General features: G+C 65.3%; 51 protein-coding genes (1 of these 51 only partly in view). 31 read left to right on the plus strand and 20 right to left on the minus strand.

Going from position 1 to position 57,671, the window contains the following annotated elements; all coding sequences use genetic code 11:
• Positions 1-620: 620 nt before the first annotated feature.
• The 6 genes from rplI to PDM29_RS20055 form a co-directional block, all read right to left on the minus strand.
• Entirely contained in the window at positions 621-1,070 is a 450-nt protein-coding gene (gene rplI, locus PDM29_RS20030; protein ID WP_311191774.1) for a 50S ribosomal protein L9, read from the minus strand.
• Positions 1,071-1,175: 105 nt separating this feature from the next.
• A complete protein-coding gene (gene rpsR, locus PDM29_RS20035; protein WP_002804494.1) occupies positions 1,176-1,406 on the minus strand; it encodes a 30S ribosomal protein S18 in 231 nt (76 codons plus the stop codon).
• An 11-nt stretch (positions 1,407-1,417) separates the two neighbouring features.
• On the minus strand, positions 1,418-1,855 hold the full coding sequence (rpsF, locus tag PDM29_RS20040; protein ID WP_311191775.1) for a 30S ribosomal protein S6: 438 nt from the start codon (positions 1,853-1,855) through the stop codon (positions 1,418-1,420).
• A 146-nt stretch (positions 1,856-2,001) separates the two neighbouring features.
• The gene (locus tag PDM29_RS20045) at positions 2,002-2,508 is read right to left on the minus strand and encodes a DUF6941 family protein (protein ID WP_311191776.1); all 507 of its coding nucleotides are present in this window, start codon (positions 2,506-2,508) and stop codon (positions 2,002-2,004) included.
• Positions 2,501-2,782 carry a hypothetical protein gene (locus tag PDM29_RS20050; protein WP_311191777.1) on the minus strand — a complete coding sequence of 94 codons (282 nt, stop codon included), beginning with the start codon at positions 2,780-2,782 and terminating at the stop codon, positions 2,501-2,503. The genes PDM29_RS20045 and PDM29_RS20050 overlap by 8 nt, the downstream gene beginning before the upstream one ends.
• 535 nt (positions 2,783-3,317) lie before the next feature.
• Positions 3,318-3,656, minus strand: coding sequence for a HesB/IscA family protein (locus PDM29_RS20055; protein ID WP_311191778.1), 339 nt, complete (start codon positions 3,654-3,656; stop codon positions 3,318-3,320).
• Between the two features lie 129 nt (positions 3,657-3,785).
• Between PDM29_RS20055 and asnS the strand changes: the two genes are divergently transcribed.
• The 11 genes from asnS (at position 3,786) to PDM29_RS20110 (ending at position 13,172) form a co-directional block, all read left to right on the plus strand.
• Positions 3,786-5,180, plus strand: a complete 1,395-nt coding sequence (asnS, locus tag PDM29_RS20060; protein WP_311191779.1) for an asparagine--tRNA ligase — start codon at positions 3,786-3,788, stop codon at positions 5,178-5,180.
• Positions 5,181-5,216: 36 nt separating this feature from the next.
• Positions 5,217-5,522 carry a hypothetical protein gene (locus PDM29_RS20065; RefSeq protein ID WP_311191780.1) on the plus strand — a complete coding sequence of 102 codons (306 nt, stop codon included), beginning with the start codon at positions 5,217-5,219 and terminating at the stop codon, positions 5,520-5,522.
• Positions 5,519-5,833 carry a hypothetical protein gene (locus tag PDM29_RS20070; protein ID WP_311191781.1) on the plus strand — a complete coding sequence of 105 codons (315 nt, stop codon included), beginning with the start codon at positions 5,519-5,521 and terminating at the stop codon, positions 5,831-5,833. Before PDM29_RS20065 ends, PDM29_RS20070 begins: the two co-directional genes overlap by 4 nt.
• Positions 5,834-5,840: 7 nt before the next feature.
• Entirely contained in the window at positions 5,841-6,479 is a 639-nt protein-coding gene (locus tag PDM29_RS20075) for an FMN-binding negative transcriptional regulator (RefSeq protein WP_311191782.1), read from the plus strand.
• 21 nt (positions 6,480-6,500) lie between these two features.
• Entirely contained in the window at positions 6,501-7,163 is a 663-nt protein-coding gene (gene can / locus PDM29_RS20080; RefSeq protein ID WP_311191783.1) for a carbonate dehydratase, read from the plus strand.
• 23 nt (positions 7,164-7,186) lie between these two features.
• Positions 7,187-7,699, plus strand: a complete 513-nt coding sequence (locus PDM29_RS20085) for a 3-hydroxyanthranilate 3,4-dioxygenase (protein ID WP_311191784.1) — start codon at positions 7,187-7,189, stop codon at positions 7,697-7,699.
• A 65-nt stretch (positions 7,700-7,764) separates the two neighbouring features.
• Entirely contained in the window at positions 7,765-9,042 is a 1,278-nt protein-coding gene (gene kynU, locus PDM29_RS20090) for a kynureninase (protein ID WP_311191785.1), read from the plus strand.
• 27 nt (positions 9,043-9,069) lie between these two features.
• A complete protein-coding gene (locus PDM29_RS20095) occupies positions 9,070-10,437 on the plus strand; it encodes an FAD-dependent oxidoreductase (protein ID WP_311191786.1) in 1,368 nt (455 codons plus the stop codon).
• On the plus strand, positions 10,437-11,879 hold the full coding sequence (sbcB, locus tag PDM29_RS20100) for an exodeoxyribonuclease I (RefSeq protein WP_311191787.1): 1,443 nt from the start codon (positions 10,437-10,439) through the stop codon (positions 11,877-11,879). The genes PDM29_RS20095 and sbcB overlap by 1 nt, the downstream gene beginning before the upstream one ends.
• Positions 11,876-12,562 (plus strand): DUF2461 domain-containing protein, encoded by a 687-nt coding sequence (locus tag PDM29_RS20105; RefSeq protein ID WP_311191788.1) that lies wholly within the window; start codon positions 11,876-11,878, stop codon positions 12,560-12,562. The genes sbcB and PDM29_RS20105 overlap by 4 nt, the downstream gene beginning before the upstream one ends.
• A gap of 70 nt (positions 12,563-12,632) precedes the next feature.
• Positions 12,633-13,172 (plus strand): DUF2939 domain-containing protein, encoded by a 540-nt coding sequence (locus PDM29_RS20110; RefSeq protein WP_311191789.1) that lies wholly within the window; start codon positions 12,633-12,635, stop codon positions 13,170-13,172.
• Between the two features lie 115 nt (positions 13,173-13,287).
• Here the strand turns inward: PDM29_RS20110 and PDM29_RS20115 are convergent, their stop codons facing one another.
• From PDM29_RS20115 to PDM29_RS20125, 3 genes are all read right to left on the minus strand, one after another.
• On the minus strand, positions 13,288-14,232 hold the full coding sequence (locus PDM29_RS20115; RefSeq protein ID WP_311191790.1) for a 5'-nucleotidase: 945 nt from the start codon (positions 14,230-14,232) through the stop codon (positions 13,288-13,290).
• Positions 14,233-14,281: 49 nt separating this feature from the next.
• The gene (locus PDM29_RS20120; RefSeq protein ID WP_311191791.1) at positions 14,282-15,055 is read right to left on the minus strand and encodes an NAD kinase; all 774 of its coding nucleotides are present in this window, start codon (positions 15,053-15,055) and stop codon (positions 14,282-14,284) included.
• A 547-nt stretch (positions 15,056-15,602) separates the two neighbouring features.
• Positions 15,603-20,579 (minus strand): NAD-glutamate dehydrogenase, encoded by a 4,977-nt coding sequence (locus PDM29_RS20125; RefSeq protein ID WP_311191792.1) that lies wholly within the window; start codon positions 20,577-20,579, stop codon positions 15,603-15,605.
• Positions 20,580-20,844: 265 nt separating this feature from the next.
• On the opposite strand from PDM29_RS20125, the gene PDM29_RS20130 reads away from it, so the two are divergent.
• The 3 genes from PDM29_RS20130 to PDM29_RS20140 are packed head-to-tail and all read left to right on the plus strand — an operon-like array spanning position 20,845 to position 25,967.
• Entirely contained in the window at positions 20,845-21,504 is a 660-nt protein-coding gene (locus PDM29_RS20130; RefSeq protein WP_311191793.1) for a TetR/AcrR family transcriptional regulator, read from the plus strand.
• Positions 21,504-22,778 (plus strand): efflux RND transporter periplasmic adaptor subunit, encoded by a 1,275-nt coding sequence (locus PDM29_RS20135; RefSeq protein WP_311191794.1) that lies wholly within the window; start codon positions 21,504-21,506, stop codon positions 22,776-22,778. Before PDM29_RS20130 ends, PDM29_RS20135 begins: the two co-directional genes overlap by 1 nt.
• 15 nt (positions 22,779-22,793) lie before the next feature.
• On the plus strand, positions 22,794-25,967 hold the full coding sequence (locus PDM29_RS20140; protein WP_311191795.1) for a multidrug efflux RND transporter permease subunit: 3,174 nt from the start codon (positions 22,794-22,796) through the stop codon (positions 25,965-25,967).
• Positions 25,968-26,429: 462 nt separating this feature from the next.
• Here PDM29_RS20140 and PDM29_RS20145 read toward each other — a convergent pair whose 3' ends face one another.
• Positions 26,430-26,966: a hypothetical protein gene (locus tag PDM29_RS20145; protein ID WP_311191796.1), complete on the minus strand. Its 537-nt coding sequence runs from the start codon at positions 26,964-26,966 to the stop codon at positions 26,430-26,432.
• A 375-nt stretch (positions 26,967-27,341) separates the two neighbouring features.
• On the minus strand, positions 27,342-28,490 hold the full coding sequence (locus tag PDM29_RS20150; protein ID WP_311191797.1) for an acyl-CoA dehydrogenase family protein: 1,149 nt from the start codon (positions 28,488-28,490) through the stop codon (positions 27,342-27,344).
• Between the two features lie 146 nt (positions 28,491-28,636).
• Here PDM29_RS20150 and PDM29_RS20155 point away from each other — a divergent pair, with 146 nt between their 5' ends.
• From PDM29_RS20155 to PDM29_RS20170, 4 genes are all read left to right on the plus strand, one after another.
• Complete coding sequence (locus tag PDM29_RS20155; RefSeq protein ID WP_311191798.1) at positions 28,637-29,566, plus strand: ArsR/SmtB family transcription factor; 930 nt, start codon at positions 28,637-28,639, stop codon at positions 29,564-29,566.
• An 8-nt stretch (positions 29,567-29,574) separates the two neighbouring features.
• Positions 29,575-30,666: a homocysteine S-methyltransferase family protein gene (locus PDM29_RS20160; RefSeq protein ID WP_311191799.1), complete on the plus strand. Its 1,092-nt coding sequence runs from the start codon at positions 29,575-29,577 to the stop codon at positions 30,664-30,666.
• The gene (gene metH, locus PDM29_RS20165; protein ID WP_311191800.1) at positions 30,663-33,350 is read left to right on the plus strand and encodes a methionine synthase; all 2,688 of its coding nucleotides are present in this window, start codon (positions 30,663-30,665) and stop codon (positions 33,348-33,350) included. The genes PDM29_RS20160 and metH overlap by 4 nt, the downstream gene beginning before the upstream one ends.
• Positions 33,351-33,432: 82 nt before the next feature.
• On the plus strand, positions 33,433-34,629 hold the full coding sequence (locus tag PDM29_RS20170) for an MFS transporter (protein WP_311191801.1): 1,197 nt from the start codon (positions 33,433-33,435) through the stop codon (positions 34,627-34,629).
• 39 nt (positions 34,630-34,668) lie between these two features.
• Here PDM29_RS20170 and PDM29_RS20175 read toward each other — a convergent pair whose 3' ends face one another.
• The 5 genes from PDM29_RS20175 to PDM29_RS20195 all read right to left on the minus strand — a co-directional run bounded on the left by PDM29_RS20175 (position 34,669) and on the right by PDM29_RS20195 (position 38,642).
• Positions 34,669-35,370: a DUF2058 domain-containing protein gene (locus PDM29_RS20175; RefSeq protein ID WP_311191802.1), complete on the minus strand. Its 702-nt coding sequence runs from the start codon at positions 35,368-35,370 to the stop codon at positions 34,669-34,671.
• A gap of 13 nt (positions 35,371-35,383) precedes the next feature.
• A complete protein-coding gene (locus tag PDM29_RS20180; RefSeq protein ID WP_311191803.1) occupies positions 35,384-35,623 on the minus strand; it encodes a SlyX family protein in 240 nt (79 codons plus the stop codon).
• Positions 35,616-36,965: a UDP-glucose dehydrogenase family protein gene (locus tag PDM29_RS20185; RefSeq protein WP_311191804.1), complete on the minus strand. Its 1,350-nt coding sequence runs from the start codon at positions 36,963-36,965 to the stop codon at positions 35,616-35,618. Before PDM29_RS20185 ends, PDM29_RS20180 begins: the two co-directional genes overlap by 8 nt.
• A gap of 21 nt (positions 36,966-36,986) precedes the next feature.
• Positions 36,987-37,967 carry an FKBP-type peptidyl-prolyl cis-trans isomerase N-terminal domain-containing protein gene (locus PDM29_RS20190; protein WP_311191805.1) on the minus strand — a complete coding sequence of 327 codons (981 nt, stop codon included), beginning with the start codon at positions 37,965-37,967 and terminating at the stop codon, positions 36,987-36,989.
• Positions 37,968-38,051: 84 nt separating this feature from the next.
• Positions 38,052-38,642, minus strand: a complete 591-nt coding sequence (locus tag PDM29_RS20195) for a glutathione peroxidase (protein ID WP_311191806.1) — start codon at positions 38,640-38,642, stop codon at positions 38,052-38,054.
• Between the two features lie 290 nt (positions 38,643-38,932).
• On the opposite strand from PDM29_RS20195, the gene PDM29_RS20200 reads away from it, so the two are divergent.
• The 7 genes from PDM29_RS20200 (at position 38,933) to PDM29_RS20230 (ending at position 43,467) form a co-directional block, all read left to right on the plus strand.
• Complete coding sequence (locus tag PDM29_RS20200; protein ID WP_311191807.1) at positions 38,933-39,184, plus strand: hypothetical protein; 252 nt, start codon at positions 38,933-38,935, stop codon at positions 39,182-39,184.
• Positions 39,185-39,187: 3 nt separating this feature from the next.
• Positions 39,188-39,550 (plus strand): GntR family transcriptional regulator, encoded by a 363-nt coding sequence (locus PDM29_RS20205; protein WP_125362006.1) that lies wholly within the window; start codon positions 39,188-39,190, stop codon positions 39,548-39,550.
• Positions 39,547-40,422, plus strand: coding sequence for an ABC transporter ATP-binding protein (locus PDM29_RS20210; RefSeq protein WP_311191808.1), 876 nt, complete (start codon positions 39,547-39,549; stop codon positions 40,420-40,422). Before PDM29_RS20205 ends, PDM29_RS20210 begins: the two co-directional genes overlap by 4 nt.
• Positions 40,419-41,447 carry an ABC-2 transporter permease gene (locus PDM29_RS20215; protein WP_311191809.1) on the plus strand — a complete coding sequence of 343 codons (1,029 nt, stop codon included), beginning with the start codon at positions 40,419-40,421 and terminating at the stop codon, positions 41,445-41,447. Before PDM29_RS20210 ends, PDM29_RS20215 begins: the two co-directional genes overlap by 4 nt.
• A 27-nt stretch (positions 41,448-41,474) precedes the next feature.
• Positions 41,475-42,362, plus strand: a complete 888-nt coding sequence (locus tag PDM29_RS20220; RefSeq protein WP_311191810.1) for a DUF4097 family beta strand repeat-containing protein — start codon at positions 41,475-41,477, stop codon at positions 42,360-42,362.
• Between the two features lie 12 nt (positions 42,363-42,374).
• Positions 42,375-42,953, plus strand: coding sequence for a DUF2884 family protein (locus PDM29_RS20225; RefSeq protein ID WP_311191811.1), 579 nt, complete (start codon positions 42,375-42,377; stop codon positions 42,951-42,953).
• Positions 42,954-43,041: 88 nt separating this feature from the next.
• A complete protein-coding gene (locus PDM29_RS20230; protein ID WP_311191812.1) occupies positions 43,042-43,467 on the plus strand; it encodes a hypothetical protein in 426 nt (141 codons plus the stop codon).
• A 629-nt stretch (positions 43,468-44,096) separates the two neighbouring features.
• Here the strand turns inward: PDM29_RS20230 and PDM29_RS20235 are convergent.
• Positions 44,097-45,539, minus strand: coding sequence for a class II fumarate hydratase (locus PDM29_RS20235; RefSeq protein ID WP_311191813.1), 1,443 nt, complete (start codon positions 45,537-45,539; stop codon positions 44,097-44,099).
• Between the two features lie 200 nt (positions 45,540-45,739).
• On the opposite strand from PDM29_RS20235, the gene purB reads away from it, so the two are divergent.
• The 6 genes from purB to lpdA all read left to right on the plus strand — a co-directional run bounded on the left by purB (position 45,740) and on the right by lpdA (position 55,302).
• Complete coding sequence (gene purB, locus PDM29_RS20240; protein ID WP_311191814.1) at positions 45,740-47,107, plus strand: adenylosuccinate lyase; 1,368 nt, start codon at positions 45,740-45,742, stop codon at positions 47,105-47,107.
• Between the two features lie 501 nt (positions 47,108-47,608).
• Positions 47,609-49,018, plus strand: a complete 1,410-nt coding sequence (locus PDM29_RS20245) for a ribosomal protein uL16 3-hydroxylase (protein ID WP_311191815.1) — start codon at positions 47,609-47,611, stop codon at positions 49,016-49,018.
• A gap of 1 nt (position 49,019) precedes the next feature.
• On the plus strand, positions 49,020-49,547 hold the full coding sequence (locus tag PDM29_RS20250; protein WP_311191816.1) for a DUF7931 domain-containing protein: 528 nt from the start codon (positions 49,020-49,022) through the stop codon (positions 49,545-49,547).
• Between the two features lie 186 nt (positions 49,548-49,733).
• Positions 49,734-52,565 (plus strand): 2-oxoglutarate dehydrogenase E1 component, encoded by a 2,832-nt coding sequence (locus PDM29_RS20255; RefSeq protein WP_311191817.1) that lies wholly within the window; start codon positions 49,734-49,736, stop codon positions 52,563-52,565.
• A 42-nt stretch (positions 52,566-52,607) separates the two neighbouring features.
• The gene (gene sucB / locus PDM29_RS20260) at positions 52,608-53,804 is read left to right on the plus strand and encodes a dihydrolipoyllysine-residue succinyltransferase (protein WP_311191818.1); all 1,197 of its coding nucleotides are present in this window, start codon (positions 52,608-52,610) and stop codon (positions 53,802-53,804) included.
• Between the two features lie 61 nt (positions 53,805-53,865).
• Positions 53,866-55,302, plus strand: a complete 1,437-nt coding sequence (gene lpdA, locus PDM29_RS20265) for a dihydrolipoyl dehydrogenase (RefSeq protein WP_311191819.1) — start codon at positions 53,866-53,868, stop codon at positions 55,300-55,302.
• Positions 55,303-55,422: 120 nt separating this feature from the next.
• On the opposite strand, the gene PDM29_RS20270 is transcribed toward lpdA, so the two are convergent.
• From PDM29_RS20270 to PDM29_RS20280, 3 genes are all read right to left on the minus strand, one after another.
• Positions 55,423-55,635, minus strand: a complete 213-nt coding sequence (locus PDM29_RS20270) for a hypothetical protein (RefSeq protein WP_311191820.1) — start codon at positions 55,633-55,635, stop codon at positions 55,423-55,425.
• A gap of 182 nt (positions 55,636-55,817) precedes the next feature.
• Positions 55,818-57,242: a replicative DNA helicase gene (locus tag PDM29_RS20275; RefSeq protein ID WP_311191821.1), complete on the minus strand. Its 1,425-nt coding sequence runs from the start codon at positions 57,240-57,242 to the stop codon at positions 55,818-55,820.
• Positions 57,243-57,501: 259 nt separating this feature from the next.
• Positions 57,502-57,671: the 3' portion of an NADPH-dependent FMN reductase gene (locus PDM29_RS20280; protein WP_311191822.1), read on the minus strand. 388 nt of this gene lie beyond the right edge of the window; only the last 170 of its 558 coding nucleotides appear in the window; the start codon falls outside the window, past its right edge — the gene reads right to left on this strand; it ends in the stop codon at positions 57,502-57,504.

Raw genomic sequence — 57,671 nt, forward strand, 5'->3', positions numbered from 1 at the left:
GGGGCAGTCGCGATGGCCCTGAGTATACCGGGGATGGGGCATGTCACTGGCCTGGGGTTGCCGGGCCCTCCTCGCTGCGCCCGGCTGCTATCGGATCGCCTGCGCTCCGTTGCGCCGAGCCGCTACCGGATTGCACGCGCTCCGTAGAGCCGGGCTTGCCCGGCTGCGGCTGGATTCAGGCGAACAGCCCATGGTTCACGGACTCTCTGGCTTGGCGGGTCGGGGTGGGCGTTCCGGGGGACGCTGCAAGTACGTCCATGTAAGCTCGATCGCCGCATCCATGCGGCTCACGCCCCCTCCAGCCCACCCCCCCGCCCCGACAGGCCATCGGTGGCCATGGAAGATCAAATGCCAACGCGGTTGTCATTCCGTCCGCTTCGCGACCCACCGTCGGGGGGCGAGGCCAGGTACCCCCCGCCATGACACTCCACGGCATGGATGCCGTGGAGTAGCCCCCATGGATGGGTTCACGGCGTGTCCCGGAGCGGGGGTGCCTGGCCCCGCCCCAGCACGTAGAAATCGAAACGCCGCATTTCGCGCAGACGTTCATCGACCGACCAAAACAAAAACGGGCACCCTTGCGGGCACCCGTTTCAGCGATTCCGGCTTTTCAGCTGGGATCAGGCTTCGCCGACCACGATCACCTTGACGGTGGTTTCGACGTCTGCGTGCAGGGCCACCACGACGTCGAACTCGCCGACGTTGCGGAAGGCGCCTTCGCCCAGGATCACTTCGCTCTTTTCCACCGGCAGGCCGGCCTTGGTGAAGGCTTCGGCGATGTCGCGCGGGCCGACCGAGCCGTACAGCTTGCCTTCGGTCGAAGCGTTGGCGGCGATGGTCACGCTCTGGCCTTCCAGCTTGGCCTTGCGGGCTTCAGCTTCGGCGTGGATGGCGTTGGCCTTGGCTTCGTAGTCGGCGCGCTTGGCTTCGAACTCGGCCTTGTTGGTTTCGGTTGCCGGCACGGCGAAGCCGTTCGGAACCAGGAAGTTACGGCCGTAGCCCGGCTTCACTTCGACCAGGTCACCCAGGGTGCCCAGGTTCTTGACCTTCTTGATGAGGATCAGCTGCATGATGAAACTCCAAATCGTTATTCGTTAGCGAAGCCCGCAGGCCCCGCAGCAGATGGCTGTCCGAATAGCTGGCGGAACGGGCGGCGCGGGGCCGCCCATCCGGCATCAGACGTCGTGGTTGTCGGTGTACGGGATCAGGGCCAGGAAACGGGCGCGCTTGACGGCCGTGGCCAGCTGGCGCTGGTACTTCGACTTGGTGCCGGTGACGCGGCTCGGCACGATCTTGCCGTTCTCGGTCAGGTACTGGCGCAGGGTGTTGAGATCCTTGTAGTCGATCTCCTTCACACCTTCAGCCGTGAACTTGCAGAACTTGCGGCGACGGAAGAACTTGGACATGTGCGTGCTCCTTAGGCGGCAGAAGCGGCGTCGTCGCCGGCTTCGTTGTCAGCGGTGTTGGCGGCTTCGCCTTCTTCGTCGTCACGACGACGACGCTCGCCACGCTCGGGCTTGTCACCCTTCTCGTCCTTGCTCTTCATGATCAGCGACTGCTCGGTGTCAGCCTCGTCACGCTTGATGACCAGGTTGCGCAGCACGGCGTCGTTGAACTTGAAGCTTTCGGTCAGTTCGGTCAGGACGGCCTGATCGACTTCGATGTTGAGCAGCACGTAGTGTGCCTTCACCAGGTTCTGGATCGGGTAAGCCAGCTGACGACGGCCCCAGTCTTCCAGACGGTGGATGGTGCCGTTGCCGGCTTCGATCAGCGACTTGTAGCGCTCGATCATGGCCGGGACCTGTTCGCTCTGGTCCGGGTGGACCATGAACACGACTTCGTAATGACGACTCATGTGTGTATACCTTTCGGATGTGGCCCTTGCGGACCGGACAGCTCCCCGCAGGTGAACGCGGTGGAGCAAGGGATCCTGCCCGGAAGCAGGCAGGAAGCCGCGCATTATGCAGTGGCTCAAGACCCTTTACAAGTCAACCGTCTCATTTATCCGTGCGACGGGCTGACTTCAAGCTGGCGGATCCTCAGGCCGCCAGCCGGAATCTCCTCAGACTCCGTAACCACGCGGACACGAAGAACACCTGGCCTGGACACTACAAAGGGGGCCAACTGGACATTCACGCGCCACCTATTCGTCACGTAGCCGCCCCGCGGCGACGGCGCCATCAGTGGCATTGCGGATTCGGCACTGGCCGCGGAAAGCTGCGCAATTGCCTCAGGAGGAGCCGCACGTGACGCGATCTCCTCCTCTCCAAAGTACACCTTCACCTCCAAACTTTTGAAGGGTTCATCGGCCGGCGTGGACGCAGACACCAGAATTGTGAATACCGGTAACTGAAGGGGAAAGGCGGGCACGCCCATCTCCTCCCCATACATTCCAATGATCAGCAGCTTTCCCGAGTCTTCGTGGCGGAGATCGTCGCAGAAAATCGCATGTGCGGCCCTGGCACGAACGACCGGGACGCCGGAGCTGCCAATCACTTCGTCAGGCATACGACTGGTCCAGTTCCCGGTGTGCCGTACGGGTAGACGGGTCAATGCTTATGCCATCAGAAGCGCAGTCGTTGCTTTTGACCAGACCCTGAAAGATCAACGCCTTGGTCGCGAGCGCAACCTGCTTCGACTCGGCCCGCTCCGATTCTGTCATGGCAAGCCAGACGCCATCCAACCGGTCAAGAAGCTCATCTTCAAGCGCCGCATTTCCTCCGTGACGCGCTGCGTAGCGCTCCTTGAGCAGCTCTGCATACTCGTAAAGTAGTGTACTCATGGGTCGTATGGCTCCCAAATCGGCTGCGTTGCGTGAATACCTGCCCTGAACTCAGCGAATGACATTTCTCTTGCCGGCTCAATCACTCTGTGCGCGGGAAAGCTCAACGGCTTGTCCTGCCTGACCCGCAAGCCGGCAGACAAACCCTGCTCGGCAATCGAGAAGATGACGTGATCGTCTGATGCTCCCCCGTGTAAGACGGGAGTCCGGTGAGCAGGCAATGCCTGCCACTGTTCGCATACGACCGACATTCCCCCCGAAGCCGGCACCACCCGGCCATTGACGACTGGTAGGTCCTTATCGGCCCGCACACCCAGGGTCGCACCCGTGTCCCCACATTGGGGCCTGAGGGGCGCTCCGGCCGCCGGCCTCATGCCGCGGTAAAGCATGACCCTCGTCCCGGCATTCATTCATAGGCTGGCAGCGCTCCCGGAGAAAAGTTATCCACAGGCCCAGCTTATGCCATTTGCCGACCGTCCACCACCCAGCCGACAGAACTTTGCAACAAGTTGTAAGAGCCACGTCTGTGGCGGGTTCAGGCCTTGTCGGCGTCGGTCGTGAAGCTCTCGCCGCAGCCGCATTCAGCGGTGGCGTTGGGGTTTTTGAACGTGAAGGTCTCGCTCAGGCCCTGCTTGCCGAAGTCGATTTCGGTGCCGTCCACCAGGTCCAGGCTGGCCGCGTCCACGTAGATGCGGACCCCGTCCTGCTCGAACACGGTGTCGCCTTCGCGCTGGTCGCGGGCCAGGTCGGTGATGTGGCCCCAGCCCGAACAGCCAGTGCGGGTCACGCCAAAGCGCAGGCCCAGTGCGCCCGGGGTCTGGGCAACGAACTTCTGCACGCGGGCAAAGGCAACAGGGGTAAGGCTTACGGCCATGACAGGCATCTCCAGCAGATCGGTCTCATTATAGGTCCACGGCCCAGTCAGAAATGCCTCGCAAGCAGAACACTGCAACCGTTAAACTTCCCGTTCAGAGATCGAGTCGATCAACAGAGGATTCAAGTCATGACGGTGGTCAGCGTTGAACATGCGCTTGCCGGGAAGATCCCGGAAGGCGGCGAGGCAACAGTACGGGGCTGGGTGCGCACGGTGCGCGGGTCTGCGGCGCTGGCCTTCGTCAATGTGACCGACGGTTCCTGCTTCGCCCCGATCCAGGTGGTGGTCAACGACACCCTGTCCAACTTCGAAGCGGTCAAGGCACTGACCCCGGGCTGCTCGCTGATCGCGCGCGGCACCCTGGTCAAGTCGCAGGGCAAGGGCCAGTCGTTTGAGATCCAGGCCGAATCCGTCGAGATCGTCGGCCTGGTCGAAGACCCGCTGACCTACCCGATCCAGCCCAAGCCGATGTCGCCGGAGTTCCTGCGCGAAGTGGCGCACCTGCGCCCGCGCACCAACCTGTTCGGCGCGGTCACCCGCATCCGCAACTGCCTGGCCCAGGCCGTGCACCGGTTCTTCCACCAGAACGGCTTCAACTGGATCAGCACCCCGATCATCACCACCTCCGACGCCGAAGGCGCGGGGCAGATGTTCCGCGTGTCGACCCTGGACATGGTCAACCTGCCGCGCAACGACAAGGGTGAGGTCGACTTCAGCCGTGATTTCTTCGGCAAGGAAACCTTCCTGACCGTGTCCGGCCAGCTCAACGTCGAGGCCTACTGCCTGGCGCTGAGCAAGGTGTACACCTTCGGCCCGACCTTCCGTGCCGAGAACTCCAACACCACCCGCCATCTGGCCGAGTTCTGGATGATCGAGCCGGAAATCGCCTTCGCCGACCTGGCCGAAGACGCGCGCCTGGCCGAGCAGTTCCTGAAGTACCTGTTCCGTGCGGTGCTGGACGAGCGCGGCGACGACCTGGCCTTCCTGGCCGAGCGCGTCGACAAGAACGCCATCACCAAGCTGGAAGGCTTCATCAACGCGCCGTTCGAGCAGATCGACTACACCGAGGCGGTGAAGCTGCTGCAGAACTCGGGCAAGAAGTTCGACTTCCCGGTGGAATGGGGCCTGGACCTGCAGACCGAGCACGAGCGCTGGCTGACCGAGGAGCACATCGGCCGCCCGGTGGTGGTGACCAACTACCCCGAGCACATCAAGGCTTTCTACATGCGCCTGAACGACGACGGCAAGACCGTTGCCGCGATGGACGTGCTGGCCCCGGGCATCGGCGAGATCATCGGCGGCAGCCAGCGCGAAGAGCGCCTGGACGTGCTGGATGCGCGCATGGCGCAATTCGGTCTGGACCCGGCGCACTACGGCTGGTACCGCGATTTCCGCCGCTACGGCTCGGTGCCGCATGCCGGCTTCGGCCTCGGCTTCGAACGCCTGGTGGTGTACGTGTGCGGGCTGGGCAACATCCGCGACGCCATCCCCTACCCGCGCGCACCGGGCAGCGCCGAGTTCTGACCCTGCCGCGCCCACTCTGATCACGGAGGCAACTGCATGACCCTGTTCTTCGCGCTGTGTTTCGTCGGCGTGGCGATCGCCGGGTTCAGTGCTTTCGTGATCTTCTGGCCGTTGACGCTGATCCATATCCGCGACCGCCACCCGGCCCTGGCCGACCGGTTCGGCAGCGGCGCGTTCCTGCAGCCGCAGGCGCTGCGCTGGCTGCTGGGCCGCGATTACCGACAGACCCCCGACCGCTCGCTGTCGGGTCTTGCGACGCCGGCCTGGCTGTCGCTGCTCACCTTGCTGGCCGGGCTGGGCATGGCCGCCCTGCTCTGGCTGCTTTCACTGGTACTGACATGAACGATATTTCCGCCGACCGCGACTCCTGGTGGCTGGCCAGCCTGGGCAACACGCTGATCTGGGCCCGCCTGCGCGTGCGCCCGGCCGGCACCGCCGAGGTGCTGGACAGCGACGGCAACACGCTCAGCTACGACAGCGAAGACACCGCACGCTCACAGCTGTTCGACGCCGACTTCGTCGAATTCGACGGCCTGGATGAGGAAGACGCGCTGGTGCGCGGCTTCTCGCTGCATGAAGTGCAACCGCCGCAGGCCGCCAATGACGATGGCCTGCGCGGGCGCATGGTGCAGAGCCTGGGCCGGAGCGTCTGAGGCCACCGTGTTCACCCCGTCCTCCTTCGCCACGCGTGACCTGGTCTGGCTGGACCGGCTGATCGCCCGCGATGCGTTCGTGACCGTGGTGACCACCGGTCCCGACGGCCTGCCCTTCGTGACCCTGCTGCCAGTGCTGTACCGCCGCGATGGCGACGCCATCGTGGTTGAAGGGCATTGGGCCAAGGCCAACCCGCAGTCGCGTCACAGCGGCCCGGCACTGCTGCTGGTGCACGGTCCGCACGGTTATGTGTCACCGGGCTGGTACCCGGACAAGGAAAGCGAAGGCCGCGTTCCAACCTGGAACTACGCCGCCGCGGAACTGCGCGGCACGCTGGAAACCATCACCGACCGCGACTGGCTGATCGACCTGCTCGACCGGTTGAGCACCCATAACGAAACCCAGGTCGGCAGCGACTGGCGCTTCGACCCCGATGACACCCGCCAGGCCAAGCTGCTGCCGGGCATTGTCGGTTTCCGTTTCCGCGCCGAACAGGTGCAGATCAAACTCAAGCTGAGCCAGAACCACCCCGACGCCAACCAGCTGTCGGTGATTGCTGCCCTCGAGGCCGAAGGCACCCCCGCTTCCCGCGAGCTTGCGCAGTGGATGCGCGATGTTCGCGACCCGGCCGCCGCTGGCGGCTGATATCACAGGAATACCCGCCTCATGAAAGACATCCACAAGCTGCTGCAGAACAACCGCGACTGGGCCGACCGGATCGAGCACGAAGACCCGGAGTTTTTTGCCCAGCTGGCCAAGCAGCAGCACCCGGAATATCTGTGGATCGGTTGCTCGGACTCGCGCGTGCCGGCCAATCAGATCATCGGCATGGCCCCGGGTGAAGTGTTTGTCCACCGCAACATCGCCAACGTGGTGGTGCATACCGATCTGAACTGCCTGAGCGTGATCCAGTACGCCGTGGACCAGTTGAAGATCAAGCACATCCTGATCGTCGGCCACTACGGCTGCGGCGGCGTGCACGCCAGCCTGAACAACGTGCGCGTGGGCCTGGCTGACAACTGGCTGCGCCACGTCAGCGATGTCGCCCAGAAGCACGCTGCGATCCTTGATGAAATCGAAGATCCGGATCTGAAGCATGCGCGCCTGTGCGAGCTGAACGTGATCGAGCAGGTGGTCAATGCCTGCCGCTCGACCATCGTCCAGGACGCCTGGGCACGTGGCCAGAAGCTGATGGTGCACGGCTGGGTGTACAGCCTGAAAGACGGTCGCGTGCGCGAGATGGGCATCGACGTCGGTGCCCCGGAAGACCTGGCACCTGCCTACGAAAAGGCCCTGGCGCATGTGCCGCGCCGCGGCAAGCGCGACTGATCCCTACTGCAAGGAACGCCCCCATGCTGCCCGCCCCGATCAACCTGCACGCCTGGATCGAAGAGAACCGGCATCTGCTCAAGCCGCCGGTCGGCAACAAGATGATCGAGAACGGCGACTTCATCATCATGGTGGTGGGCGGCCCGAACAGCCGCACCGACTTCCATTACGACGAAGGCCCGGAGTGGTTCTACCAGTTGGAAGGGGAAATGACCCTGAAGGTGCAGGAAGACGGCAAGGTGCGCGACATTCCGATCCGCGCCGGCGAGATTTTCCTGCTGCCGGCCGGCGTGCCGCATTCGCCGCGCCGCCCGGCCGGCGGCGTCGGCCTGGTGGTGGAGCGCAAGCGCCTGCCGCATGAGCGCGACGGGGTGATGTGGTTCTGCGAGCGCTGCAACCACAAGCTGTACGAGGTGTACTTCACCCTGGAGAACATCGAGACGGATCTGCCGAAGGTGTTTGCCGAGTACCAGGCGGACCTGGAGCTACGCACCTGCGATGCCTGCGGGCACGTGGATCCGTTGCCGGGCGGGTGATCCCGGCACATCCGGATTAAGGCGTCTGGGGCTAAACTGCGATATCTCAGACAATCGTCATTGCCATGTCCGAACTGCTCAGCCGTTCCCATGCCGTCGCCCTGGATGCTGCCGACCCGCTGCGCGCCCTGCGCAGTGAATTCGTGTTCCCGCAGCACAACCACCGCGACCAGACCTACTTCGTGGGCAACTCGCTGGGCCTGCAGCCGCGCAAGGCCCAGGCGGCCGTGCAGGACGTGATGGACAAGTGGGGCGCGCTGGCGGTGGAAGGCCATTTCACCGGCGACACCCAATGGCTGCGCTACCACCGCCTGGTCAACGAGCAGCTGGCCCGGGTGGTCGGCGCACTGCCCAGCGAAGTGGTGGCGATGAACACCCTGAGCGTGAACCTGCACCTGATGATGGTCAGCTTCTATCGCCCGACCGCGCAGCGCCCGGTGATCCTGATGGAAGCCGGGGCTTTCCCCACCGACCGCCACGCGGTGGAATCGCAGATCCGCTTCCACGGTTTCAACCCCGATACCGACCTGGTCGAAGTGCAGCCAGACGAAGGCAACGGCACGATCTCGCAGCAGGCCATTGAACGCGCCATCGCCGAGCATGGCCCGCGCCTGGCGCTGGTGTTATGGCCGGGCGTGCAGTACCGCAGCGGCCAGGTGTTCGACCTGGACGCGATCACCCGCGCGGCACGCCTGCAGGGAGCCAACGTCGGCTTCGACCTGGCCCACTCGGTGGGCAACGTGCCACTGCAGCTGCACGACATCGCGCCCGACTTTGCGGTGTGGTGCCACTACAAGTACCTCAACAGCGGTCCGGGTGCCGTGGCGGGCGCGTTCGTGCACGAACGCCACCATCGCGATACCACGCTGCCGCGTTTTGCCGGCTGGTGGGGCCACGAGGAAGCCACCCGCTTCAAGATGGCCCCGCAGTTCGTGCCGGCAGTGGGTGCTGAAGGTTGGCAGCTGAGCAACCCGCCCGTGCTGGGCCTGGCCCCGCTGCGTGCGGCGCTGGACGTAGTCGATGCCGCCGGCGGCATGGAAGCGCTGCGCGCGAAGTCGCTGCAGCTCACCGGCCTGCTGGATGCGCTGGTGCGTGCCCGTCTGGCCAATGTGCTGGAAGTGCTGACCCCGACCGAGCCGGAGCGTCGCGGCTGCCAGCTTTCGCTGCGCGTGATCGGCGGTCGCGAACGCGGCCGCAGCCTGTTCGAGTTCCTGCAGACCGTCGGCGTGCTGGGCGACTGGCGCGAGCCCGACGTGATCCGCATCTCACCCACGCCGTTGTACAACCGTTACCTCGACCTGCATCACTTCGTCGAGGAAGTCGAATCCTGGGCCGGCCTGTAAGTCGCCCCCTCCCCCGCTGGAACGCTCTTGATCGCACACGCACACCGCTCCCTGAGCATCATTGGTGCCGGCCTGGCCGGTTCGCTGCTGGCCATCCTGCTGTCACGCCAGGGCTGGCGCATCACCCTGTATGAGCGCCGCGGCGACCCGCGCATTGCCGACTACGAGTCCGGCCGCTCAATCAACCTGGCGCTGGCCGAACGCGGCCGCAATGCGCTGCGTCAGGCCGGCGTTGAAGAAGAGGTCATGGCCAAGGCGGTGATGATGCGCGGCCGCATGGTGCACACCCGCGACGGTGAAACCCAGCTGCAGCGCTATGGCCGTGACGACAGCGAGGTGATCTGGTCGATCCACCGCAAGGATCTCAACCACACCCTCCTGCAGCTGGCCGAAGACGCGGGCGCGCAGGTGCACTTCCACCGCCGTCTGCATACGGTGGATTTCGAGGCCGGCTACGCCCGTTTCATCGACGACCGCGACGACCAGCCGCATGACATCCGCTTCGACACCCTGATCGGGGCCGACGGGGCCGGCTCGGCGCTGCGCGCGGCGATGAACCGCAAGCACCCGCTGGACGAACGCATCGAGTTCCTGGGTCATTCGTACAAGGAACTGGAGATTCCGCCCACAGAAGACGGCGGCTTCCGCATCGAAGCCAATGCCCTGCACATCTGGCCGCGCGGCCAGTACATGTGCATCGCCCTGCCGAACGACGAAGGCACCTTCACCGTCACCCTGTTCCTGCCCAACGAGGGCAACCCCAGCTTTGCCACCACCCGCACCGGGGCCGAGGCCGAAGCGCTGTTCGCGCGTGATTTCCCCGATGCGCTGCCGCTGATTCCGCACCTGCGCCGCGACTGGGAAGAGCATCCGCCCGGCCTGCTCGGCACGCTGTACCTGCGCCAGTGGCACCTGGCCGGCCGCGCCGTGCTGCTCGGTGATGCCGCGCATGCGATGGTGCCGTTCCACGGCCAGGGCATGAACTGCGCGTTCGAAGACTGCGTGGCGCTGGCCCGTCACCTGCAGGAACAGGATTCGCTGGAAGCGGCATTTGCGGTGTTCGAGGCCGAACGCAAGCCGAATGCGGAAGCGATCCAGCAGATGGCGCTGGAAAACTACCTGGAAATGCGTGACCGCGTTGCCGACCCCGCGTTCCAGCTGCAGCGCGAACTGGAACAGCAGTTGCAGGCACGCTGGCCGACCCGCTTCGTGCCGCACTACACCATGGTCACGTTTCTGCACACGCCGTATGCCGTGGCGCTGGAGCGCACCAACCTGCAGCGGCGCATTCTGGAGGACGCCACCGCCGGGCACAGCACGCTGGAACACATCGACTGGGCAGCGCTGGAACGCATCGTGCACGCGCAGCTGCCGGTGCTGGAGGGTGCGCACTGATGGCGGCCGACAGCTTCCTGTTCTATGACCTGGAAACCTTCGGCCAGGACCCGCGCCGCACCCGCATCGCCCAGTTCGCTGCGATCCGAACCGACGCCAACCTGCAGGTCATCGATGAACCGGTGAGCTTCTACGTCAAGCCGGCCGACGATGTCCTGCCCTCGCCGATCGCCACGCTGATCACCGGCATCACCCCGCAGCACGCGCTGGCCGAAGGCGTGAGCGAGGCCGAGGCGTTCGCACGCATCAACGACCTGATGGCACGCCCGGGCACCTGCACCCTGGGCTACAACACGCTGCGCTTCGACGACGAGTTCGTGCGCCACGGCCTGTTCCGCAATTTCTTCGACCCCTACGAGCGCGAGTGGCGCAACGGCAATTCGCGCTGGGATCTGCTGGACATGCTGCGGCTGGTGCATGCGCTGCGCCCGGACGGCATCGTCTGGCCGCAGCGCGAGGATGGCGCGACCTCGTTCAAGCTGGAGCACCTGGCCACGGCCAATGAGGTGCGCGTGGGCGATGCGCATGAAGCGCTGTCGGACGTGCACGCCACCATCGGCATGGCGCGACTGTTCAAGCATGCGCAGCCGCGCCTGTGGGACTACGCACTGAAGCTGCGCGACAAGCGCTTTGTGGGCTCCCTGCTCGACGTGGATGCCGCGCAGCCGGTGCTGCACATTTCCATGCGCTACCCCGCGTCACGCCTGTGCGCGGCACCGGTGCTGCCGTTGGCGCGCCACCCGTACATCAACAACCGCATCATCGTGCTCGACCTGGAAGGCGACATCGACGGCCTGCTGGACCTGCCCGCTGAGACGCTGGCCGCACGCCTGTACACCCGGGCTGCTGATCTGGCCGAAGGCGAACAGCGGGTGCCGCTCAAGGAAGTGCATCTGAACAAGGTGCCAGCGCTGGTGGCGTGGAATCACCTGCGTCCGGCCGATCACGCACGCCTGGGCATCGATGTGGCCGCGGTGGAGGCAGCGGCCGAACGCGTCCGCGCCGTTGCAGCCGCAGTGGCTGAAAAGGTCCGCCAGGTGTTTGGCGGCGAACGGGAGATGGCTCCCAGCGACGTGGATGCCTCGCTGTATGACGGCTTCCTCGCCGACGGCGACAAGGCATTGATGACCCGCCTGCGCACCAGCCCGCCGAGCGAGCTGGCCAGCTATGCCGCGCGCCTGCGCGACCCGCGCATGCCTGAACTGCTGTTCCGCTACCGCGCACGCAACCACCCCGAGACCCTGGATGCGGCCGAGCGCCAGCGCTGGAACGACTACCGTCGCCAGCGTCTGCTCTGCGAACCCGGCCTGGGCGAGCAGACGCTGCCGCAGTACCGGGCGCAGATCGAGGCGCTGCGTGCCGAACACGCGGCCGAACCCGCCCGGCTGGCGCTGCTGCAGCAGCTGACCGACTGGGGCAATCATCTGGAGCAGAGCCTGTGAGTACCTATTTCACCCCCGCCAGCTTCACCTTCCTGCGTGGACTGGCGCGCAACAACGACAAGACCTGGTTCAATGATCACAAGGACAAGTACGAGGCGCATGTGCGCCAGCCGTTCCTGCGCCTGATCACCGACCTGCAGCCGGACCTGGCCACGGTGAGCCCGCACTTCCGCTCCGACCCGAAAACGGTCGGCGGCTCGCTGTTCCGTATTTACCGCGATGCGCGCTTTTCCAACGACAAGTCGCCCTACAAGAGCTGGCAGGGTGCGCGCCTGTTCCATGAACGCCGCAAGCAGGTCGCGGCTCCTTCGTTCTACATCCACCTGCAGCCGGGCGAGAGCTTTGTTGGGGCCGGGCTGTGGCATCCCGAGCCGGATACCCAGCGCAGGATCCGCCATTTCATTGTCGACAACCCGGGGGCATGGAAGGCGGCGGCGCATGCGCCGGCGCTGCGGAAGCGCTTCGACTTCGAGCAGAGCGAGATGCTGGTGCGGGCTCCGCGCGGGTTCGAGCCGGACTTTGAGTTCATTGACGACCTGAAGCACAAGAACTGGGTGTTCTGGCGGCCGCTGGAGGATGCGGTGATGACCGGTCCGAAGCTGCGGCAGACCTTGGCCAAAGACCTTACTGCGCTGGGTCCGTTTGTGGATTATCTGTGTGCGGCGTTGGATCTGGAGTTTTGAGGGTGGGTCGGGCAGCCACGCAGGGCGTGGCTCTACGTGGGGTTGACGGAGTGTGGGGCACGATTGCGCCATGAAGAAGCTGATTGGGATTGTGGTTGCACTGGCGGTGCTGCTGGCGGCCTATGTGGTCGGCGGGCCGTACCTGACCCTGCGTGGTCTGGCGCAGGCGGTTGAGCAGCGCGATACCTCCAAGCTGGACCGCTACGTGGACTTCCCGATGCTGCGCACCAACCTGCGCGCGCAGCTGGATGACTACGTGGTGCGGCGGGCCGGGCCGGATGTGCAGTCGAATCTGGTCGGAGCCCTGCTGCTCACCGCCGGACAGCAGCTGAGTGGCACCGCGGTGGATGCGATGGTGACGCCGACCGGAATCGGGGCGCTGCTGGAGGGGCATACGCTGTGGAAGCGGGCCAGCAATGACCTGGAAAGCAATGATGCCTATGCGCCGCCGAAGGCCGCTCGCCCCTTGGAGGGGGCCAGCCATCGGTTTGAGTCGACGTCACGGTTTACTGCGACCACGCAGACTGCACAGGGGGCACCGGTGGTGTTTGTGCTGCAGCGGCAGGGGTTGAGCTGGAAGCTGGTGGATATCCAGCTTCCGTTGGATTGACGGCGTCACGACCAACGGTCGTGACCTACCGAATGCGGCAGACCCGGTGGGTCACGACCATCCCGGAGGGTCACGACCCTCCCGGTGGGTCACGACCGTTGGTCGTGACGGCGGATCAATCGTTCGCCACACCATGCGGCACATGACCTGCGGCCACGCTCTGGTGCTGGCGGGCGCTGTCGATGTTGTGCTGCGAATCGTCGAAGAAAATGTCCGCGCCGAAGGCTTCCAGGAACGGACCCTTGTGGCGGCCGCCAAGGAACAGCGCTTCGTCCAGACGCACGCCCCACTCCCTCAGCGTACGAATCACCCGCTCATGCGCCGGAGCCGAACGCGCAGTGACCAGCGCGGTGCGGATCGGTGCGTCGTCGCCGGACGGGAACACCTGCTGCAGGGTGTGCAGCGCCGACAGGAAGTTGCGGAACGGACCGCCGCTGAGCGGCTCACGGGCGTTCTCGCGCTCATGCCGGCCAAAGGCTTCCACGCCCTGCTCGCGCGAGATGCGCTCGCTTTCGTCACCGAAGATCACCGCGTCGCCGTCGAAGGCAATGCGCAGCTGGCTGCGTGAACGGCCCAGGTCCGCCTGGTCAGCGGCGGCCAGGGTTTCGTCGTAGGGCTTGGGCAGAATCGTGGCCGCGGCGATGCCGTGGCGCAGCGCGCGCCGCACCGATTCGGGGTTGGCCGACAGGAACAGATCGGTGCCGAACGGCTTCACATACGGCCAGGTCGGCTCGCCGGCGGTGAAGGTGGCGCGGATGATGCCCAGGTCGTAATGCTGGATCGAGTTGAAGATGCGCAGGCCGGTGTCGGCGGAGTTGCGCGACAGCAGGATGACCTCCACCCGCGGCGACTCGGGCGACTGGCCCTGGTTGAGCGCCAGCAGCTTGCGCACCACCGGGAAGGCCACGCCGGGGCGCAGGATGTCGTCCTCGTGCTTGCGCTGGTACTCGGCATAGGCGTCCACGCCTTCGGCCTCGAACAGGGCATGGCCCTCTTCCAGGTCGAACAGGGCACGTGAGGTCACGGCTACGGTCAGCAAGCGGGGGGTGTTGTCGCCCATAACGGTCTGCAATCCAGTGCGGCCGAAGCGGCCGGCCAGCTATTGTCGGTCAAAACATGAACTGTTCGCTGAGAATCCGGTCTTCCAGGTTGTGTTCCGGATCAAACAGCAGGGTCACCCGGCGCTCGCGGGATTCGCGGATGGTCACCTCGACCACGTCGCGGGTTTCATGCGAATCGGCGGTCACACTGACCGGGCGCTTGTAGGGATCCAGCACGCGGAAGCGCACTTCGGTGTCGGCCTTGAGGATGGCCCCGCGCCAGCGCCGGGGACGATACGGGGCCAGCGGGGTGAGCGCGATGGTATGCGAGCCCAGCGGCAGAATCGGCCCGTGGGCCGAGTAGTTGTAGGCGGTACTGCCGGCCGGCGTGGACACCAGCACACCGTCGCCGATGAGCTCGCTGACCCGTTCCTGGCCGTTGAGGTCGACGCCGATATGCGCGGCCTGGCGGGTCTGGCGCAGCAGCGAGACGTCGTTGTAGGCCAGCGAGCCGGTGGTGGTGCCCGACTCGGTAAGTGCCAGCATTTCCAGCGGCCGCAGGTTGGCGGGTTCGGCCAGCGCGATGCGCATCGGCACGTCGTCTTCGGCCCGGTACTGGTTCATGAGGAAGCCCACCGTGCCCAGTTTCATCCCGAACACGGGTTTGCCCAGGTGCCCATGCCGGTGCAGGGTCTGCAGCATGAAGCCGTCACCGCCCAGCGGGCAAAGCACGTCGGCGTCCTCGGGCGAATGCTCGCCGTAGCGCGCCAGCATCGCCGCGCGGGCCTGCTGTGCAGGTTCGGTGGTACTGGCCAGGAAGGCGATGCGGGGGGTATCGCTCATGGGGGTTCCGGGTGGGGCTTGGGTTGAAGGATAACCGGGGTTGTTCGCGAACGGCGGCGCTTTGATTCATCCGTGCTGGGCGGGGGCCAGGCACCCTCGCTCCGGGACACGCCGTGAACCCATCCATGGGGGCTACTCCACGGCATCCATGCCGTGGAGTGTCCCTCCGGAGGGTACCTGGCCCCCGCCATGATGGTTTGTCGCAAGGCGGATCGAACAGCAACAGCATGTGTTGTTCTGGGGTCATGCGTTACCGGGTGTGGGGAGTTTCAGGGCCGTCGTCTGTCGACCGACGCTACCGGGGCTGCGTGCTTTTGATTATCGTTGGCCGCCGATTGATTGTCGGGGGGCCATCGGATGGGGGGTACGGGACCGTTGAAAACATGGATGTTTTCGACGAGCCCCCATGGATGGGTTAACGGCGTGTCCCGTACCCCCCATCCGATGGCCCCAAGCACTTACGCCCGCAGCCGAGGGTTGTTCGCGCGAATCCAACAAAAAAGGCCCCGCCGGAGCGGGGCCTTTCGGGCTTCAGCCGTTCAGACGCTTATGCGCCGTGGGCGGCGAGCTGGCCCAGGCGCTGGACGGCGACCGAGACGGTCGGGTAGTCCAGGGTCTTCTGCTCGGCCAGTTCGGACAACATCGCCAGGGTGAAGCGCAGGCTGTTGTCGTCGCGACCGATCCAGGTGGCGACCTTGGCTTCCGCACTGCCGCCCTTGGTGCCCAGCACCTGGCCGGCCAGGTTGCGGTGGTGCGCCGCCAGTTCATCACGCAGCACGCCTCGGGCCACCGCGTGCCAGCGGCCGTTGACCTCCAGCGCGTCGATCTGCTCGAACAGCCACGGCAGCTGCAGCGCGTCGCCCAGGCGGAAGTGGACCTTCGACACGTCCACCGGCTTCAGCTTGCGCGTACGCGCCAGTTCGATGATGTCGAACGCCGGTTCCAGGAAGTGCAGTTCGGCCAGCTGCTGTGCCAGTGCCGGCGGCAGGCCCTTTTCCTTCCACTCCGCCACCAGGGCTTCGTAGGTCGGACGCTGCGAATCCGGCAGCACACCCGATGCTTCGCGGATGTCGTTGAACGGACCCTGGTAGCGGTTCACCGCCTCGGTGATGCCCGGCATCGGGCCGGGGCGGAACAGCAGCCAGCGCACGAACGAACGCTGCAGCTTCCAGATCACTTCCAGTGCGTCGATCTGCACCGACTCCGGCACCGTACCGTCCAGCGCGTCGATCTGCGCCCACAGCGCGCGTGCGTCCAGCGTTTCACGGCTGATCGTGTACGCCTTGGCCACTTCCGAGATCGAACGGCCGGTGTCTTCCTGCATGCGCATCAGGAAGGTTGCACCCATCCGGTTGATGGTCTGGTTGGTCACCGCCGTGGCGATGATCTCGCGCTTCAGGCGGTGCCGCTCCATCGCGTCGGCATACTTCTTCTGCAGCGGCGTCGGGAAGTAACGCAGCAGTTCCTTGGACAGGTACGGGTCTTCCGGAATATCCGATTCCAGCAGTTGCTGGAACGCCACCAGCTTGGAATACGACAGCAGCACCGACAGTTCCGGACGGGTCAGGCCCTGGCCGCGTGCCTTGCGCTGCGACAGCTCGGCATCCGACGGCAGGAACTCGATCTGACGATCCAGCAGCCCCTGCTGTTCCAGCGTGCGGATGAAGTGCTGCTTGGAACCCAGGCGCTTGACCGCCATCCGCTCCATCAGGCTCAGCGCCTGGTTCTGGCGGTAGTTGTCGTTCAGCACCAGGTCGGCCACTTCGTCGGTCATCGACGCCAGCAGCTTGTTGCGCTGGTCAACCGTGAGCTTCTTGGCCCGCACCACATCGTTGAGCAGGATCTTGATGTTCACTTCGTGATCCGAAGTGTCCACACCCGCCGAGTTGTCGATGAAGTCGGTGTTGAGCAGCACCCCGGCCTGCGCGGCTTCGATGCGGCCCAGCTGGGTCATGCCCAGGTTGCCGCCCTCGCCCACCACCTTGCAGCGCAGCTCGCCACCGTTCACGCGCAGCGCGTTGTTGGCGCGGTCGCCGACGTCGCTGTGCTGTTCGGTCGCAGCCTTGACGTAGGTACCGATGCCGCCGTTCCACAGCAGGTCCACCGGGGCCTTCAGGATCGCGCTCATCAGGTCGTTCGGCGACAGCGCCTTGACGCCATCGTCCAGACCCAGCGCTTCGCGCACCTGCGGGGTGATCTCGATCGACTTCAGGGTGCGCGGGTAGATGCCGCCGCCCTTGCTGATCAGCTTGGCGTCGTAGTCGGCCCAGCTCGAACGCGGCACGGTGAACATGCGCTCACGCTCGACGAACGAGGTGGCCGCATCCGGATTCGGGTCCAGGAAGATGTGGCGATGGTCGAACGCGGCCAGCAGGCGGATGTGGCGCGACAGCAGCATGCCGTTGCCGAACACGTCGCCGGACATGTCGCCCACGCCCACGGTGGTGAAGTCCTGGGTCTGGCTGTCACGGCCCAGCGCACGGAAGTGACGCTTCACCGATTCCCACGCACCGCGTGCGGTGATGCCCATGCCCTTGTGGTCGTAACCGACCGAACCACCCGAAGCGAACGCATCGCCCATCCAGAAGCCGTGCGCGATGGCCAGGCCGTTGGCGATGTCGGAGAAGGTCGCGGTGCCCTTGTCAGCCGCCACCACCAGGTACGGGTCGTCCATGTCGTGGCGGACCACGTCCACCGGCGGCACGATCTTGTTGTTGACGATGTTGTCGGTGATGTCCAGCAGGCCCTGGATGAACAGCTTGTAGCAGGCCACGCCGTTGGCGAACACCGCGTCGCGGTCACCGCTGGCCGGCGGCATCTTGGCGAAGAAGCCGCCCTTCGCGCCAACCGGCACGATCACGGTGTTCTTCACCATCTGCGCCTTGACCAGGCCCAGCACCTCGGTGCGGAAGTCTTCGCGACGGTCCGACCAGCGCAGGCCACCACGGGCGACCGCGCCGAAGCGCAGGTGGGTACCTTCCACGCGCGGGCCGTACACGAAGATTTCGCGGTACGGGCGCGGCTTGGGCAGGTCCGGCACCAGCGCCGAATCGAACTTGAAGCTGATGCAGTGGCCCGGACGGCCATTGGCATCGGTCTGGTAGTAGCTGGTACGCAGGGTGGCGTTGATCACGCCCATGAAGCTGCGCAGGATGCGGTCTTCGTCCAGGCTGGAGACGCGGTCCATCAGCTTGACCAGCGCTTCGCGGGTGGCTTCCATCTGCGCGTCGCGGCTGCCCTTGCGCGCATCGACCACGGTCTTGAGCACCTTCAGGGTGCCCTCGTCGCCGCCGGCCAGCACGTTCAGATGCGCACGCAGCTGGGCCTGGCCTTCAGCGATAGCGTCCTTGTCCTCATGCCCGGTAGCCGGGTCGAAGCGGGCTTCGAACAGCTCCACCAGCAGGCGGGCCAGCAGCGGGTAGCGGGTGAAGGTACCTTCCACGTAAGCCTGCGAGAACGGCACGCCGGTCTGCAGCAGGTACTTGCAGTAGCCACGCAGCATCGCGACCTGGCGCCAGTGCAGGCCAGCGGCCAGCACCAGACGGTTGAAGCCGTCGTTCTCGGCGTCGCCGTGCCACACGCGGGCGAAGGTTTCACCGAAGGCTTCATCGACGCTGGCGGCATTGATAGCACCGGCGGTCGACTCGACTTCGAAGTCCTGCACGTACACCGGGGCGTTGTCGACCGTCAGACGGTACGGACGCTCGGCGATCACGCGCAGGCCCATGTTTTCCATCATCGGCAGCGCGTCCGACAGCGGAATGTCGTCCAGCTGGCGGTACAGCTTCAGGCGCAGGCCCTCGCCGTTCTCGCGCTGCACGGCCTGCAGGCTGAGGCGCAGGTCGTCCGGACCGGTCAGCGCGTCGAGCTGGCTGACGTCGTTGGCCGCGATCTCGGTGCTGGAATCTTCGATGTAACCGGCCGGCAGTGCCTTGCCGATGCGGGCGGCAATGCGCAGGCCTTCGGTTTCACCGTGGCGGGCCACCAGCGCTTCGCGCAGGTCGTCCTGCCAGTTGCGCAGCACCTGGGCCAGCTTCTGCTCCAGTGCCGAGGTGTCCACGTCCAGCGTTTCACCGGCCTTCGGGCGCACGATCAGGTGCACCTGGGCCAGCGGCGATTCGCCCAGCACCACCGAGCTGTCGACGTACTCACCGTGCAGCGCTTCCTTCAGCATGGCCTCGATGCGCAGGCGCACGTCGGTGTTGAAGCGTTCGCGCGGCAGGTAGACCAGTGCGGAAATGAAGCGGCTGTACTTGTCGCGACGCAGGAACAGGCGGCTGCGCACGCGCTCCTGCAGGCCCAGCACGCCCATGGCGGTGCGGTACAGCTCTTCCTCGCTGGACTGGAACAGCTCTTCGCGCGGCAGGGTTTCCAGGATGTGGCGCAGGGCCTTGCCGCTGTGGCTGGCCGGGGCCAGACCCGACTGCGTCATCACGTATTCGTGGCGCTGGCGCACCAGCGGGATTTCCCACGGGCGGCGGTTGTAGGCGCTGGAGGTGAACAGACCGAGGAAGCGCTGCTCGCCGATGATCTTGCCCTTGGCGTCGAATTCCAGCACGCCGATGTAGTCCATGTAGCCGGCGCGGTGCACGCGCGAACGGGCATTGGTCTTGGTCAGGATCAACGCGTCCTTCAGCCCGCTGGTGGCATTGAGCCCCTGCGCGGCGAGGGTCTTGACCGGGCGGGCAGCCGAGGTGTCGCGGCCCTTCATCAGGCCCAGGCCGGTGTCGTTGAGCGGAGCCAGCACTTCTTCCTTGCCCTGCTTTTCCACGCGGTAGGCGCGGTAGCCGAAGAAGGTGAAGTGGTTGTCGGCGGCCCAGCGCAGGAATTCCTGGGCCTCGGCGCGCGAAGCGGCGTCCACCGGCAGCTGGCGGCTGCCGAGGTCGTCGGCGATGCTCAGCGCCTGGGTGCGCATGGCGTCCCAGTCACGGACGATGGCACGCACCTCGTCCAGCGACTTGCTGATCGCCTTTTCCACGTCGGCCATGGCCTCGGCCGGCTGACGGTCGATTTCCAGCAGCATCACCGATTCGGCGGTGCCTTCGCTCACCTGGGTGAGCTTGCCGGCCTTGTCACGGCTGAAGCGGATCACCGGATGACCCAGCACGTGCACGCCAATGCCCTGCTCGGCCAGCGCCATGGTCACCGTATCCACCAGGAACGGCATGTCGTCGTTGACGATCTGCAGCACGGTGTGCGGCGATTCCCAGCCGTTGGCCTTCAAGGTGGGGTTGAACACGCGGACGTTGGCCTTGCCGACCTTGCGGCTGCGGGCGAATTCCAGCATGTCGGCAGCCAGTGCGGCCCACTCCTCAGCGGTGTGGTGCGGGAACTCGTCCGCTTCCATGCGCTTGTAGAAGTCTGCGGCAAAAGCCACTGCCTCGGCCTGGGCGGCCGCCGGGTAACGCTTGCGCAAGGCCGTGTATACCGGTTCCAGAGAGAAGCCCACTGGCGAAACAGTCTGCGTATCGGCTGGTTTGGTTTTTGCTTTCACGGTCTTGGCGACAGGTTTTTGCGGTTTCATGGCAGAGCGATGCGTGTTGCTCAGTTGGAAAAATGAAATTGTAGCCCTGTTGCGTGAAAAGGCCTTGCTGCAGGACGGAATCTGGTTTTTCGGTTGGGTGGCGTTTACGTCACGCATCGGCAGTGCGCCGAGGTATGGAGACGTGGGTCACACAACCTCTCGCCCCACAGTGTCCAGGCCATCGGTGGCAGGCTGACGACACGCCACGCAACAGTGCCAAAAGAAAGGGTTCTCCAATTCTGAACTGGACGGTATAGTCCACCGCGTGAACTCCCCTACCCCCGCTGCCGGCGCATTGGACGCGCGCGACCACCGCGTGTTCGATGCCGTGCGCGAGTTGATGTCCACCCAGGGCATGCAGCTGAGCATGGAAGCGGTGGCCCAGCAGGCTGGCTGTTCCAAGCAGACCCTCTACAGCCGCTATGGCAGCAAGCAGGAACTGCTGCGCCGGGTGATGCAGCGCCACCTGTGCCGCGCCACCGCCGGCCTGCGTGCGATGGACGGAGAAGACCTGCGCGGTTGCCTGCTGCAGTTCGCCATCGACCATCTCGAGCACTTCAACGAGACCCAGGTGATCCAGGCACGCCGGCTGATCGCGGCCGAAGCCGCCCAGTTTCCCCAGGAAGCCCAGGCGCTGTATCGCGACGGGGCCGGCGCGCTCGCCCTTCACCTGGCTGAATGGATCGCCACCCGCATTGAGCGCGGCCTGCTCCGCCATGACGACCCACACTTCATGGCCGAACTGCTATTGAGCATGATCGCCGGGTTGGATTTCGAGAAGCAGCGTTTCCATACCCCCCACCGTGATGACGCCGTCGTGCGTCGGCGCTGGGCAGAATTTTCCGTGGACAGTTTCCTGCAAGCCTTTGCCGTGCACCCTGCTGTTCCCGAACCACATTCAAACCAACTCCGGAGTTTCTCCTGATGATCGCCCCACTCCGCACCCTTGCCCTGACGTGCGCGGTTGCCGTTGCGCTGACCGCCTGCAAGAAGCAGGAACAGCAGACGCCCCCGCCGCCGGAAGTGGGCGTGATCGAAGCCAAGGCTGAAACCCTGCCGCTGCAGCGCGAGCTGGTCGGCCGGCTGTCGCCGTTCCGCAGCGCCGACGTGCGCGCCCGCGTGCCGGGCGTGCTGCTCAAGCGCGTCTACCAGGAAGGCCAGGACGTCAAGCAGGGCCAGGTTCTGTTCCTGATCGATCCGGCCCCGCTGCAGGCATCGTTGAACTCCTCGCAGGGCCAGCTGGCCTCGGCGCAGGCGACCTATGTCAATGCCAAGGCCGCCGCTGATCGCGCCCGCTCGCTGGCTCCGCAGGCCTTCGTGTCCAAGTCCGACGTCGACGCGGCTGAAGCCGCCGAGCGCTCGGCCGCCGCAGCCGTCACCCAGGCCCAGGCCGCGGTGACCAGCGCGAAGATCAACCTGGGCTATGCCGAGGTCACCTCGCCGATCAGCGGTCGTGCCGGCAAGCAGCAGGTCACCGAAGGTGCACTGGTCGGCCAGGGCGATGTGACCCTGCTGACCACGGTGGACCAGCTGGACCCGCTGTACGTGAACTTCTCGATGAGCTCGGATGAAATGACCCAGCTGCGTCGGGCCCAGGCCCAGGGCTCGGTGGCGCTGAGCGGCGACGGCAAGTCGACCGTGCAGGTGCGCCTGGCCGACGGCACGGTGTATGGCGAACCCGGCACCCTGGACTACTCCTCGGCCACCGTCGACCCGGCCACCGGCGCGGTGACCCTGCGCGCGGTGCTGCCGAATCCGCAGCAGCTGCTGCTGCCGGGTTCGTTCGTCAGCTTCCAGGCCGTGCTCGGCGAACGCAAGAACGCCTTCCTGGTGCCGCTGCAATCGCTGCAGCGCGACACCGTCGGCGGCTACGTGATGGTGGTCGGCAAGGACGGCAAGGTAGTGCGCAAGAACGTCACCACCGAAGGCCAGCAGGGTGCCAACTGGCTGGTTACCGGGGGCATTGAACCGGGTGACCAGGTGATCGTGGCCGGCGTGCAGAAGGTCAAGGAAGGCGCACCGGCCAAGGCCGCACCGTGGAACCCGGCTGCCGCCAACGGCAATGGCCAGGCTCCGGCGGCGGGTGCTCCGGCAGGTGCCGCGCCGGCAGCTGCGCCGGCAGATGCGGCTGCTGACCCGGCCAAGGCCGACGGCCAGGCCACCGAAGGCGCTCCGGCTGCCGAACCGACCAAGCAATAACGGGGAGCATCCGTCATGCCTAAATTTTTCATTGAACACCCGGTATTCGCCTGGGTGGTCGCGATCCTGATCTCGCTTGCAGGCGTGATCTCGATCCTGGGCCTGGGCGTGGAGTCCTACCCCAGCATCGCACCGCCACAGGTGACGGTGAGCGCCACCTACCCCGGTGCCAGCGCCGACACCACCGAAAAGTCGGTCACCCAGGTGATCGAACAGCAGCTGACCGGTATCGATCACCTGCTGTACTTCAGCTCGTCGTCGGCCTCCAACGGCCGTGCGCAGATCACCCTGACCTTCGAAACCGGTACCGACCCGGACATCGCCCAGGTGCAGGTGCAGAACAAGGTATCGCTGGCGACGCCGCGACTGCCCACCGAAGTGACCCAGCAGGGCGTGGTGGTGGCCAAGGCCAACGCCGGCTTCCTGATGGTGGTGGCACTGCGTTCGGACAGCGAGGCGATCAACCGTGACGCCCTGAACGACATCGTCGGTTCGCGCGTGCTCGACCAGATCTCGCGTATCCCGGGCGTCGGCAGCACCCAGCAGTTCGGTTCCGAGTACGCCATGAACATCTGGCTCAACCCGGAGAAGATGCAGGGCTACAACCTCAGCGCCAGCCAGGTGCTGGCCGCGGTGCGTGCACAGAACGTGCAGTTCGCCGCCGGTTCGCTGGGTTCGGATCCGTCCCCGGCCGGCCACTACTTCACCGCCACGGTCTCGGCCGAAGGCCGCTTCAGCTCGCCGGAACAGTTCGAGGAGATCATCCTTCGCGCCAATGCCGACGGCTCGCGGGTGATGCTCAAGGACGTGGCGCGCATTGCCTTTGGTGCCAACAACTACGGCTTTGACACCCAGTACAACGGCCGCCCCACCGGTGCCTTCGCGATCCAGCTGCTGCCGGGTGCGAACGCCCTGAACGTGGCCGACGCGGTGCGCGCCAAGATGGACGAGCTGCAGCCCAGCTTCCCGGCCGGCGTGAGCTGGTTCTCGCCATACGACAGCACCACGTTCGTGAAGATCTCGATCGAGGAAGTGGTCAAGACCCTGATCGAAGCGGTCGTGCTGGTGTTCCTGGTGATGCTGATCTTCCTGCAGAACTTCCGCGCCACCCTGATTCCCACCCTGGTCATCCCGGTGGCCCTGCTCGGCACCTTCCTGGGCATGAGCATCATCGGCTTCACCATCAACCAGCTGACCCTGTTCGCGATGGTGCTGGCGATCGGCATCGTGGTCGATGACGCGATCGTGGTCATCGAGAACGTCGAACGCATCATGACCGAGGAGAAGCTGCCGCCGAAGGCCGCGACCCAGAAGGCCATGACCCAGATCACCGGCGCGGTGGTGGCGATCACCGTGGTGCTGGCGGCGGTGTTCATTCCGTCGGCCCTGCAGGGCGGTGCCGCAGGTGAAATCTACAAGCAGTTCGCGCTGACCATCGCCATCGCGATGGCGTTCTCGGCGTTCCTGGCGCTGGGCTTCACCCCGGCGCTGTGCGCGACTTTCCTGAAGGCCACGCACAACGACCACCCGAACATCGTCTACCGCACCTTCAACAAGTACTACGACAAGGTCAGCAACACCTACGTGGGCCACATCACTTCGGCGGTGAAGCATGCGCCGCGCTGGATGATCCTGTTTGTGGTGCTGACCGCGCTGTGCGGCTTCCTGTTCACCCGCATGCCGGGCAGCTTCCTGCCGGAAGAAGACCAGGGCTATGCGCTGGCGATCGTGCAGCTGCCGCCGGGCTCGACCAAGGCGCAGACCAACGCGACCTTCGCGCAGATGCGCGGCATCCTGGAAAAGCAGGATGGCTTTGAAGGCATGCTGCAGGTGGCCGGTTTCAGCTTCGTCGGTTCCGGCGAAAACGTGGGCATGGGCTTCATCCGTCTGAAACCCTGGGCGGACCGCGACGTCACCGTTCCGGAGTTCATCCAGAGCATGAATGGTGCGTTCTACGGGATCAAGGAAGCGCAGATCTTCGTGGTCAACCTGCCCACGGTGCAGGGTCTGGGCCAGTTCGGCGGCTTCGACATGTGGCTGCAGGATCGCGGCGGTGCCGGCTATGAGCAGCTGACCCAGGCGCGCAACATCCTGCTGGGCAAGGCGGCCGAAGAAAGCGACATCCTGACCGGTGTGCGCCCGAACGGCCTGGAAAACGCCCCGCAGCTGCAGTTGCATGTAGACCGTGTGCAGGCGCAGACGATGGGCCTCTCGGTTTCCGACGTGTACAGCACGATCCAGCTGATGCTGGCTCCGGTGTACGTGAACGACTTCTTCTACCAGGGCCGCATCAAGCGCGTGACCATGCAGGCCGATGGCCCGTACCGAACCGGTGCGGAGTCGTTGAACAGCTTCTACACGCCAAGCAGCCTGCAGACCAATGCCGACGGCACCCAGGCGATGATTCCGCTGAGCACGGTGGTGAAGTCCGAATGGGTGTCGGCACCGCCGTCGCTGAGCCGTTACAACGGCTATTCGGCGATCAACATCGTGGGTTCGCAGGCACCGGGCCGCAGCTCGGGTGAGGCGATGCAGGCGATGGAGCGCATCGTTTCCGACGACCTGCCGGCGGGCTTCGGCTACGACTGGTCGGGCATGTCCTACCAGGAAATCCTGGCGGGCAACGCGGCGACGCTGCTGCTGGTGCTGTCGATCGTGGTGGTGTTCCTGTGCCTTGCGGCGCTGTATGAAAGCTGGTCGATCCCGGTGGCGGTGCTGCTGGTGGTACCGCTGGGCGTGCTGGGTGCGTTGGCCTTCTCGCTGGCGCGTGGCCTGCCGAATGACCTGTACTTCAAGATCGGCCTGATCACGGTGATTGGTCTGGCGGCGAAGAACGCGATCCTGATCGTGGAATTCGCGGTGGAGCAGCGTGCAGCGGGCAAGAACCTGCGCGAGGCGACCATCGAGGCAGCACGCCTGCGCTTCCGTCCGATTCTGATGACCTCGTTCGCGTTCATCATGGGCGTGATCCCGATGGCGATCTCCACCGGTGCCGGTGCCAACTCGCGTCACGCCATTGGTACGGGCGTGATCGGCGGCATGGTGTTCGCCACCTTCTTGGGCCTGCTGATGATTCCGGTGTTCTTCATCGTGGTCCGCCGCATGCTGGGCGACAAGCTGGACGAACCATCCAAGGAGTTCCTGGAGCGCCAGAACGAAGGCAACGCCGCCCATCGCCCGGATCGGTGATGACGGCTGACGCAACCCGGTAGGTGACCACCGTTGGTGGTCACCCTTCCAAGGCCCCGGAGCGATCCGGGGCTTTTTTGTTTGTCTGCCTTCGATGTGGATGCAATTGCATGCACCGCGCTCGCCTGATTGCATGCAATCCGTAGAGCCACGCCATGCGTGGCTGCTGCTGGATTCGGGCGAACAACCCTCGGTTCACGGCATCCCTGGTTTGGCGGCTCGGGATGGGCGTTCCGGGGGACGCTGCAAGTACGTCCATGTAAGCTCGATCGCCGCATCCATGCGGCTCACGCCCCCTCCAGCCCACCCCGAGCCGCCCCGAAAGGTGGTCGGTGGCCGTCGAAAATCAAATACACGTAATCCCGGTAGCGTCGTTCGACAGACGACGGCCATGAAATCCCCAACACCCGGTAACGCATGACCCCGGATCGACACCGCCGTTGATTCCGGGCTTGCCAGAACCTACTCAACAACCTCCAACCAAAGGCCATCCAACCTAGCCCTGGCAAGCACATCAGCCGCCTCAGCCCCGACAAGCAACGCATAGAACTTTTCTTTGCCATCCGCAAACTGCAGGTCGCTGCGGACCAGGCCCGTATCCGCCCGCATGTCCTGACTGAAGGAAGCCACAGCACCGACGATGTAGCGATGCTGCCCGCAGCGCCCGCACAACGGCCCGAACTGCGGGCCCGCCCGCGCCACGTCGATGCGAACCTCATCCAGCAGTTCCATCAGGTAGTACTGCCTCCGGTAATGTGCTCGCGGCGGCAGGGGAACGAACGTCTGCCTGCCGGGCAAGGTTTCAGCAACTGCCTTGAAACGCTCGGACGCGATGTAAAACCCGTCGTAGGTAACGCCCAGGTCGTAACGCGTCTTCTTCAGGACGAAGTCCGGATTCCAGTGGTCACGCGATGTTTTGCAGCCGCATGCGGGGCAGAGTGTGGTCGCGTCGGGAAGCCAGACCGTGTCGTTGTCCGGGCATTGGATTTCAAAGTACATGGAGCGTTCCTTGCTCATTGGGGCCGGCATTACCACGAGACTACTTCGTTTCGTGGTCATGCGTTACCGGATGTTGGGGATTTCAGGGTCGTCGTCTGTCGACCGACGCTACCGCCCTCCGGATGAGCAAATGTACGCGATGACGATGTGCGTTGGACCTTCGATGGCCACCGACGCTCTGTCTGGGTTGTGCCGGGGTGGGTTTGCGGGACCGTCAAAAACATGGATGTTTTTGACGAGCCTACATGGACGTATTCACGGCGTGTCCCGCAAACCCGCCCCGGCGCGCCCAAACACGGATTCACGTGGCCGCCGGCTGTTCGCCTGAATCCAACAGCAGCCGGGCAAGCCCGGCTCTACGTAACGCCGACGCTGTCAGCGCAGACCGGTCTCGTTGCGCGCGATCACCAGGCGCTGGATTTCCGAGGTGCCTTCGTAGATCTCGGTGATCTTGGCATCGCGGAAGTAGCGCTCCAGCGGCATTTCCTTGGAGTAGCCCATGCCGCCGTGGATCTGCACCGCCTGGTGGGTGATCCACATCGCCGCTTCCGAGGCGGTCAGCTTGGCAATGGCCGCTTCGTTGCTGAAACGCTTGCCCTGCCCCTTCACCCACGCCGCGCGCAGGGTCAGCAGCAGTGCCGCGTCCAGCTTGCACTTCATGTCCGCGATCTTGGCCTGGGTCATCTGGAAGGTGCCGATGGCCGCGCCGAATGCCTTGCGCTCCTTGACGTACTCAATGGTGGCTTCATACGCCGCACGGGCGATGCCGATCGCTTGCGAGGCGATACCGATGCGGCCCGCGTCGAGCACGCCCATCGCGATCTTGAAGCCCTCGCCTTCCTTGCCCACGATGTCGTCAGCGTGGGCCACGTAATCCTGGAACTCGATCTCGCAGGTCGCCGAGGCACGGATGCCCAGCTTCGGCTCGGTCTTGCCGCGGTGGAAGCCCGGCCGGTCGGTGTCGATGATGAAGGCGGTGATCCCGCGTGCGCCGGCGTCCGGGTCGGTCATCGCGAACAGCACGATGTACTTGGCCACCGGGCCGGAGGTGATCCAGCTCTTCTTGCCGTTGATCACATAGGTGCCGTCGGCCTGCTTGACCGCGCGGCAGCGCATGGCGGTGGCGTCCGAACCCGACTGCGGTTCGGTCAGCGCGAATGCGCCAATGGCCTGGCCTTCGGCAATCGCGCGCACGTAGGTCTGCTTCTGCGCTTCGCTGCCATGGGTCAGGATGCCGTTGCAGAACAGCGAGTTGTTCACCGACATGATCGTCGAGTGCGCGGCGTCGCCCGCGGCCACTTCCACCATCGCCAGCACATAGGCGATCGGGTCCATGCCCGCGCCGCCGTATTCAGCCGGTACTTCGATGCCCATCAGGCCGTTTTCGCCCAGCAACTGGATGTTTTCCAGCGGGAACTCGCCGGTGCGGTCATGGTGCTCCGCGCTCGGGGCAATCTTTTCCTGCGCAATGCGACGCGCCACGTCCTGCAGCATCAGCTGCTCTTCGGTAAAGCTGAAATCCACTACACCCTCCCAGGCTCAAGTCGATAGGGCCGCTACGTACGCGGCCGTGTGGCGGAATTGTACCGGGGGCCGGGCAATCGCGGCTGACTTGACCGGAACCGGCCGGAACAACGAAAATATCTCTATATCGCGATAGGTAGATATTTATGGATCTCGAGGACTGGTCGGTCCGCCTCAAAGTGTTCGCTGACGCCACCCGCGTCCGCCTGCTGACCCTGCTTGAGCAGGAAGAACTGACCGTGGCCGAACTGTCGGCCATCACCACGCTGGCGCAGCCACGCGTGTCGACCCACCTGGCCAAACTGAAAGAGGCCGGGCTGGTGCGCGACCGCCGCGCCGGGGTGTCGGCGTATTACCGCTTCGACGACGCCGCGCTGGACCCGGCGCAGCGTGCATTGTGGCACGCCTTGAGCACCGGCAGCGACGACCCGCTGCTGCGCCAGGATGCTGAACGCGTGGCCGGCGTACTGGCCAGCCGCGCCGCCGACCAGAACTGGGCCGACAGCGTGGCCGGCGACATGGAACGCCACTACTCCCCCGGCCGCACCTGGGAGGCCCTCGCCCGCACCGCCCTGCCCCTGCTGGAAACCGGTGACGTGCTCGACATCGCCTCCGGCGACGGCGTGCTGGCCGAACTGGTCGCGCCGCACGCCAAGCGCTACATCTGCATCGACACCAGCGCGCGCGTGGTCGCCGCTGCCAGCGAGCGGCTGCGCCGCCTCGCTAATGTGGAAGTGCGCGAAGGCGACATGCACGCGCTACCGTTCAAGGACCGCAGTTTCGACCTGGTGGTGCTGATGCACGCGCTGACCTATGCGGCCAAACCGGCCCAGGCCGTGGCCGAAGGCGCGCGCGTGCTGCGCTCCGGCGGCCGGCTGCTGCTGTGCAGCCTGGCCCGCCACGAGCACAAGGCCGCGGTAGACGCCTACGGTCACGTCAACCTCGGCTTCAGCGACAAGGAACTGCGCAAGTTCGCCGAGAAGGCTGGCCTGGTCGTCTCCAGCCTGGAAACGGTCACCCGCGAAAAACGACCGCCGCATTTCGAAGTGATCTCGCTGATCGCCACCAAACCCTGAGGTTTTCCATGTCGTCGCTGCCGTGGCTGCACCCTGAACGTGTCCGCGCCCTCGAATCGGCGCTGGCCGAGCGCATCCTGATCATCGACGGTGCGATGGGCACGATGATCCAGCGCCACGGGCTGGAGGAAGCCGACTACCGCGGTGAGCGCTTCGCCGGTGGCTTCGATCACCAGCATGGCGTGGGCTGTGACCACGGCACGCCGGAAGGCCATGACCTGAAGGGCAACAACGACCTGCTGCTGCTGACCAAACCGGAGGTGATCGCCGGCATCCACACCGCGTATCTCGAGGCCGGTGCGGACCTGATCGAAACCAACACCTTCAATGCCACTTCGGTGAGCCAGGCCGACTATCACCTGGAACACCTGGTGTACGAGCTCAACAAGGCCGGCGCAGCGGTGGCGCGGGCCTGCTGCGATGCCATCGAGGCGACCACGCCGGGCAAACCGCGCTTCGTCATCGGCGTGCTTGGCCCGACCAGCCGCACGGCTTCGATCAGCCCGGACGTGAACGATCCCGGCTTCCGCAACACCAGCTTCGATGCACTGCGAGATACCTACCGCGAGGCCATCGACGGCCTGATCGACGGCGGTGCCGACACGCTGATGGTCGAGACCATTTTTGACACGCTGAACGCTAAAGCGGCGCTGTTCGCCATCGAAGAAGCCTTCGACGATCGCGGCGCGCGCCTGCCGATCATGATCTCCGGCACGATCACCGATGCCTCCGGGCGCACCCTGTCCGGGCAGACCGCCGATGCCTTCCATGCTTCGCTGGCCCACTCACGGCCGCTGTCCATCGGACTGAACTGCGCCCTCGGTGCCGACGCCATGCGCCCGCACGTGGAAACCCTGGGACAGGTCGCCGACTGTTACGTCAGCGCGCACCCCAACGCCGGCCTGCCCAACGCGTTTGGCGAATACGACGAAACTCCGGATGAAATGGCCGCCACCCTGCGCGGCTTCGCCCAGGACGGCCTGCTCAACATGGTCGGCGGCTGCTGCGGCTCCACCCCCGACCATATCCGCGCCATCGCGCTGGCGGTGGCCGGGCTGCCGCCCAGGGCGCTGCCGGCAGCGCAGGAGCAGGCCGCATGAGCGCACCGGTCCGCCACACCCGCCTGTCCGGGCTGGAACCGCTGGTCATCACCCCGGACCTGCTGTTCGTCAATGTCGGTGAGCGCACCAACGTCACCGGCAGCGCGCAGTTCCGCAAGCTGATCAAGGAAGAGCGCTACGAAGAAGCCGTCGACGTCGCCCGCCAGCAGGTGGCCAGCGGCGCGCAGATCCTCGACGTGAACATGGACGAGGGCCTGATCGATTCGGAAAAGGCGATGACCCGCTATCTGAATCTGATCATGTCCGAGCCGGACATTGCCCGTATTCCGGTGATGGTCGACTCCTCCAAATGGAGCGTGATCGAAGCCGGCCTGAAATGCCTGCAGGGCAAGAGCGTGGTCAACTCGATCTCGCTGAAGGAAGGCGAAGAACTGTTCATCGAGCACGCGCGCAAGGTGCTGCGCTACGGCGCGGCCGCCGTGGTGATGGCTTTCGATGAAACCGGCCAGGCCGACACCTGCGCACGCAAGGTCGAGATCTGCACCCGCGCCTATCGGATCCTGGTTGACCAGGTCGGCTTTCCACCGCAGGACATCATCTTCGACCCGAACATCTTCGCCGTCGCCACCGGCATCGAGGAACACGACAACTACGCGGTGGACTTCATTGAAGCCACCCGCATCATCAAGCGCACCCTGCCGCATTGCCATGTGTCCGGCGGCGTCTCCAACGTGTCGTTCTCGTTCCGTGGCAACGAAACCGTGCGTCAGGCGATCCACTCGGTGTTCCTGTACCACGCCATCGCCGCCGGCATGGACATGGGCATCGTCAACGCCGGTGCGATGCCGATCTACGACGAGCTGGGCCCGGAACTGCGCGAGCGCGTCGAGGATGTGATCCTCAACCGCCGCAGCGACGGCACCGAGCGACTGCTGGAGATCGCCGAACGCTACAAGGGCAAGAAAGGCGAAACCAAGGGCGAAGACCTGGCCTGGCGCGAGAAGCCGGTCAAGGACCGCCTGGCGCATGCGCTGGTGCACGGCATGGACGCGTGGGTCGAACAGGACACCGAAGAAGCGCGTGCGCAGGCGAGCCGCCCGCTGGACGTGATTGAAGGGCCGTTGATGGATGGCATGAACATCGTCGGCGACCTGTTCGGGGCCGGCAAGATGTTCCTGCCGCAGGTGGTCAAGTCCGCACGCGTCATGAAAAAGGCCGTGGCCTACCTGCTGCCCTACATCGAGGCGGAAAAGGCGCGCAGCGGCGACACCGCGCGCAGCAACGGCAAGATCATCATGGCCACGGTCAAGGGCGACGTGCATGACATCGGCAAGAATATCGTCGGCGTCGTTCTGGCCTGCAACAACTTCGAGGTGGTCGACCTGGGGGTCATGGTGCCGGCGCAGAAGATTCTGGACGCCGCGCGCGCCGAGAACGCCGACATCATCGGCCTGTCCGGACTGATCACGCCGTCGCTGGAGGAAATGAGCCACGTGGCGCGCGAGATGGAGCGCCAGGGCTTCACCCTGCCGCTGATGATCGGCGGTGCCACCACCTCACGCGCGCATACCGCCCTGAAGATCGACCCGTTCTACAAGGCCCCGACCATCTGGGTGAAGGACGCCTCGCGTGCGGTCGGCGTGGCGCAGTCGTTGATCTCGCAGGACCTGCGTGAGGCCTTTGTATCTGCCAATGAAGCCGACTACGCGGACATCCGTCAGCGCCACCGCAATCGTGGCGACGCCAAGCGGCTGGTGACGCTGGGCAAGGCACGCGAGCAGCGCTTCGACGGCGGCTGGGCGGACTACACCCCGCCGGAACCGCGCCAGCCCGGCCTGCATGTGCTTGACGATTACCCGCTGGCCGATCTGGTCGAGGTGATCGACTGGACACCGTTCTTCCAGGCCTGGGAACTGGCCGGCAAGTTCCCGGCCATTCTCACCGACGAGATCGTCGGCACCCAGGCCAGCGAGCTGTACCGCGATGCGCGCGCGATGCTGACCCGCATCGTCGACGAGCGCTGGCTGACCGCCAAGGCGGTGTTCGGCTTGTGGCCGGCCAACAGCGTCGGCGATGACGTGCAGCTGCAGACCGAACAGGGCCCCGCCACCCTGCACTTCCTGCGCCAGCAGGTGGACAAGCCGGTGGAACGTCCGGATTTCTGCCTCGCCGACTTCATTGCACCGGCCGACAGCGGCAAGCGCGATTGGATCGGTGCCTTCGCGGTCACCGCCGGCATCGGCATCGAACCGCATGTGGCGCGCTTCGAGGCCGACCACGACGATTACAACGCGATCCTGCTCAAGGCGTTGGCTGATCGACTTGCCGAGGCGTTGGCCGAGCGGCTGCATCAGCGCGTGCGTACCGAGTACTGGGGATACGCTTCTGGTGAGGCCCTGGACAATGAAGCACTGATTGACGAGCAGTACGTGGGCATCCGTCCGGCTCCGGGGTATCCGGCGTGTCCGGAGCACAGCGAGAAAGGCACCCTGTTCCGCCTGCTCGATGCCGAGCGCAACGCCGAAATGCAGCTGACCGAGAGCTTTGCGATGCTGCCGACGGCGGCGGTTTCCGGCTACTACTTCAGCCACCCGCAGAGCCAGTACTTTGTGGTCGGCCGGGTAACGCGCGAACAGGTGAGCGATTACGCGCGGCGCAAGGGCGTGGAGCGGGCGCAGGTGGAGCGGTGGCTGGCGTCGAATCTGGATTACGATCCCGAATGACACGCGGCACGACCAACGGTCGTGCCCTACCTTTCGGTAGGTGACGACCGTTGGTCGTCACCCCGGCCCGATGATCACCGCCATGACCCCTGACAAACGCGATACCGTTCCGGTAGCACGCCTCTCCAGCTATTACCTGTTCTATTACGCGGCCCTGGGCGCGTTCACGCCTTACTGGTCGCTGTTTTTGACCTCGCGCGGGATGAGCGTGACCGCCATCAGCGTGATGATGGGCTTGTGGTATGCCACCCGTATTGTCGCGCCCAGCACGTGGACCTCGATCGCGGCCGCCTCGTCGCACCCGATCCGCTGGCTGCGTATCGGCAGCGTGCTGACCCTGCTGACATTCTGCGCGTTCCTGCTGCCGCTGCCACAGCCGTGGATGTACCCGGCGATGATCGTGTTCTGCTTCTTCTACAACGCGGTCATGCCGCAATTCGAGTCGATCACCCTCACCCACCTGGGCAACGACAGCCATCGCTACGGCCTGATCCGGGTCTGGGGCTCGTTGGGGTTCATCGCGGTGGTGATGGGTTTCGGCTGGCTGATCGAAGGCAAGGATGGCAGCAGCCGTGCGGACCTGTTGCCATGGCTGATGCTGCCGCTGTTCGCGCTGCTGGTGGCGTCCTCGTTCGCCAATCGCTATGCGCGCAACTTCCACAAAGCCGAAGGCGACGCCAGCGGCTTCTGGCAGATCGTGCGCAAGCCGGCGGTGGCGGCGTTCTTTCTGGCCGCCTTCATGGAGCAGCTGTCGTTCGGGCCGTACTACACGTTCTTCTCGGTCTATATGGACCAGTTCGGCTACAGCACCTCCACCCTGGGCCTGCTCTGGACCATCGGCGTGGTGTTCGAAGTGGGCGTGTTCTTCACCATCGGGCGCTTCTTCCGCCGCTATGACGCCAGCTGGATGCTGCTGATCGCGTTGATCAGTTCAGCGATCCGGTGGACGGTGACCGCGCTGTTCCCGCAGCACCTGGCGGTGATGCTGGTGGTGCAGACTGCGCATGCACTGGGCTTTGCCGCGTTCTTTGCCGCGGCCATGCAGATGCTGGCGACCTACTTCCCCGGCCGCCTCAACGGGCATGGGCAGGGGTTGCTGTACGGGTTCTCGTCCGGGGTGGGCGGTGTGCTGGGGGCATTGATCGCCGGGCAGTTGTGGAACATTGATCACGGGCGCACGGCGTTTCTGGCCGGGGCCGGGTTTGCGGCGGTGGGGGCGGTGTTGTGCTTCTTTGCGATCAGTTTGCCGTTGATACGGCAGGGGCGCGTGCGCCGGTAACGGCGTGGCACGACCAACGGTCGTGCCCTACCGGGGTTGTTACCAGACCAGATCGTCCGGCACCTGGTACTGCGGGTCGGCGTACGGATCATCTTCCGCCGGCGCGTTCGGATCCACGCGCAGTGCCACGGCCTGGGCGAACACCGCCTCGGCCTCGGCCAGCAGCGCCGCGGTCACCAGCACATAGCGCCCGTTGTTCTGCACCACGCCTAGTTCGCCGGCATTGAGCTGGCGCAGCTGGTCAGCGGTGACGTAGATGCGCTTGATCTTGCCGCCGTACGGGAAGTGCCGGGCAATATCGGCAGCTTCGTCGTTCAGGCCCGTGTCCTTCAGCAGCTCATCCAGCTTGGCCTTGGCCTCGCGACGCACGCGGGCCTCTTCCTGCTTGATGCGCTCGGCCTCGATGCGGTCGTCTTTTTCCTTCTGCGCGCGGATGGCATAGGCCTTGGCCAGGTCGATGTCCTCGCGCGAGCGCGGCTTGCCGGCCCCGCTGTTCGGCCCCTGGCCGGGACGCGGGCCGTTGCCCTGCGGACGCCCCTTGCCCGGCGGGCCGCGACGGGCGTCGCCATCACGCGGTGGACGCGGGCCGTCGCCCGGCTTGCCGCCAGGGCGTGCGCCCTGCGGCTTGCCGCCGGGGCGGCCGTCGCGGCGGGCATCGGGCTTGCGCTCGGGTTTGCGTTCGGGCTGCGGCGCGGACTTGAAGCCCAGGCCCAGCAGCTGGTCGCGGAGGGTATCGCTCATGATGTCAGGTCGATCAGTAGTGCGGGGGCGGCGGTTCTTCGCCCGGATCGGAATACAGCGCGTTTCGGACCTTGCCCAGGTCTTCCAGCAGCAGTTTGGTCAGCTCGGCGTTGCGGTTGCCTTCAATACGGGCATCCGCGAGCGCTTCGCTCAGTTCAGCCAGCGCCTGTTCCTGGAAGGACACACGCATTTCCAGCTCGATCAGACGCGCTTCCAGCGCCTGTTCACGCGCGGAGGGAATGAGCTCATCCATGCAGCGAACGCCCCCGACCGATGCCGTAGTAAGCCACACCGGCCGCTTCGATGTCCTGCGGGTCGTACAGATTACGGCCGTCGAATACCACCGCATCCTTGAGCTTTTCGCGCAGCAGAGCGAAATCCGGGCTTCGGAACTGCTTCCACTCGGTCACCACCACCAGTGCGTCAGCGCCTTCCAGCGCCGCGTTGGCGCTGTCGCAGAAGACCAGGTCGTCGCGCTCGCCGAAAATGCGCTGCGCTTCATGGGTGGCTTCGGGATCGTAGGCGCGCACCTTGGCACCGCCCTCCCACAGCTGCGCCAGCAGGCGGCGGCTGGAGGCTTCACGCATGTCGTCGGTGTTCGGCTTGAATGCCAGACCCCACACCGCGAAGGTGCGGCCGCGCACGCCTTCGTCCTCGCCCCGGTCATAGTGGCGCTGGATCAGTTCGAACAGATGGCCCTTCTGGGCCTCGTTGACCGCTTCCACCGCGTTCAACAGCTTCGGCTCATGGCCGTACTGCTGCGCGGTGCGGGCCAGCGCCTGCACGTCCTTGGGGAAGCACGAGCCGCCGTAACCGGCACCCGGATAGATGAAATGCCAGCCGATGCGCGGGTCCGAGCCGATGCCCTGGCGGACCTGTTCGACGTCGGCCCCGACCTTTTCGGCGATGTTGGCGATTTCATTCATGAACGAAATCTTGGTGGCCAGCATCGCGTTGGCGGCGTACTTGGTCAGTTCGGCCGAGCGCACGTCCATTTCCACCACGCGGTCGTGGTTGCGGTTGAACGGTGCGTACAGGCGGCGCATCAGCGCCACCGAATCAGGATTGGACGCGCCCACCACGATGCGGTCCGGCCGCATGCAGTCGGCGACCGCGTCACCTTCCTTGAGGAATTCCGGGTTGGAGACCACGTCGAACGCGATCTCCACCCCACGTGCGGCCAGCACCTCGGCGATGGCCGCGCGGACTTTGTCGGCGGTGCCGACCGGCACTGTCGACTTGTTGACCACCACGGTCGGCACCTGCATGTGCTGACCGATGGTGCGGGCCACGGCCAGCACGTACTGCAGGTCGGCACTGCCGTCCTCATCAGGCGGCGTACCGACCGCGATGAAGATCACCTGGCCATGCGCGATGGCGCTCGCGGCGTCGGTGGTGAAGGCCAGCCGGGCTGCGGCATGGTTGGTCTTGACCATGGGCTCCAGGCCCGGCTCGTAGATCGGGATGATGCCCCGGTTGAGGCCGTCCACCTTGGCCTGGTCGATATCGACGCAGACCACCTGGTGGCCGACATCGGCCAGGCAGGTGCCCGTGACCAGCCCGACGTAGCCGGTACCAAAAATCGCGACGCGCATGTCCGTGATGGCTCCGTTCCCTTACGGCAGGATGGTCAGCAGTTCGACGTCGAAGGTCAGCGTCGCGTTCGGGCCGATCGGGCCACCCTGCGTGCCTTGTTCGCCGTAAGCCAGGTCACCCGGAATCCAGAAGCGGTACTTGGAGCCGACCGGCATCAGCGCGACGCCTTCGGTCCAGCCCTTGATCACCTGGTCCAGGCCGAACTCGGCCGGGGTGCCGCGCTGGTAGCTGCTGTCGAACACGGTGCCGTCAAGCAGCTTGCCTTCGTAGTTCACGCGGACCTTGCTGGTCGGCATCGGGCGCTCGCCCGAACCCGGACGCAGCACCTGGTACTGCAGGCCCGACGCGGTGGTGACCACGCCCGGCACGGTCTTGTTCTTGGCCAGGAAGGCGTTGCCTTCGGTGCGGTTGGTACCGGCCTGGGCGGCGGCCTTGGCCTGCATCTCGGCCTGCTTGGCGGCCATGAAGCCTTCCAGCGTGGACTTGGCCTGGTCGGCGGTCATCTTCGGCGTGCCCTTGCTGAAGCTGGTCGAGATCGCGTCGAACAGCGGGGTCAGGTCCAGGTCGTCCTTCAGCGCGGCCAGCGACGGGCCGACGGCGTAGCTGCCCAGCATCAGGCCGACCTTCTCGCGGTCCACCTTCGGAGCCGGGGTGCCCGGGGCCTGGCCCGGAATCGGCTGGCCGGCCTTGACCGCCATCGACATGCGCAGTGCCTGGTCGGTCTTCTGCGCTTCTTCCTGGGTGATCAGCGGCTGCTTGCCGGCGAAGGCGTTTTCGACGCCACGGCGCAGCGCGGCCAGATCGATCTCTTCAGCAATCGGGGCGAAGGAATTGGCCACATCCAGGCCAATGGCGTAGCTGAGCTTGTCTTTCTGGGAGGTCAAAGCAGAGGTCTCCTTGGCGGCCGGGGCGGCAGCCGGTTGTTGCGACAGGGCGGCACCGGAGGTACCCATCGCCAGAATCAGAACCGACGCCGCGGCGCCACGCATTCCCATCTTCATTTGCTGCATTCCTGGAAGTGACTGGGCGCCGACGTCGGCGCGAAAAGAAGCATTGTCGCACGCACGTGCGAGATGTCGAGACGATCAGCGCTTTGCAGGCGTGACCGACAGCTCATGTTCGATCGCCTTGACCAGCTCGGCATCATCCGGCTTGACCTTGCTGGGGAACTGGGCAACCACCCGACCGTCCCTGGACACCAGATATTTGTGGAAGTTCCAGCCCGGTGCGACCCCGGTTTCCTTGGTCAGCTGCTTGTACAGGGGGGTGGCGTTGTCGCCGGTGACCTCGACCTTCTGGAACATCGGGAACTTGACCCCGTAGGTCAGCGTGCAGAATTCCTGGATCTGCGCCTCGCTGCCAGGTTCCTGGCCCTTGAAGTCATTGGACGGGAAGCCCAGCACCGAGAAGCCGCGCGCGGCGTACTTCTTCTGCAGCGCTTCCAGGCCTTCGTACTGCGGGGTGAAGCCACACTTGCTGGCGGTGTTGACCACCAGCAGCACCTTGCCGCCGTACTGCTTCTGCAGATTGACCTTGCCCTTGCCGGCCAGCGGGCGGTAGTTGAGATCCAGCAGGCCGGCGGCCTGGGCCCCACCGGCCAGCAGCAGGCCGGCCAGCAGCGCGACGGTCCAGCGACGGGTCCGGACAGCGGTCAGGACAGGGTAAGAGGAACGCATCGGGCAACTCCGGTCAGAAGGCAGGGAAACACGCTGGAACAGCCGTCCAGCAGACTGCGCGGACTATACCACCGGGGCTTTTTGCGCCGTGTGGCTGCACATCGCTGAATGCAGGCCCAGCGGAAACAGGCATGTGTCACTGACATAACATGATATTTTTCAACTAGTTGTATTTCGCATTCAGGTTATGTCACACCCCTGCCATCAGTTGGGGGCTGTCGCAACTTGCACTCCGGCGTATCGGTGTTATAGTTGCATACAACACCAGTCACCTGATGCAGGGGAAGCTCATGAACCGCATGCGCCACCACTCAGCCAAAGCCCTCACAGCCGCCACCGCGCTGCTGCTGATCGGCTGGTTCAGCATCCCCGCCGGTGACCGTGACGGCTCGTCCGCCACCGGTGCGTTTGAAGGCCCGCAGGACGCCGAGGTCATCCAGGCAGGGAACGCCGACGGCGCCCCCACGCCTCCCCGCCGGCTGCACAGCTCCCTGTCCATGCCTTACTTCTCATTCGCACAGTCGCTGAACCCACGGAGCTGACTCATGAGCGATATTCAATGGAGCGATGGCGCTCCGATCTACCGTCAGCTGAAGGAGCGTGTCATCGCCATGATGCTCGACAGCATCATCAAGCCCGGCGATGCCCTGCCCTCGGTCCGGCAGGTCGCCGCCGAATACCAGCTCAACCCCATCACCGTTTCGCGTGCTTACCAGGAACTGGCCGACGAAGGCCTGGTGGAAAAGCGCCGCGGGCTGGGCATGTTCATGACCGAGGAAGCCGCCACCCAGCTGCGCAGCAGCGAGCGTGACCGCTTCCTCAATGAAGAATGGCCGCTGGTTCTGGAGCGCATCCAGCGCCTGGGCCTGCACCTCGACGATCTGCTGCCCAAAGGGACTTCCTCATGAATGCTGTTGCATCCGACGCCGTCATCACCGGCCGGGGCCTGCGCAAGGCCTACAAACAGACAGTGGCGCTGGACACCCCCAGCCTCTCCATCAGCCCCGGGCGCATCACCGGCCTGATCGGCCCCAACGGGGCCGGCAAGACCACCCTGCTCAAGGCCCTGCTCGGCCTGACCACGGTGGAAGGCGAACTGCACGTGCTGGGGCTGGACCCGACGGTGCAGCGCAACGCACTGATGAACGACGTGTGCTTCATTGCCGACGTGGCCGTGCTGCCGCGCTGGATGAAGGTGCGCGAGGCCATCGACTTCGTCGCCGGGGTGCATCCTCGCTTCGACCGCGCCCGCTGCGAGCGCTTCCTGTCCACCACCAAGCTGCAGCCGCGCCAGCGCGTGCGTGAGCTGTCCAAGGGCATGATCGTGCAGCTGCACCTGGCCCTGGTCATGGCGATCGACGCCAAGGTGCTGGTGCTGGACGAGCCGACCCTGGGCCTGGACATCCTGTACCGCAAGGAGTTTTACCAGCGCCTGCTGGAAGACTACTTCGACGAACAGAAGACCATCATCGTCACCACCCACCAGGTGGAAGAGATCGAGCACATCCTGACCGACGTGATGTTCATCCGCGACGGCCGCATCGTGCTGACCGCCGACATGGAAGACATCGGCGAGCGCTACACCGAGGTACTGGTGTCGGCCGAAACCGCCGACGCCGCCCGTGCCCTGCAACCCATTGACGAGCGCCAGCTGCCGTTCGGCAAGAACGTCATGCTGTTCGACGGCGTCCCGCGCGCCCAGCTCTCCGCCCTCGGCGAAGTCCGCAGCCCCGGGCTGGCGGACCTGTTCGTGGCCATCATGAAGGGAACCTACGCATGAACACCGTCCACCACCCGATCAGCAAGGCGAGCACCTTCGGCTGGCTGCTCAAGCGCGAGTACTGGGAAAACCGCGGCGGTTTCCTGTGGGCCCCGTTGATCGCCGGCGTGATCTCGCTGGCAATGAGCACCATCGGCATCCTGCTGGGCCTGTGGGGTCTGAATCGGGCCGCCAAGACCGGCAACCTGCACATCGACAACGAAAACATCAACATCAACGGCCTGGACCTGAAGCTGTTGACCGAGAAGATGGATGCGCGTGGCGCGGCCGATCTCGGCAATGCACTGGACTTCACCATCCTGCTCGGCTCGCTGTGGCCGTTCGTGGTGCTGGCCTTCGTGGTGTTCTTCTACTGCCTGGGTGCGCTGTACGACGACCGCCGCGACCGCAGCATCCTGTTCTGGAAGTCGCTGCCGCTGTCGGACACCCAGACCGTGCTGTCCAAGCTGGTCAGCGCGCTGGTCGTGGCCCCGGTGATCGCGGTGATCGCCTCGATCCTGACCATGTTCGGCTTCATGTTGATCCTGTCGTGCGTGGCGCTGGCTTACGGCGGCAACCCGATGACCCTGATCTGGGGCCCGGCCAGCCCGCTGTCGCTGGTCGCCAGCCACCTGTCGTGGTTGCCGGTGTACGTGTTGTGGGCTCTTCCGACCGCGGGCTGGCTTCTGATGTGGTCGGCCTGGGCCAAGTCCAAGCCGTTCCTGTGGGGCGTGATGCTGCCGATCTTCGCCGGCATCATTGTCGCCACCACCAAGGTCATGCAGCTGTTCGACCTGACCAGCGGCTGGTTCTGGCAGCACATCGTCGGCCGCCTGCTGCTGGGCACGATGCCGGGCAGTGACGTGTTCTACCGCATGGACCAGCTGCGCGCGGTCATCAGCGACCGCGACAACCTGGTCACGGCGCTGTCGCCGTCCAACCAGATGGGAGCGCTGCAGCTGCCGGAGCTGTGGATCGGCGCGGCGTTCGGCGTGGTCTTCATCATCATTGCGATCCGCCTGCGCCGTCGCGCCGGTGAAATCTGACCCTTCCCTGCACCGAGGAACCTGCCCATGATCCGCACGGTCGCTGTTGCTTCCCTGTTGTTGCTGCCCCTTGTTGCGATGGCCGATGAACCGCAGTGCCAGTACAGCGAGCCCCGAGATCTGAAACTGGACGTGGCCGGGGCCAAGGCCGTGGTGTTCCAGGTCAGTCAGCATGACCTGGTGCTGCAGGCCGGTCCCGGGCCGCATGCCCTGACGGGCCGTGCCTGCGCCTCGCGGCAGGACCTGCTGAAGGACCTTGTGGTCACCCAGAGCAAGGAGGGCGGCAAGCTGATCGTGAAGCTGGAGCGGGCCAACCAGGGCGTGGGCTCGATTCTGAGCGGCAATCAGTACGCCTACCTGGATCTGCACGGCACCATTCCGGACAACGTGCTGATCCAGATGAACGTAGGCTCGGGCGACGCCAGCGTTACCGGCGCACATTCGCTGAGTGCGGACGTGGGCTCGGGCGATGTGGATCTGCGCGCCATCAAGGGACCTGTGACGGCAGCGATTGGTTCGGGTGACGTGGATCTGGACGGGGCCGGCTCGCTGAATCTGCTGCGGATCGGCTCCGGCGACTTCACCGCACGCAACATCGGCGGCGCGGCCAAGGTCGGCACTGTCGGCTCCGGCGATGTGAAGCTGCACGACGTGGCCGGCAATGTGGACATCGGCACGGTCGGTTCGGGTGACATCGACCTGCAGCGGGTGAAGGGCAGCGTCACCCTGGCCGGCATCGGTTCGGGCGATTTCGAGGCGCGCCAGGTGGGCGGCAGCGTCAAAGTGGAACGCCACGGTTCGGGCGATGTGACGGTGCGCGATGTCGGCGGTGGTCTCACCGTGGGCAGCAGTGGCAGCGGCGACATCAATCACAGCAATGTGCGTGGCAGCGTGCAGTTGCAGCGCGGTAAATAAAGGATCACCGACATGAATACCCGACTTCTGCTGCCTTCGCTCCTGCTCTGCCTGCCGCTGGCCGCCTGCGGCAATGGCGACGTCAACAACTCCGCCGACAAGGCGGCGGCCGAAACCGAATCGATCGGCGCGAAAGTGCAGGCGGCGACCGACAAGGCGCGCACGGAACTGGCCAAGGGCAACATCAACATTTCCGATGAGCACAACAACAAGGCCGAGATCACCCCGCAGGGCGATCTGCTGATCAACGGCCAGGCGGTGACCATCGACGCACAGCAGCGAGCGCTGTTGCTGGACTACCGCAAGCAGGTGGAAAAACTGGCCGGTGCGGGCATGGACATCGGCGTGGCCGGGGCCCAGCTGGGCGTGAAGGCCGCCGGCGAGGCGCTGCGCGGGGTGTTCTCGGGCAACACCGAGGGCATCGAGGCCAAGGTGAACGCGGAGGCGGACAAGATCAAGGAACAGGCCCAGACCCTGTGCAAGCTGCTGCCGGAGATGATGGCCAAGCAGCAGGCACTGGCGGCGGTGCTGCCGGACTTCAAGCCGTACGCCACGATGGACCAGAGCGACATCGACGACTGCCACGCCTGATCGGCCGCTGCGACGATCGGTCGCAGGGGCGGCATCGCCACGGGGGGAGGACTAGAATGGTCCTCCCCCTTTTTGTTGCCGCACTGCCATGAAGAAGCTCTGCCTGCTGCTGTTTGCCCTGTTCTGCGTGGTCGCCACCGGCTGCGACCAGGAATACCGCAATCACCGCGCCGAGCGCAGCAAGCCGAAGATCACGGTCAGCGACGGCATGGTCACGGTACGCCGCGCGCCGGCCCCGAACCTCATCGTGCTGCCGAACGGGCACATGAAGGTGGACGAGATCGAGATTCCGCTGGACGAAAGCCAGCAGGCCCTGCTACAGAACATGTTCGGCCAGCTGCAGGTGCTGCGCCAGAACACCCTGGTGGACGCCCCGCACGACCCGGACATGCGCGCAGTGAAGATCCAGGTTCCGCCAGGCATGCAGCCCATCCCCGCCGACCTGACCACCCGAATCCCCGAGTTCAAGGGCTACACCGAAACCTTCGACAACCTGATGGCGGATCGCCGCTGACGCCTACCGCGTTGCAATTGCACGATTTCCGTAGAGCCGGGCTTGCCCGGCTGCTGTTGGATTCAGGCGAACAGCCGGTGTTCACGGCATCCCTGGGTTGGCGGATCGGGATGGGCGTTCCGGGGGACGCTGCAAGTACGTCCATGTAAGCTCAGTCGCCGCATCCATGCGGCTCATGCCCCCTCCAGCCCACCCCGAACCGCCACGACAGTGCGTCGGTGGCCACGGAAGATCAAAACCAACGCATCACTTGTCCGTGCGCTGGACCTGCTTTGGTGGGATCGGTCGACAGACGATCGCCGTGAAATACCCCACGTCCGGTAACGCATGACCCCAAATCGACATCGTCGTTGATGTTGCCGTGGCATCCCCATGGCCACCGGCCAACTGTCTGGGGCGTGCCGGGGTGGGTTTGCGGGACCGTCAAAAACATGGATGTTTTTGACGAGCCTACAGGGATGTATTCACGGCGTGTCCCGCAAACCCACCCCGGTACGCCCAAACACGGGAACCGATGATCATCGGCTGTTCGCCAAAAACCAACAGCAGCCGGGCAAGCCCGGCTCTACGGGCCGCGTGCAACCGCAAGGCAGCCGCACGCATCCATCGCAATCGCGGGCTTTACGCGATCAACCACCACCGCCCGAACCACCGCCGGCGTGGATGCCGCCGGCGGTCAGTGCGGCCGGATCGAGCAGGCGGCGCAGTTCGGCTTCGCTCAAGCCGCTGTCTTCCTTGGCCACGTCCAGCACCGGGCGCTGTTCCTTGTAGGCGCGCTTGGCGATTGCGGCGGCCTTTTCGTAACCGATGATCGGGTTCAGCGCGGTCACCAGGATCGGGTTGCGGCCCAGTGCCTCGCGCACGCGGTCCTCGCGCACCTTCAGGCCGGCAATTGCGGTGTCCGCCAGCAGGCGCGAGATGTTGGACAGCAGACCGATGCCGTCCAGCAGATTCGCCGCCACCAGTGGCAGGGTCACGTTCAACTGGAAATTGCCGGTCTGCCCCGCCACCGTGATCGCGGTGTGGTGGCCGATCACCTGCGCGCACACCATTACCGTAGCTTCCGGAATCACCGGATTGACCTTGCCCGGCATGATCGAGCTGCCCGGCTGCAGCGCCGGCAGTTCAATCTCACCCAGGCCCGCCAGCGGACCGGCATTCATCCAGCGCAGGTCGTTGGCGATCTTGATCAGTGCCACCGCCAGCGCATTGAGCTGGCCCGAAAGCTCCACCGCGTCGTCCTGCGCGGCCAGACCTTCAAACTTGTTCTCCGCGCTGTCAAAGCGCACGCCGGTCTGCTGCTTCAACCGCTTGGCCACGCGCTCTCCGAAACGCGGGTCTGCATTGATCCCGGTGCCGATCGCGGTGCCGCCCAGCGGCAGGCGACGCAGACGCTTGAGCGCGTCTTCCAGCCGCTCCTGCGCCGAGGCCAGCTGCGCCGACCACGCCCCGAATTCCTGCTCGAAGGTCAGTGGCATCGCATCCATCAGATGAGTGCGCCCGGTCTTGACCACCTTGCGCAGGCTGCGCCCCTTCTTGTCGATGGTCTTGCGCAGGTGCACCAGCGCCGGCAGCAGTTCCTCGTGCACGCCCAGCAGGGCCGAGACGCGCAGCGCGGTGGGGATCACATCGTTGGAGCTCTGGCCCTGGTTGACGTGGTCGTTGGGGTGCACCGCGGTCTTTCCGGCCTTGCCGGCGCGGTTGGCCAAGGTCGCTATGACCTCGTTGGCGTTCATGTTCGACGAGGTGCCCGAGCCGGTCTGGTACACGTCAATCGGGAAATGCGCGTCGTGGTCGCCAGCGGCGACTTCGGCCGCGGCCACTTCGATCGCTTTGGCGATGTTCTTCGGCAGGTGGCCCAGCTCGGCGTTGACCGCCGCCGCAGTGCCCTTCACCAGGCCCAGGGCGCGGATGAAGCCGCGCGGCATGCGCTGGCCGGACACCGGGAAGTTCTCGACCGCACGCTGGGTCTGCGCGCCCCACAAGGCGTCTGCAGGTACCTGCAGTTCACCCATGCTGTCGTGCTCGACCCGGAACGCCTGCAGGGGGCGCTTTGTTGCTGCTTTGCTCATTTCGTTGACTCCGCACTACTTCTTGTTGGGGAAAGGAAGCGGCGGCTGGCGAAGGAGCGCTTCCTGGCTGGCGGCAGCGGTCACGATACCCCGCATTGCGGGGTTTGGGTATGCGACGCCCGGGTAGCGCCGGCCGTTGGCCGGCCCAGGCGGTGCGTCAGGTAGAATATTGCCCCCGCCGCCCCTCGCCTGCGCCCGCCATGTCCGAATTTGCCCTGCTTGCCCTGTCCCCGCTCGATGGCCGCTATGCCGGCAAGGTCGACGCGCTGCGTCCGATCTTCTCCGAATATGGCCTGATCAAGGCCCGCGTGAAGGTGGAAGTGGAATGGCTGCTGGCCCTGGCCAACGAACCGGGCATCGTGGAGCTGGCTCCATTCGCGCCGGCCGCGGCCGCGCGCCTTCGCGCCCTGGCCGACGGCTTCTCGCCAGCCCACGCGGCACGGGTGAAGGAGATCGAGCGCACCACCAATCACGACGTGAAGGCGGTGGAATACTTCATCAAGGAACAGCTGAAGGACGACGCCGAGCTGGCCCCGGCGCTGGAATTCGTGCATTTCGCCTGCACCAGTGAAGACATCAACAACCTCAGCTACGGGCTGATGCTGGAACAGGCCCGCCGCGAAGTGCTGCTGCCGAGCCTGGACGGCATCGCCGCCAACCTGCGCGCCCTCGCCCATGCCCAGGCCGACCAGCCGATGCTGTCGCGCACCCACGGCCAGACCGCCTCGCCGACCACGCTGGGCAAGGAAGTGGCCAACGTGGTGGCGCGCCTGGAGCGCCAGCGCCGCCAGATCGCGGCGGTGGAATTCACCGGCAAGATCAACGGTGCGGTGGGCAACTACAACGCCCACGTGATCGCCTACCCGGACGTGAACTGGCCGGCCTTCGCGCAGCGCTTCGTGGAAAGCCTGGGCCTGGTGTTCAACCCGTACACGACCCAGATCGAGCCGCACGACAACATCGCCGAGATCGGCGACGCGGCGCGCCGCGCCAACATCATCCTGATCGACCTGGCCCGCGACATCTGGGGCTACATCTCGCTGGGCTACTTCAAGCAGAAGCTGAAGGAAGGCGAAGTGGGCTCCTCGACCATGCCGCACAAGGTCAATCCGATCGATTTCGAGAACGCGGAAGGCAACTTCGGCATCGCCAACGCGCTGTTCGAGCACTTCAGCGCCAAGCTGCCGATCAGCCGCTGGCAGCGCGACCTGACCGACTCGACCGTGCTGCGCGCGGTAGGCACGGCCTTCGGCCACAGCCAGGTGGCCCTGGACTCGCTGGCCAAGGGCCTGGGCAAGCTGACGGTGAACCCGGAGCGCCTGGACGCCGACCTGGACGCTTCCTGGGAAGTCCTGGCCGAAGCCGTGCAGACGGTGATGCGCCGCTACGGCCTGCCCAACCCCTACGAACAGCTCAAGGCCCTGACCCGCGGCCAGGGCATCACCGCCGAGTCGATGAAGGCCTTCGTGGAATCCCTCGACCTGCCGGAAAGCGCCAAGCAGGAACTGCGCACCCTGACCCCGGGCGGCTACATCGGCCTCGCTTCGGATCTGGCCAAGGCTGTCTGATCCTTTTAGTTCATCGCGAAAAGCACTGCAGGGCATCGGGTTTCCGGTGCCCTGTTTTTTTGCGCGAACAGCCTTGGGCTGACGGTCTACGTGTTTGGGGCCGGGGGATGGGGGGTACGGGACACGCCGTGAACCCATCCATGGGGGCTCGTCAAAAACATCCATGTTTTTGACGGTCCCGTACCCCCCATCCCCCGGCCCCTCGACAGTGAATCGGCGGCCACAGGAGATCAAAAACAGCTGCCAGAGACCTCTGCTCTTCCGTCCGCCTGCGTGGAACCATCGGGGGTAGGACGGGGTGGCCCCCATCGGGACTGTTGAAAACATGGATGTTTTCGACAAGCCCCCATGGATGGGTTCACGGCGTGTCCCGATGGGGGCTGCCCCGTCCTAGCCCAGCCGATAGCAACGCAAGCGCCGGCTGTACGCGACATCTCACCGCAGGTGCAGTGAACCCAGAAGCAGCGGACAATAGGGGGGTACCCTGCAAGGATTTCCCCCATGGCTGTGCGCAAGACCAAAACTCCTGTTATTGAAGTCCAGGCCCGGCCTGGGCTGCCGCTAGGCATGCCTGCCGCCACCTTCCTGCGCGACTACTGGCAGAAGCGGCCGTTGCTGATCCGCCAGGCGTTTTCTGACTTTGAAACGCCCGTGCAGCCTGAAGACCTGGCGGGCCTGGCCTGCGAGGAGACCGCGCCGGCCCGGGTGATTAGCCATGATCGTGCCACCGACGGCTGGACCGTGCGTACCGGCCCCTTCCAGGAAGAAGATTTCCCCGGCATGCCCGACCACGACTGGACCTTGCTGGTGCAGGACGTCGACAAGTGGGACCCCGATGTGCGCGCCCTCATCCAGCACTTCGACTTCCTGCCGCGCTGGCGCATGGACGATGTGATGATCAGCTTTGCCGCCACCGGCGGCTCCGTCGGGGCCCATGTCGACCAGTACGACGTGTTCCTGCTGCAGGCTTACGGCCACCGACGTTGGCAGATCGATGCCAGCGAGTCCATCAACGGCAAGCGTCCGCCGCTGGACTTCCGCGATGACGTCGACATCAAGCTGCTCAAGCGCTTCAAGGTTACCCACGACTGGGTCCTCGCCCCCGGCGACATGCTGTACCTGCCGCCCAACGTGCCCCACAACGGTGTGGCCGAAGACCCCTGCCTGACCTTCTCGTTCGGCATGCGCGCCCCCGCCGCCGCCGAACTCATCAGCGACTACCTCGACACCCTGATCATGGATGCCAGTGAGGACATCCGGTATCACGACCCCGATCTCAAGGTGCCGGAAGATCCCAACGAGATCGACACCGTCGCCATGAACCGGGTCGTGGCCGCGCTCAATGCCATCCGCATGAACGACCCCGACCGCCTCGGCGACTGGTTCGGCCGCTTCATCACCACCTACCGCGCCGCCGGCGAAGTCACCGCCAATGGCGAACCGCTGCCGCCTGAAGAGATCGAGTCGGCCCTGGCCGGCGGCTTCGTGCTCGGCCGCCACCCCTGGGCCCGACTGGCCTGGCGTCGCGCCAGCCGCGGGGCCAGCCTGTACTGCAGCGGGCTGGAGTTCGCCCTGTCGGTGAAGGACGCCCAGGCCCTGGCCGCGTTGGAACAGCTGGATGCCGGCACTTACGGCAAGCTCTCCGCCAAGGGCCGCGTGGCGGTGCAGGACCTGGTCGCCGGCGGCTACTACCAGCTGATCGATCCCAGCGCCTTCGACGAAGAAGACGACATCGAGGAAGGCTACGAGATCGTCGACGCCACCGAGACCGTCGAGGTGCTGGAAGACGCTGACCTGGAAGCCGACGTCCACGAGGTCACCATCCACGAGGACGGCGTGGAAGTCATCGTCGAGTTCGACGACAGCGACGACAGCGACGACAGCGACGACGCCTACGAGCCGCAGCGCTGACATGGAAACCGCCGGCGAACCACTGCTGCCGGAGCTTGCCCGCCTGTTCGCCGGGGCGGGCAGCATCGACACGGCCGACCAGGCCGTGGCGATCACGACAGCGTTGGTGCAGCGGGCCCGCCGCCAGCTGTGGATCCACAGCCGCGTGCTCGACCCCGGCCTGCTGGATGCCCCGCCGGTGCTGGAGGCGCTGCGCCGCTTCGCGACCGCCCGTCACGACAAGCAGGTCTGCCTGATCGTCCATGACGCCAGCGCCATCGCCAGTGCCGGGTCTCCCCTGCTGGGGCTGATCCAGCGGCTGCCCACCGTGTTCCGGGTGCGCCAGGTCACCGACCCGCTCGACCGGGCAGTGGCCTCGGCCTGTCTGCTCAATGATGTGGGCGACTACTACTTTCGTCTGAGCGGGCATCGCCTCGACGGCGAAGCCGGCCTCGCGCTGCCGGCACGTTCGCGACCGTTGCAGGACGGTTTGCAGCGCGTATGGGAACGTTCGCGTGATTGCAGCGAGCTGCGCGCACTCGGCCTGTAGTCCCGAAGACCGGGCCGAACCTGTCTGGGAATGACACCGCAAGCCCCGGAAAGTCCCGTTTGCTGCCCCTTCCTGTCCTGATGGGGGTACAATTTGGTGGTTAGATACCGCCCGCGCAGGGCTATTCACATTTGTCCTGCCGGATCATCGAAGACTTACCCCCACAAGCGAATCCGACCCTCCATCGTGGACAATCTACTGAAGCAGTTTGCGCAGTCATCGCAGCTCGCCGGCGGCAACGCCTCCTATGTCGAGGATCTGTACGAGCAGTACCTCGTTTCTCCGGACAGTGTCGATCCCAAATGGAAGACCTACTTCGACGGCTTCAAGGGCCGCGAAGCAGGTGACATTCCGCACTCGGCCGTCATCGCCCACATTGCCGACGCCGCCAAGGACGCCCTCAAGGCCGGTACCGGCGCTGGCGCAGGCGACGAACGCGAGCGCAATGTCGGTCGCCTGATCACGGCCTACCGCTCGCGCGGCCACCTGGACGCCAAGCTCGACCCGCTGGGTCTGGCCCAGGCCGTGAACTCGCCCGATCTGGGCCTGCCCTTCCACAGCCTGTCCGAAGGCGACCTCAACGCCGAGTTCAGCACCGGCGGTGTCGGTGGCCAGCCGCGCATGAAGCTGCGCGACCTGCTGGCGCGCCTGAAGGCGACCTACACCGGCTCGATCGGTGCGGAGTTCATGCACATCTCCGAGGTCGAGCAGCGCCAGTGGATCTACCAGCGCCTCGAACTGGCCGGCGGCAACTACAACCTCGATGCGGACACCAAGCGCCGCACCCTGGAACGCCTGACCGCCGCCGAAGGCCTGGAACGCTACCTGCACACCAAGTACGTCGGCCAGAAGCGCTTCTCGCTGGAAGGCGGCGACGCGCTGATTCCGATGATGGACACCATCATCCGTGACGCCGGCAAGGACGGGGTCAAGGACGTGGTGATCGGCATGGCCCACCGCGGCCGCCTGAACGTGCTGGTCAACACCCTGGGCAAGAACCCGCGCAAGCTGTTCGACGAATTCGAAGGCAAGTTCGAGCACGACGAGCACGCCTCGGCCGGTGACGTGAAGTACCACATGGGCTTCTCGGCCGACGTCGCCACCGATGGCGGCCCGGTCCACCTGGCGCTGGCGTTCAACCCGTCGCACCTGGAAATCGCTGACCCGGTGGTTGCCGGCTCGGTGCGTTCGCGCCAGGAGCGTCGCAAGGACACCGCGCGCAAGCAGGTCATGCCGATCCTCATCCACGGCGACGCGGCCTTCTCCGGCCAGGGCGTGGTCATGGAACTGTTCCAGATGTCGCAGGCCCGCGGCTTCGCCGTTGGCGGCACCGTGCACATCGTGGTCAACAACCAGGTCGGTTTCACCACCTCCAACCCGGAAGACACCCGCTCCACCCGTTACGCGACCGACGTGGCCAAGATGATTGCCGCACCGGTGCTGCACGTGAACGGCGACGATCCGGAAGCGGTGGTGTTCGCGGCCAAGCTGGCATTCGATTTCCGCCAGAAGTTCGCCAAGGACGTGGTCCTCGACCTGATGTGCTACCGCCGTTGGGGTCACAACGAAGCCGACGAACCGGCGATCACCCAGCCGTTGATGTACCAGGTCATCCGCAAGCACCAGACCACCCGCGAGCTGTACGCCGCGCAGCTGGAACAGGCCGGCGTGATCGCCGCCGGTGCCGGCAAGGCCATGGTCGATGCCTACCGCGAGAAGCTGGATGCCGGTGAAGTCACCACCGAGCTTGCCAAGGTCGAAAAGACCCCGCCGACCAGCCCGCTGTTCGTTGATTGGCCGAAACTGCTGGAAGGCAAGCTGTCCGACCCGGTCTCGACCAAGGTCGAGATGGGCAAGCTCAAGCAGCTGGCCGAAATGATCAACACCGTGCCGGCCGAAGTGGAGCTGCACTCGCGCGTGGCCAAGGTGTACGACGACCGTCGCAAGATGGCCGCCGGCGAGATCCCGGGCGACTGGGGCTTCGCGGAAAACCTGGCTTACGCCACCCTGCTCGACGAAGGCCACGCCATGCGCCTGGTCGGCCAGGACGTGGGCCGCGGCACCTTCACCCACCGCCACGCGATCCTGCACGACCAGAAGACCGACAACTACTACCTGCCGCTGCGGCAGCTGGTGGATTCGCCGGAAAAGGTCGCGGTGATCGACTCGCTGCTCAGCGAAGAAGCGGTGATGGCCTATGAGTACGGCTTCTCCACCACCGATCCCAACACCCTGTGCATCTGGGAAGGCCAGTTCGGTGACTTCGCCAACGGCGCGCAGGTGGTCATCGACCAGTTCATCGCCGCCGGTGAAGCCAAGTGGGGCCGTATCTCCGGCCTGACCCTGCTGCTGCCGCACGGCTATGAAGGCCAAGGCCCGGAACACAGCTCGGCGCGCCTGGAGCGCTTCCTGCAGCTGTGCGCACTGGAAAACATGCTGGTGGTGGTGCCCTCCACCCCGGCGCAGGCCTTCCACATGCTGCGTCGCCAGCTGCACCTGACCACCCGCAAGCCGCTGGTGGTGATGTCGCCCAAGTCGCTGCTGCGCCACAAGCTGGCCGTGTCGACCCTGGACGAACTGGCCAACGGCGAGTTCCAGCACCTGATCGGCGATGCCAACGCGGACGCCAAGAAGGTCAAGCGCGTGGTGCTGTGCTCGGGCAAGGTCTACTACGACCTGCTTGAAGACCAGACCAAGCGCGGCCAGGACGACGTTGCCATCATCCGCGTGGAACAGCTGTATCCGTTCCCGCGCGCGCTGCTGGCCGCCGAGCTGAAGAAGTACGGCAAGGCCACCGACGTGGTGTGGACGCAGGAAGAACCGCAGAACCAGGGTGCGTGGTACCAAATCCGCCACCACCTGCAGTTCTGCCTGGCCGACGGCCAGAACCTGCACTACGCCGGTCGCGCGCGTTCGGCTTCGCCGGCCGCCGGTCACATGGCTGACCACATCATCGAGCAGCAGAAGCTGGTCGCCGATGCCCTGGTCAACCCGTTCAACGACGTTGTCGCTGAATAACCCCCACTCATTTCTAGAAAAGACAAATCAGGAAGCTCCCGCATGGCCACCGAAGTCAAAGCCCCGGTACTGCCCGAATCCGTCGCCGACGGCACCATCGCCACCTGGCACAAGAAAGTCGGCGATGCCGTCAAGCGCGATGAAAACCTGCTGGATCTGGAAACCGACAAGGTCGTTCTGGAAGTGCCGTCGCCGGTTGATGGCGTGCTGAAGGAAATCAAGTTCGAAGTGGGTGCCACCGTGACCTCCAGCCAGGTCGTGGCGATCATCGAAGAAGGCGCGGTTGCTGCTGCGCCGGCTCCGGCCGCGGAAGCCCCGAAGGCCGCGGCTCCGGCCGCTGCCGCACCGGCTGCTGCCGCTGCTCCGGCTCCGGCCGCCAAGTCGGCTGCCGATGCCCTGCCCCCGGGTGCCCGCTTCAGCGCCATCACCGAAGGCGTGAACCCGGCCGACGTCGACGGCACCGGCCGTCGCGGCGCAGTCACCAAGGAAGACATCGTCAACTTCGCCCGTAACGGCGGTGCCGGCAAGGCCGGTGGCGCACGTCCGGAAGAACGCGTGCCGATGACCCGCATCCGCAAGCGCATCGCCGAACGCCTGATGGAGTCGAAGAACTCCACCGCCATGCTGACCACCTTCAACGAAGTCGACCTGAGCAAGGTGTCGGCCGCGCGCAAGGAACTGCAGGACGAGTTCGTCAAGGCCCACGGCATCAAGCTGGGCTTCATGAGCTTCTTCGTGAAGGCCGCCGCCAATGCGCTGCAGCGCTTCCCGCTGGTGAATGCCTCGATCGATGGTGACGACATCATCTATCACGGCTACGCCGACGTCTCGATCGCCGTGTCGACCGAAAAGGGTCTGGTGACCCCGGTCCTGCGCAACGTCGAGCGCATGTCGTTCGCCGACATCGAAAAGACCATTGCCGAGTACGCCAAGAAGGCCCGTGACGGCAAGCTGGGCCTGGACGAACTGCAGGGCGGCACCTTCACCGTGACCAACGGCGGCACCTTCGGTTCGCTTCTGTCCACCCCGATCATCAACCCGCCGCAGAGCGCCATCCTGGGCATGCACGCCATCAAGGAGCGTCCGATCGCCCAGAACGGCCAGGTCGTGATCGCGCCGATGATGTACCTGGCGCTGTCCTACGACCACCGCATCATCGACGGCAAGGACTCGGTACAGTTCCTGGTGGACATCAAGAACCAGCTGGAAAACCCGGGCCGCATGCTGTTCGGCCTGTAAGACCTTCCCGCCCCTCCGTGTCCGCACGGAGGGGTTCTGGTAAAGCAACAAGGAACTATCAATGGCTGAACAATTCGACGTCGTCGTCATCGGTGCCGGCCCGGCCGGCTATCACGCCGCCATCCGCGCCGCCCAGCTGGGCCTGAAGACCGCCTGCATCGACGCCGCACTGGGCAAGGACGGCAAGCCGGCCCTGGGTGGCACCTGCCTGCGCGTGGGTTGCATTCCGTCCAAGGCGCTGCTGGACTCCTCGCGCCAGTACTGGAACATGGGCCACATCTTTGGCGACCACGGCATCAGCTTCAAGGACGCCAAGATGGACGTCGAGGCGATGGTTGGCCGCAAGGACAAGATCGTCAAGCAGTTCACCGGCGGCATCGCCATGCTGTTCAAGGCCAACAAGGTCGCCGCCTACTACGGCTTCGGCGAGCTGCAGCCGGGCAACGTGGTCAAGGTCACCCAGCATGACGGCGAAGTCGTCGAGCTGAAGGGCACCAACGTGATCATCGCCGCCGGTTCAGACTCGATCGAACTGCCGTTCGCCAAGTTCGACGGCGAGACCATCGTCGACAACGTCGGCGGCCTGGACTTCACCGAAGTGCCGGCCCGCCTGGCCGTCATCGGTGCCGGCGTGATCGGCCTGGAACTGGGTAGCGTGTGGAAGCGCCTCGGCGCGGAAGTCACCATCCTGGAAGCCCTGCCCACCTTCCTGGCCGCAGCCGATGCCGAAGTGAGCAAGGTCGCCGCCAAGGAATTCAAGAAGCAGGGTCTGGACATCCGTCTGGGTGCCAAGGTCTCCAAGGCTGAAGTGACCGGCAAGGGCAAGAAGAAGGAAGTCGCCCTGACCTACACCGACGCCGAAGGCGAAAAGAGCCTGACCGTGGACAAGCTGCTGGTGGCCGTCGGCCGTCGCGCCGCCACCAAGGGTCTGCTGGCCGAAGGCACCGGCGTGAAGGTCAACGAGCGTGGCCAGATCGAAGTGGACGCGCACTGCCACACCGGCGTGAACGGCGTCTGGGCGGTCGGCGACTGCGTGCGCGGCCCGATGCTGGCGCACAAGGGCTTCGAGGAAGGCATCGCGGTAGCTGAGCTGATCGCGGGCCTGCCGGGCCACGTCAACATGGACACCATTCCGTGGGTCATCTACACCGAGCCGGAACTGGCGTGGGTGGGCAAGACCGAAGAGCAGCTGAAGGCCGAAGGCATTCCGTACAAGGCCGGCAGCTTCCCGTTCGCCGCCAACGGCCGTGCCGTCGCCATGATCGAGCCGGCTGGCTTCGTCAAGGTGCTGGCCCACGCTGAAACCGACCGCATCCTCGGTATGCACCTGGTCGGTGCCAACGTCTCCGAGCTGGTGCACGAAGGTGTGCTGACCATGGAGTTCAGCGGCTCGGCCGACGACCTGGCCCGCATCTGCCACGCGCACCCGTCGCTGTCGGAAGTGGTCCACGACGCCGCCATGGCCGTGAGCAAGCGCGCCATCCACAAGGCCAATTGACCGGTCTTGATGTGGTGTAACGAAAAACCCCGCCTCGGCGGGGTTTTTTGTGGGTCATGCGGGTGCCGACCAACGGTCGGCACCTACCGGTAGCGCACGACCGTTGGTCGTGCGGCGCAATCACGCCATCGCGCGTCCGCCACCCAGCATCCGTGCCGGCAGCATGAACATCGCGCGCAGGAACGCGAACAGGGCCGAGAAGGTGATCCCAACCAGCCGGAACGGCAGGCTCAGCAGCCACACTAACGGCCAGGCCAGCAGGGCCAGGATCGCCAGCGGCCAGCACAGCACGAACAGCAGGCACCATACGCCGAGCGCGAACAGGGTCTTCATGACGGGGGCTCCTTGCGCGGCGGCTTGCCGCGTGGGACCAAAGTGCCGCCCCGCCCCCACCGGGGCAAGGGGTTCGCGACGAAACCCCGAATGGGCCGATGAAGGCCCCGTACCGACCAACGGTCGGTACTACCGGTAGCGCACGACCGTTGGTCGTGCGGCCGTTCGTCGTGCGACCGACATCACTCGAACGAACCCACCGAATCGTGCGACAGGTTGTCGAACCGGGTGTACTCGCCGAAGAACTTCAGTTTGCACGAGCCGGTCGGGCCGCCTCGGTGCTTGCCGATGATGATCTCGGCCAAGCCCTTGTCCGGCGAGTTTTCCTTGTTGTAGTAATCGTCGCGATAGATGAACACGATCATGTCCGCGTCCTGCTCGATTGCGCCGGATTCGCGAAGGTCGGCCATCACCGGGCGCTTGTCGGTTCGCGTTTCCAGCGAACGGTTCAACTGCGACAGCGCGATCACCGGCACGTTCAGTTCCTTGGCCAGGCCCTTGAGCGAACGCGAGATCTCCGAGATTTCGGTCGCACGGTTTTCGCTGTTGCCCGGCACGCTCATCAGCTGCAGGTAGTCGATCACGATCAGGCCCAGGTCGTGCTCGCGCTTGAGGCGGCGGCACTTGGAGCGCAGGATCTCCGGTGACACACCCGGGGTGTCGTCGATGAAGATCTTGGTTTCCTTCAGCATGCGGATGGCACCAGTGACCCGGCTCCAGTCCTCGTCTTCCAGCTGGCCGGTACGCAGGCGGGAGGCGTTGATGCGTCCATTGGACGAGATCAGACGCATCGCCAGCTGTGAGGCTGACATTTCCATCGAGAACACCGCCACGCCCTTCTTCGACTTGATCGCCGCGTACTCGGCGATGTTCAGGGCGAACGTGGTCTTGCCCATGGCCGGACGTGCCGCCAGGATGATCAGGTCTGTCGGCTGCAGGCCGGCGGTCATCGCATCGAAGTCGGCGTAGCCGGTCGGCAGGCCGGTGATGTTGCCGCCGTTCTCGAAGCGGTTGCGCAGCTCTTCGAAGGCATCCTTCAGCGCGCCGGGCATGGCCACGAAGTCGGTGCGGCCGCGCGCGCCCTGCTCGGCAATGGCGAACACGGATTTTTCCGCGGCCGAGAGCAGCTCGGAGCTGTCGCGACCTTCCGGCTGGAAGCCGTCGTTGACGATATCGGTACCGACCTGGATCAGCTGCCGCAGCACCGCCTTGTCGCGCACGATTTCCGCATACGCGCCGATATTGGCCGCAGACGGCGTGGTGCTGGCCAGCTCGATCAGGTACGCGCCGTCGCCGACCAGCTCGAGCTTGCCCTGCGATTCAAACCACTCACCCAGGGTCACCGCATCGAACGGGCGATCGCGCTCGGACAGCTCGCGGATCGCGCGGTAGATCATCTGGTGGTCACGGCGGTAGAAGTCGCCGTCGTTGAGCTGCTCATTGACCCGGTCGTAGGTTTCCGGGGCGAGCATCAGGCCACCCAGTACCGCCTGTTCGGCTTCGATCGAATGCGGCGGCACGCGCAGCTGGTCGATCCGCGCATCATCGCGGTCGAAGCGGTCGCCGCGTTCTTTGCGGTCGTTACGGAAGCCGGAGCGGGCGGACATGTAGGACGGGGTTCCTGCGGCGTGGAGCGTGCTACATGGTACCGCCAACCGCCGGGTACAGCCGGGATAACCTTGTGGATAAGCAGTGGGCAATCGGGCGCGGCGGCCGGCACGACCAACGGTCGTGCCCTACCCGGGGTGGGTGAACGACGGTGGCGCACGCAACGAGCGGCATCGCCGCGAGTAACGTCGCATCGCGACGGCCCCGAAGGGGTGCCCGGCATTGACGGGCATACCGTTGGTCGTGCGCCGGGCGGGATCACCCGCCGTGGTGCGTGGCGATCCACGCCAGGAACTTGTCGGTGAACCCCTGCAGGAAGCCACGGGTGCTGTCGTTGCCGATCTCGCCGTCGGCGTCGATCAGGCCTTCCTTGAAATGCAGGAACACCTCCGGCTGGCCCAGCACCGGCATGTCCAGGTAAGCCAGCA

The sequence above is a fragment of the Stenotrophomonas oahuensis genome (genome assembly GCF_031834595.1).
Taxonomy (GTDB): domain Bacteria; phylum Pseudomonadota; class Gammaproteobacteria; order Xanthomonadales; family Xanthomonadaceae; genus Stenotrophomonas; species Stenotrophomonas oahuensis.

Coding starts and splice junctions, on each gene's coding strand:
- rplI (WP_311191774.1), bottom strand. CDS start 1,070: ATGCAGCTGATCCTCATCAAGAAGGTCAAGAACCTGGGCACCCTGGGT.
- rpsR (WP_002804494.1), bottom strand. CDS start 1,406: ATGTCCAAGTTCTTCCGTCGCCGCAAGTTCTGCAAGTTCACGGCTGAA.
- rpsF (WP_311191775.1), bottom strand. CDS start 1,855: ATGAGTCGTCATTACGAAGTCGTGTTCATGGTCCACCCGGACCAGAGC.
- PDM29_RS20045 (WP_311191776.1), bottom strand. CDS start 2,508: ATGCCTGACGAAGTGATTGGCAGCTCCGGCGTCCCGGTCGTTCGTGCC.
- PDM29_RS20050 (WP_311191777.1), bottom strand. CDS start 2,782: ATGAGTACACTACTTTACGAGTATGCAGAGCTGCTCAAGGAGCGCTAC.
- PDM29_RS20055 (WP_311191778.1), bottom strand. CDS start 3,656: ATGGCCGTAAGCCTTACCCCTGTTGCCTTTGCCCGCGTGCAGAAGTTC.
- asnS (WP_311191779.1), top strand. CDS start 3,786: ATGACGGTGGTCAGCGTTGAACATGCGCTTGCCGGGAAGATCCCGGAA.
- PDM29_RS20065 (WP_311191780.1), top strand. CDS start 5,217: ATGACCCTGTTCTTCGCGCTGTGTTTCGTCGGCGTGGCGATCGCCGGG.
- PDM29_RS20070 (WP_311191781.1), top strand. CDS start 5,519: ATGAACGATATTTCCGCCGACCGCGACTCCTGGTGGCTGGCCAGCCTG.
- can (WP_311191783.1), top strand. CDS start 6,501: ATGAAAGACATCCACAAGCTGCTGCAGAACAACCGCGACTGGGCCGAC.
- PDM29_RS20085 (WP_311191784.1), top strand. CDS start 7,187: ATGCTGCCCGCCCCGATCAACCTGCACGCCTGGATCGAAGAGAACCGG.
- kynU (WP_311191785.1), top strand. CDS start 7,765: ATGTCCGAACTGCTCAGCCGTTCCCATGCCGTCGCCCTGGATGCTGCC.
- sbcB (WP_311191787.1), top strand. CDS start 10,437: ATGGCGGCCGACAGCTTCCTGTTCTATGACCTGGAAACCTTCGGCCAG.
- PDM29_RS20110 (WP_311191789.1), top strand. CDS start 12,633: ATGAAGAAGCTGATTGGGATTGTGGTTGCACTGGCGGTGCTGCTGGCG.
- PDM29_RS20115 (WP_311191790.1), bottom strand. CDS start 14,232: ATGGGCGACAACACCCCCCGCTTGCTGACCGTAGCCGTGACCTCACGT.
- PDM29_RS20120 (WP_311191791.1), bottom strand. CDS start 15,055: ATGAGCGATACCCCCCGCATCGCCTTCCTGGCCAGTACCACCGAACCT.
- PDM29_RS20125 (WP_311191792.1), bottom strand. CDS start 20,579: ATGAAACCGCAAAAACCTGTCGCCAAGACCGTGAAAGCAAAAACCAAA.
- PDM29_RS20135 (WP_311191794.1), top strand. CDS start 21,504: ATGATCGCCCCACTCCGCACCCTTGCCCTGACGTGCGCGGTTGCCGTT.
- PDM29_RS20140 (WP_311191795.1), top strand. CDS start 22,794: ATGCCTAAATTTTTCATTGAACACCCGGTATTCGCCTGGGTGGTCGCG.
- PDM29_RS20145 (WP_311191796.1), bottom strand. CDS start 26,966: ATGTACTTTGAAATCCAATGCCCGGACAACGACACGGTCTGGCTTCCC.
- PDM29_RS20155 (WP_311191798.1), top strand. CDS start 28,637: ATGGATCTCGAGGACTGGTCGGTCCGCCTCAAAGTGTTCGCTGACGCC.
- PDM29_RS20160 (WP_311191799.1), top strand. CDS start 29,575: ATGTCGTCGCTGCCGTGGCTGCACCCTGAACGTGTCCGCGCCCTCGAA.
- metH (WP_311191800.1), top strand. CDS start 30,663: ATGAGCGCACCGGTCCGCCACACCCGCCTGTCCGGGCTGGAACCGCTG.
- PDM29_RS20170 (WP_311191801.1), top strand. CDS start 33,433: ATGACCCCTGACAAACGCGATACCGTTCCGGTAGCACGCCTCTCCAGC.
- PDM29_RS20175 (WP_311191802.1), bottom strand. CDS start 35,370: ATGAGCGATACCCTCCGCGACCAGCTGCTGGGCCTGGGCTTCAAGTCC.
- PDM29_RS20180 (WP_311191803.1), bottom strand. CDS start 35,623: ATGGATGAGCTCATTCCCTCCGCGCGTGAACAGGCGCTGGAAGCGCGT.
- PDM29_RS20185 (WP_311191804.1), bottom strand. CDS start 36,965: ATGCGCGTCGCGATTTTTGGTACCGGCTACGTCGGGCTGGTCACGGGC.
- PDM29_RS20190 (WP_311191805.1), bottom strand. CDS start 37,967: ATGAAGATGGGAATGCGTGGCGCCGCGGCGTCGGTTCTGATTCTGGCG.
- PDM29_RS20195 (WP_311191806.1), bottom strand. CDS start 38,642: ATGCGTTCCTCTTACCCTGTCCTGACCGCTGTCCGGACCCGTCGCTGG.
- PDM29_RS20200 (WP_311191807.1), top strand. CDS start 38,933: ATGAACCGCATGCGCCACCACTCAGCCAAAGCCCTCACAGCCGCCACC.
- PDM29_RS20205 (WP_125362006.1), top strand. CDS start 39,188: ATGAGCGATATTCAATGGAGCGATGGCGCTCCGATCTACCGTCAGCTG.
- PDM29_RS20210 (WP_311191808.1), top strand. CDS start 39,547: ATGAATGCTGTTGCATCCGACGCCGTCATCACCGGCCGGGGCCTGCGC.
- PDM29_RS20215 (WP_311191809.1), top strand. CDS start 40,419: ATGAACACCGTCCACCACCCGATCAGCAAGGCGAGCACCTTCGGCTGG.
- PDM29_RS20220 (WP_311191810.1), top strand. CDS start 41,475: ATGATCCGCACGGTCGCTGTTGCTTCCCTGTTGTTGCTGCCCCTTGTT.
- PDM29_RS20225 (WP_311191811.1), top strand. CDS start 42,375: ATGAATACCCGACTTCTGCTGCCTTCGCTCCTGCTCTGCCTGCCGCTG.
- PDM29_RS20230 (WP_311191812.1), top strand. CDS start 43,042: ATGAAGAAGCTCTGCCTGCTGCTGTTTGCCCTGTTCTGCGTGGTCGCC.
- PDM29_RS20235 (WP_311191813.1), bottom strand. CDS start 45,539: ATGAGCAAAGCAGCAACAAAGCGCCCCCTGCAGGCGTTCCGGGTCGAG.
- purB (WP_311191814.1), top strand. CDS start 45,740: ATGTCCGAATTTGCCCTGCTTGCCCTGTCCCCGCTCGATGGCCGCTAT.
- PDM29_RS20245 (WP_311191815.1), top strand. CDS start 47,609: ATGGCTGTGCGCAAGACCAAAACTCCTGTTATTGAAGTCCAGGCCCGG.
- PDM29_RS20250 (WP_311191816.1), top strand. CDS start 49,020: ATGGAAACCGCCGGCGAACCACTGCTGCCGGAGCTTGCCCGCCTGTTC.
- sucB (WP_311191818.1), top strand. CDS start 52,608: ATGGCCACCGAAGTCAAAGCCCCGGTACTGCCCGAATCCGTCGCCGAC.
- lpdA (WP_311191819.1), top strand. CDS start 53,866: ATGGCTGAACAATTCGACGTCGTCGTCATCGGTGCCGGCCCGGCCGGC.
- PDM29_RS20270 (WP_311191820.1), bottom strand. CDS start 55,635: ATGAAGACCCTGTTCGCGCTCGGCGTATGGTGCCTGCTGTTCGTGCTG.
- PDM29_RS20275 (WP_311191821.1), bottom strand. CDS start 57,242: ATGTCCGCCCGCTCCGGCTTCCGTAACGACCGCAAAGAACGCGGCGAC.